62 protein-coding genes and 1 pseudogene (1 of these 63 cut by a window edge) are annotated in these 55033 nt (G+C 61.8%); 16 read left to right on the top strand and 47 right to left on the bottom strand.

Annotated features, from left to right (window positions below):
• The 9 genes from trpD to ACK4FK_RS09360 form a co-directional block, all read left to right on the top strand.
• Positions 1-1029, top strand: the 3' portion of a protein-coding gene (gene trpD / locus ACK4FK_RS09400) for an anthranilate phosphoribosyltransferase (RefSeq protein ID WP_409744348.1). It extends 36 nt beyond the left edge of the window; the window shows 1029 of its 1065 coding nt (coding positions 37-1065); its start codon lies off the left edge, out of view; its stop codon occupies positions 1027-1029.
• The gene (gene trpC / locus ACK4FK_RS09395) at positions 1026-1832 is read left to right on the top strand and encodes an indole-3-glycerol phosphate synthase TrpC (RefSeq protein WP_409744345.1); all 807 of its coding nucleotides are present in this window, start codon (positions 1026-1028) and stop codon (positions 1830-1832) included. Before trpD ends, trpC begins: the two co-directional genes overlap by 4 nt.
• A complete protein-coding gene (gene moaC / locus ACK4FK_RS09390; RefSeq protein ID WP_409744342.1) occupies positions 1829-2308 on the top strand; it encodes a cyclic pyranopterin monophosphate synthase MoaC in 480 nt (159 codons plus the stop codon). The genes trpC and moaC overlap by 4 nt, the downstream gene beginning before the upstream one ends.
• Positions 2305-3516 (top strand): gephyrin-like molybdotransferase Glp, encoded by a 1212-nt coding sequence (gene glp / locus ACK4FK_RS09385; protein WP_409744339.1) that lies wholly within the window; start codon positions 2305-2307, stop codon positions 3514-3516. The genes moaC and glp overlap by 4 nt, the downstream gene beginning before the upstream one ends.
• 2 nt (positions 3517-3518) lie before the next feature.
• Positions 3519-4400, top strand: coding sequence for an MBL fold metallo-hydrolase (locus tag ACK4FK_RS09380; RefSeq protein WP_409744336.1), 882 nt, complete (start codon positions 3519-3521; stop codon positions 4398-4400).
• Positions 4401-4423: 23 nt separating this feature from the next.
• On the top strand, positions 4424-4867 hold the full coding sequence (locus ACK4FK_RS09375; RefSeq protein ID WP_409744333.1) for a GNAT family N-acetyltransferase: 444 nt from the start codon (positions 4424-4426) through the stop codon (positions 4865-4867).
• A gap of 29 nt (positions 4868-4896) precedes the next feature.
• Complete coding sequence (locus tag ACK4FK_RS09370) at positions 4897-6624, top strand: RimK family protein (RefSeq protein ID WP_409744331.1); 1728 nt, start codon at positions 4897-4899, stop codon at positions 6622-6624.
• A gap of 298 nt (positions 6625-6922) precedes the next feature.
• Positions 6923-8152 (top strand): MFS transporter, encoded by a 1230-nt coding sequence (locus ACK4FK_RS09365; protein WP_409744328.1) that lies wholly within the window; start codon positions 6923-6925, stop codon positions 8150-8152.
• A gap of 5 nt (positions 8153-8157) precedes the next feature.
• Positions 8158-9669: a class I adenylate-forming enzyme family protein gene (locus ACK4FK_RS09360; RefSeq protein WP_409744325.1), complete on the top strand. Its 1512-nt coding sequence runs from the start codon at positions 8158-8160 to the stop codon at positions 9667-9669.
• Positions 9670-9671: 2 nt separating this feature from the next.
• Here ACK4FK_RS09360 and kefC read toward each other — a convergent pair whose 3' ends face one another.
• The 3 genes from kefC to ACK4FK_RS09345 are packed head-to-tail and all read right to left on the bottom strand — an operon-like array spanning position 9672 to position 12915.
• The gene (kefC, locus tag ACK4FK_RS09355) at positions 9672-11480 is read right to left on the bottom strand and encodes a glutathione-regulated potassium-efflux system protein KefC (protein ID WP_409744323.1); all 1809 of its coding nucleotides are present in this window, start codon (positions 11478-11480) and stop codon (positions 9672-9674) included.
• A 4-nt stretch (positions 11481-11484) separates the two neighbouring features.
• Entirely contained in the window at positions 11485-12090 is a 606-nt protein-coding gene (locus tag ACK4FK_RS09350) for an NAD(P)H-dependent oxidoreductase (protein ID WP_409744320.1), read from the bottom strand.
• A 15-nt stretch (positions 12091-12105) separates the two neighbouring features.
• The gene (locus ACK4FK_RS09345) at positions 12106-12915 is read right to left on the bottom strand and encodes an SDR family oxidoreductase (protein ID WP_409744318.1); all 810 of its coding nucleotides are present in this window, start codon (positions 12913-12915) and stop codon (positions 12106-12108) included.
• Here ACK4FK_RS09345 and ACK4FK_RS09340 point away from each other — a divergent pair.
• Positions 12895-13611 carry a DsbA family oxidoreductase gene (locus ACK4FK_RS09340; protein ID WP_409744315.1) on the top strand — a complete coding sequence of 239 codons (717 nt, stop codon included), beginning with the start codon at positions 12895-12897 and terminating at the stop codon, positions 13609-13611. The two genes, ACK4FK_RS09345 and ACK4FK_RS09340, sit on opposite strands and share 21 nt — an antisense overlap.
• Positions 13612-13613: 2 nt before the next feature.
• Positions 13614-14144: a PAS domain-containing protein gene (locus tag ACK4FK_RS09335; RefSeq protein ID WP_409744313.1), complete on the top strand. Its 531-nt coding sequence runs from the start codon at positions 13614-13616 to the stop codon at positions 14142-14144.
• On the opposite strand, the gene mfd is transcribed toward ACK4FK_RS09335, so the two are convergent.
• On the bottom strand, positions 14141-17680 hold the full coding sequence (mfd, locus tag ACK4FK_RS09330) for a transcription-repair coupling factor (RefSeq protein WP_409744310.1): 3540 nt from the start codon (positions 17678-17680) through the stop codon (positions 14141-14143). The two genes, ACK4FK_RS09335 and mfd, sit on opposite strands and share 4 nt — an antisense overlap.
• A gap of 4 nt (positions 17681-17684) precedes the next feature.
• On the bottom strand, positions 17685-17951 hold the full coding sequence (locus ACK4FK_RS09325; RefSeq protein ID WP_409744307.1) for a succinate dehydrogenase assembly factor 2: 267 nt from the start codon (positions 17949-17951) through the stop codon (positions 17685-17687).
• An 80-nt stretch (positions 17952-18031) separates the two neighbouring features.
• Here ACK4FK_RS09325 and recG point away from each other — a divergent pair, with 80 nt between their 5' ends.
• Positions 18032-20143, top strand: a complete 2112-nt coding sequence (gene recG / locus ACK4FK_RS09320; RefSeq protein WP_409744304.1) for an ATP-dependent DNA helicase RecG — start codon at positions 18032-18034, stop codon at positions 20141-20143.
• 6 nt (positions 20144-20149) lie between these two features.
• Here recG and ACK4FK_RS09315 read toward each other — a convergent pair whose 3' ends face one another.
• The 8 genes from ACK4FK_RS09315 to ACK4FK_RS09280 form a co-directional block, all read right to left on the bottom strand.
• Positions 20150-22384: a methyl-accepting chemotaxis protein gene (locus ACK4FK_RS09315; RefSeq protein WP_409744301.1), complete on the bottom strand. Its 2235-nt coding sequence runs from the start codon at positions 22382-22384 to the stop codon at positions 20150-20152.
• A gap of 149 nt (positions 22385-22533) precedes the next feature.
• Positions 22534-24534 (bottom strand): acetyl-CoA carboxylase biotin carboxylase subunit, encoded by a 2001-nt coding sequence (locus ACK4FK_RS09310; protein WP_409744298.1) that lies wholly within the window; start codon positions 24532-24534, stop codon positions 22534-22536.
• 14 nt (positions 24535-24548) lie between these two features.
• Complete coding sequence (locus ACK4FK_RS09305) at positions 24549-26081, bottom strand: acyl-CoA carboxylase subunit beta (RefSeq protein ID WP_409744296.1); 1533 nt, start codon at positions 26079-26081, stop codon at positions 24549-24551.
• A 193-nt stretch (positions 26082-26274) separates the two neighbouring features.
• Complete coding sequence (locus ACK4FK_RS09300; RefSeq protein ID WP_409744293.1) at positions 26275-27510, bottom strand: pentapeptide repeat-containing protein; 1236 nt, start codon at positions 27508-27510, stop codon at positions 26275-26277.
• A gap of 121 nt (positions 27511-27631) precedes the next feature.
• A complete protein-coding gene (locus ACK4FK_RS09295; protein WP_409744290.1) occupies positions 27632-28336 on the bottom strand; it encodes an ATP12 family chaperone protein in 705 nt (234 codons plus the stop codon).
• Between the two features lie 22 nt (positions 28337-28358).
• A complete protein-coding gene (locus ACK4FK_RS09290; RefSeq protein WP_409744287.1) occupies positions 28359-30437 on the bottom strand; it encodes an AsmA family protein in 2079 nt (692 codons plus the stop codon).
• The gene (locus ACK4FK_RS09285) at positions 30425-31123 is read right to left on the bottom strand and encodes an HAD-IA family hydrolase (RefSeq protein WP_409744284.1); all 699 of its coding nucleotides are present in this window, start codon (positions 31121-31123) and stop codon (positions 30425-30427) included. Before ACK4FK_RS09285 ends, ACK4FK_RS09290 begins: the two co-directional genes overlap by 13 nt.
• Before the next feature lie 122 nt (positions 31124-31245).
• On the bottom strand, positions 31246-31572 hold the full coding sequence (locus ACK4FK_RS09280; RefSeq protein WP_409744282.1) for a hypothetical protein: 327 nt from the start codon (positions 31570-31572) through the stop codon (positions 31246-31248).
• 136 nt (positions 31573-31708) lie between these two features.
• Here ACK4FK_RS09280 and queF point away from each other — a divergent pair, with 136 nt between their 5' ends.
• On the top strand, positions 31709-32197 hold the full coding sequence (queF, locus tag ACK4FK_RS09275) for a preQ(1) synthase (RefSeq protein ID WP_409744280.1): 489 nt from the start codon (positions 31709-31711) through the stop codon (positions 32195-32197).
• Between the two features lie 25 nt (positions 32198-32222).
• Positions 32223-33011, top strand: coding sequence for a hypothetical protein (locus tag ACK4FK_RS09270; RefSeq protein WP_409744277.1), 789 nt, complete (start codon positions 32223-32225; stop codon positions 33009-33011).
• On the opposite strand, the gene ACK4FK_RS09265 is transcribed toward ACK4FK_RS09270, so the two are convergent.
• Complete coding sequence (locus ACK4FK_RS09265) at positions 32989-33609, bottom strand: cysteine hydrolase family protein (protein WP_409744275.1); 621 nt, start codon at positions 33607-33609, stop codon at positions 32989-32991. The two genes, ACK4FK_RS09270 and ACK4FK_RS09265, sit on opposite strands and share 23 nt — an antisense overlap.
• Before the next feature lie 81 nt (positions 33610-33690).
• On the opposite strand from ACK4FK_RS09265, the gene ACK4FK_RS09260 reads away from it, so the two are divergent.
• Complete coding sequence (locus tag ACK4FK_RS09260; protein ID WP_409744272.1) at positions 33691-34563, top strand: LysR family transcriptional regulator; 873 nt, start codon at positions 33691-33693, stop codon at positions 34561-34563.
• On the opposite strand, the gene ACK4FK_RS09255 is transcribed toward ACK4FK_RS09260, so the two are convergent.
• The 5 genes from ACK4FK_RS09255 to ACK4FK_RS09235 all read right to left on the bottom strand — a co-directional run bounded on the left by ACK4FK_RS09255 (position 34560) and on the right by ACK4FK_RS09235 (position 40061).
• On the bottom strand, positions 34560-35882 hold the full coding sequence (locus tag ACK4FK_RS09255; RefSeq protein WP_409744269.1) for a DUF3422 family protein: 1323 nt from the start codon (positions 35880-35882) through the stop codon (positions 34560-34562). The two genes, ACK4FK_RS09260 and ACK4FK_RS09255, sit on opposite strands and share 4 nt — an antisense overlap.
• Positions 35870-36853: an RluA family pseudouridine synthase gene (locus ACK4FK_RS09250; RefSeq protein ID WP_409744267.1), complete on the bottom strand. Its 984-nt coding sequence runs from the start codon at positions 36851-36853 to the stop codon at positions 35870-35872. The genes ACK4FK_RS09255 and ACK4FK_RS09250 overlap by 13 nt, the downstream gene beginning before the upstream one ends.
• 42 nt (positions 36854-36895) lie before the next feature.
• Positions 36896-37258: a hypothetical protein gene (locus tag ACK4FK_RS09245; RefSeq protein WP_409744264.1), complete on the bottom strand. Its 363-nt coding sequence runs from the start codon at positions 37256-37258 to the stop codon at positions 36896-36898.
• A 119-nt stretch (positions 37259-37377) separates the two neighbouring features.
• A complete protein-coding gene (locus ACK4FK_RS09240) occupies positions 37378-38706 on the bottom strand; it encodes a replication-associated recombination protein A (protein WP_409744261.1) in 1329 nt (442 codons plus the stop codon).
• Positions 38703-40061: a DegQ family serine endoprotease gene (locus ACK4FK_RS09235; protein ID WP_409744259.1), complete on the bottom strand. Its 1359-nt coding sequence runs from the start codon at positions 40059-40061 to the stop codon at positions 38703-38705. The genes ACK4FK_RS09240 and ACK4FK_RS09235 overlap by 4 nt, the downstream gene beginning before the upstream one ends.
• A gap of 70 nt (positions 40062-40131) precedes the next feature.
• Here ACK4FK_RS09235 and ACK4FK_RS09230 point away from each other — a divergent pair, with 70 nt between their 5' ends.
• A complete protein-coding gene (locus ACK4FK_RS09230) occupies positions 40132-40701 on the top strand; it encodes a PAS domain-containing protein (RefSeq protein WP_409744257.1) in 570 nt (189 codons plus the stop codon).
• Positions 40702-40773: 72 nt separating this feature from the next.
• Here the strand turns inward: ACK4FK_RS09230 and rplQ are convergent, their stop codons facing one another.
• The 28 genes and pseudogenes from rplQ to tuf form a co-directional block, all read right to left on the bottom strand.
• Positions 40774-41193, bottom strand: coding sequence for a 50S ribosomal protein L17 (gene rplQ / locus ACK4FK_RS09225; protein ID WP_409744254.1), 420 nt, complete (start codon positions 41191-41193; stop codon positions 40774-40776).
• Between the two features lie 35 nt (positions 41194-41228).
• Positions 41229-42245 carry a DNA-directed RNA polymerase subunit alpha gene (locus ACK4FK_RS09220; RefSeq protein WP_300296595.1) on the bottom strand — a complete coding sequence of 339 codons (1017 nt, stop codon included), beginning with the start codon at positions 42243-42245 and terminating at the stop codon, positions 41229-41231.
• A 139-nt stretch (positions 42246-42384) separates the two neighbouring features.
• Positions 42385-42777, bottom strand: coding sequence for a 30S ribosomal protein S11 (gene rpsK, locus ACK4FK_RS09215; RefSeq protein WP_298727782.1), 393 nt, complete (start codon positions 42775-42777; stop codon positions 42385-42387).
• Positions 42778-42815: 38 nt separating this feature from the next.
• The gene (gene rpsM, locus ACK4FK_RS09210) at positions 42816-43193 is read right to left on the bottom strand and encodes a 30S ribosomal protein S13 (protein WP_300296592.1); all 378 of its coding nucleotides are present in this window, start codon (positions 43191-43193) and stop codon (positions 42816-42818) included.
• 189 nt (positions 43194-43382) lie between these two features.
• On the bottom strand, positions 43383-44033 hold the full coding sequence (locus ACK4FK_RS09205) for an adenylate kinase (protein WP_409744250.1): 651 nt from the start codon (positions 44031-44033) through the stop codon (positions 43383-43385).
• Entirely contained in the window at positions 44030-45376 is a 1347-nt protein-coding gene (gene secY, locus ACK4FK_RS09200; protein ID WP_409744248.1) for a preprotein translocase subunit SecY, read from the bottom strand. The genes ACK4FK_RS09205 and secY overlap by 4 nt, the downstream gene beginning before the upstream one ends.
• Before the next feature lie 84 nt (positions 45377-45460).
• Positions 45461-45976 (bottom strand): 50S ribosomal protein L15, encoded by a 516-nt coding sequence (gene rplO / locus ACK4FK_RS09195; protein WP_409744245.1) that lies wholly within the window; start codon positions 45974-45976, stop codon positions 45461-45463.
• Between the two features lie 51 nt (positions 45977-46027).
• Positions 46028-46228, bottom strand: coding sequence for a 50S ribosomal protein L30 (rpmD, locus tag ACK4FK_RS09190; protein WP_409744242.1), 201 nt, complete (start codon positions 46226-46228; stop codon positions 46028-46030).
• Between the two features lie 5 nt (positions 46229-46233).
• The gene (gene rpsE, locus ACK4FK_RS09185; protein ID WP_409744239.1) at positions 46234-46812 is read right to left on the bottom strand and encodes a 30S ribosomal protein S5; all 579 of its coding nucleotides are present in this window, start codon (positions 46810-46812) and stop codon (positions 46234-46236) included.
• A gap of 16 nt (positions 46813-46828) precedes the next feature.
• Positions 46829-47200 carry a 50S ribosomal protein L18 gene (gene rplR / locus ACK4FK_RS09180; protein ID WP_409744236.1) on the bottom strand — a complete coding sequence of 124 codons (372 nt, stop codon included), beginning with the start codon at positions 47198-47200 and terminating at the stop codon, positions 46829-46831.
• 11 nt (positions 47201-47211) lie between these two features.
• Positions 47212-47745: a 50S ribosomal protein L6 gene (gene rplF, locus ACK4FK_RS09175; protein ID WP_409744234.1), complete on the bottom strand. Its 534-nt coding sequence runs from the start codon at positions 47743-47745 to the stop codon at positions 47212-47214.
• A gap of 12 nt (positions 47746-47757) precedes the next feature.
• Positions 47758-48153, bottom strand: a complete 396-nt coding sequence (rpsH, locus tag ACK4FK_RS09170; RefSeq protein ID WP_409744232.1) for a 30S ribosomal protein S8 — start codon at positions 48151-48153, stop codon at positions 47758-47760.
• A 13-nt stretch (positions 48154-48166) separates the two neighbouring features.
• Positions 48167-48472, bottom strand: coding sequence for a 30S ribosomal protein S14 (rpsN, locus tag ACK4FK_RS09165; RefSeq protein WP_409744229.1), 306 nt, complete (start codon positions 48470-48472; stop codon positions 48167-48169).
• 20 nt (positions 48473-48492) lie between these two features.
• A complete protein-coding gene (rplE, locus tag ACK4FK_RS09160) occupies positions 48493-49023 on the bottom strand; it encodes a 50S ribosomal protein L5 (RefSeq protein WP_409745012.1) in 531 nt (176 codons plus the stop codon).
• A gap of 26 nt (positions 49024-49049) precedes the next feature.
• Entirely contained in the window at positions 49050-49373 is a 324-nt protein-coding gene (rplX, locus tag ACK4FK_RS09155; RefSeq protein ID WP_409744226.1) for a 50S ribosomal protein L24, read from the bottom strand.
• 3 nt (positions 49374-49376) lie between these two features.
• A complete protein-coding gene (rplN, locus tag ACK4FK_RS09150; protein ID WP_374304712.1) occupies positions 49377-49745 on the bottom strand; it encodes a 50S ribosomal protein L14 in 369 nt (122 codons plus the stop codon).
• Positions 49746-49779: 34 nt separating this feature from the next.
• On the bottom strand, positions 49780-50016 hold the full coding sequence (rpsQ, locus tag ACK4FK_RS09145) for a 30S ribosomal protein S17 (protein ID WP_409744222.1): 237 nt from the start codon (positions 50014-50016) through the stop codon (positions 49780-49782).
• Positions 50017-50026: 10 nt separating this feature from the next.
• Complete coding sequence (gene rpmC, locus ACK4FK_RS09140; protein ID WP_409744219.1) at positions 50027-50224, bottom strand: 50S ribosomal protein L29; 198 nt, start codon at positions 50222-50224, stop codon at positions 50027-50029.
• A gap of 3 nt (positions 50225-50227) precedes the next feature.
• On the bottom strand, positions 50228-50647 hold the full coding sequence (rplP, locus tag ACK4FK_RS09135) for a 50S ribosomal protein L16 (RefSeq protein WP_409744215.1): 420 nt from the start codon (positions 50645-50647) through the stop codon (positions 50228-50230).
• A gap of 17 nt (positions 50648-50664) precedes the next feature.
• A complete protein-coding gene (gene rpsC / locus ACK4FK_RS09130; RefSeq protein ID WP_409744212.1) occupies positions 50665-51369 on the bottom strand; it encodes a 30S ribosomal protein S3 in 705 nt (234 codons plus the stop codon).
• On the bottom strand, positions 51369-51800 hold the full coding sequence (gene rplV / locus ACK4FK_RS09125) for a 50S ribosomal protein L22 (RefSeq protein WP_409744209.1): 432 nt from the start codon (positions 51798-51800) through the stop codon (positions 51369-51371). Before rplV ends, rpsC begins: the two co-directional genes overlap by 1 nt.
• Positions 51801-51802: 2 nt before the next feature.
• On the bottom strand, positions 51803-52078 hold the full coding sequence (gene rpsS, locus ACK4FK_RS09120) for a 30S ribosomal protein S19 (RefSeq protein WP_409744206.1): 276 nt from the start codon (positions 52076-52078) through the stop codon (positions 51803-51805).
• Positions 52079-52097: 19 nt separating this feature from the next.
• Positions 52098-52934 carry a 50S ribosomal protein L2 gene (rplB, locus tag ACK4FK_RS09115; protein WP_374304707.1) on the bottom strand — a complete coding sequence of 279 codons (837 nt, stop codon included), beginning with the start codon at positions 52932-52934 and terminating at the stop codon, positions 52098-52100.
• 4 nt (positions 52935-52938) lie between these two features.
• On the bottom strand, positions 52939-53232 hold the full coding sequence (locus tag ACK4FK_RS09110) for a 50S ribosomal protein L23 (protein WP_409744203.1): 294 nt from the start codon (positions 53230-53232) through the stop codon (positions 52939-52941).
• Positions 53229-53849, bottom strand: a complete 621-nt coding sequence (gene rplD / locus ACK4FK_RS09105; RefSeq protein ID WP_409745011.1) for a 50S ribosomal protein L4 — start codon at positions 53847-53849, stop codon at positions 53229-53231. Before rplD ends, ACK4FK_RS09110 begins: the two co-directional genes overlap by 4 nt.
• Before the next feature lie 24 nt (positions 53850-53873).
• Complete coding sequence (gene rplC / locus ACK4FK_RS09100; RefSeq protein WP_409744200.1) at positions 53874-54557, bottom strand: 50S ribosomal protein L3; 684 nt, start codon at positions 54555-54557, stop codon at positions 53874-53876.
• Between the two features lie 13 nt (positions 54558-54570).
• Positions 54571-54879 (bottom strand): 30S ribosomal protein S10, encoded by a 309-nt coding sequence (rpsJ, locus tag ACK4FK_RS09095; protein ID WP_144257943.1) that lies wholly within the window; start codon positions 54877-54879, stop codon positions 54571-54573.
• A 29-nt stretch (positions 54880-54908) separates the two neighbouring features.
• Positions 54909-55033 (bottom strand): annotated as a pseudogene (tuf, locus tag ACK4FK_RS09090) (elongation factor Tu); the annotation flags it as partial.

Here is a 55033-nt window from a genome sequence, read left to right as displayed (position 1 = left end):
GCTCAGGTGGCCGGCGGTGCGACCCTGAGCATCGAAGATGCACGAACGGCCTTCGATGTCATGATGTCAGGTAATGCAACGCCGTCGCAGATGGGTGCCTTCCTGATGGCCCTGCGCGTGCGCGGCGAAACCGTGGACGAAATCACCGGCGGCGCCATGACCATGCGCGCCAAGGTTCATGGCGTGACGGCACCGGCCGGCGCCATGGATATCGTCGGCACCGGGGGCGACGTGAAGGGCACATGGAATGTATCTACATGCTCGGCATTCGTTATGGCCGGCTGTGGCGTGCCCGTGGCAAAGCATGGCAACCGGGCTGTCTCGTCAAAGACCGGCGCGGCCGATGTGCTGACCGCATTGGGCGTCAACATCGACTGCGACTTCCGTTTGATCGAGAAGGCGATCGCAGAGGCCGGCGTCGGCTTCCTGATGGCGCCGCGGCATCACGGCGCCATGCGGCATGTCGGACCGACCCGTGTTGAACTTGGCACCCGCACGATCTTCAACCTGCTTGGTCCCCTGAGCAACCCCGCTCTGGTCAAACGGCAGCTTATTGGCGTGTTCGACCGGCAATGGGTGCAACCGCTGGCCGAAGTAATGGGCAAGCTGGGCGCTGAGAAAGTCTGGGTCGTCCATGGCTCGGACGGTCTGGATGAGATCACGACCACCGGTCCCACCTATGTGTCGGAAATGGAGGCCGGCAAACTGCGCCATTTCGAGATCACGCCTGAGGATGCCGGCCTGCCTCGCGCCAAGCTGGAGGAATTGAAAGGCGATGAACCCACGGCGAATGCCGTGGCCTTGCGTGCCGTCCTCAATGGCGCACCCGGAGCCTTCCGCGATATCGTATTGTTCAACACGGCAGCGGCGCTGGTGATCGCCGGCAGGGCAAAGGACCTGCGCGAGGGTGCGGCCATGGCAGCCCAGTCGATCGACAGCGGCAAGGCCCGTGCCGCCCTGGCCCGCCTGATCGAGATCACCCACGAACCGCCGCCAGCCGCCCCAGTGGAAGAAGACAAGAAGTCATGAGCGACGTACTCGCCAGGATCTGCAACGACAAGCTGGAACATATTGCCCGCTGCAAGGCCCGCATGCCGGCAGCCGAAGTGGATCAGCTTGCACGCGAGGCCGCCACACCGCGCGGCTTTATCCGCGCACTCAGAGAGACGGTTTCAAACGGTCGATATGGACTGATCGCCGAAATCAAGAAGGCTTCGCCGTCGAAAGGCCTGATCCGTGCCGACTTTGACCCGCCCTCGCTGGCGCGCGCCTATGCTGCCGGCGGCGCGACCTGCCTTTCAGTGCTGACCGACGAACCATATTTCCAGGGCAAGGACGAATACCTCCGACAGGCCCGCGCCGCTGTTGGCCTGCCCATCATCCGCAAGGATTTCATGCTCGATCCGTATCAGGTCGCAGAAGCCCGCGCGCTGGGCGCTGATTGCATCCTGCTCATCATGGCCGCCCTCAGCGATGTGCAGGCCGCCGAACTGGAAGCCGCGGCGCTGGATTACGGTCTCGACGTGCTGGTGGAAGTGCATGACGGCGCAGAACTGGACCGCGCGCTGAAACTGAAATCGCCGCTACTGGGCGTAAACAACCGAAACCTGAAAACCCTGGCCGTGGATCTGGCGACAACCGAAGCCCTTGCCGCACGCATCCCCGCCGATCGCATGCTGGTGGCTGAATCCGGCCTCCACACCAAGGCCGACCTCGACCGCATGGCAAAATGCGGGGCGCGCTGCTTTCTTGTGGGCGAAAGCCTGATGCGTCAACCGGATGTGGAGGCGGCGACCCGTCTCCTGCTGACCGGCAAGGACCTGGCCGCATGAGCGACCGGCTCACGCACCTGAATGCAGCCGGCGAGGCGCACATGGTCGATGTTTCGGATAAGGCCGAAACCGAGCGCGTGGCCAGGGCCGGCGCCCGGGTGCTGATGAAGAAAGCCACGCTCGACCTGATCCTGTCCGGCCAGGCCGCCAAGGGCGACGTGCTGGCCACTGCCCGTATCGCCGGCATCATGGCGGCCAAGCGCACATCCGACCTGATCCCACTCTGCCATCCTCTGGCGCTCAGTCAGGTGAGCGTCGACCTGACGCCCGACACCGATGGAAATGCGATCAACATCGTTGCCACCTGCAAGCTGAAGGGGCGCACCGGCGTGGAGATGGAAGCCCTGACGGCCGCCAGCGTCGCCGCCCTCACAGTCTACGACATGGCGAAGGCCGTCGATCGCGGCATGCAGATCACTGACGTGAGGCTGCTGCACAAGTCGGGCGGCAAGTCGGGAAGCTTCGACGCGCCATGATCCCTGTCGCCGAGGCTCGCGCCCGCATCATCGCCGGTCTGCCCCAAACGCCCGCCGAAACCGTGATGCTGCCCGAAGCCGCCGGACGGGTTCTGGCCGAAGATGTCGCAGCGCGGCGTACCCAGCCGCCATTCGATGTCAGCGCCATGGATGGCTGGGCCTGCCGCCAGGCCGATCTGGCCACGATTCCAGCGAAACTGAAGCCGGTCGGCACGGCCGCCGCCGGCGGCCGTCATGAAGGTGAGGTCGGCCCGGGGGAGTGCGTGCGCATCTTCACCGGCGCGCCGCTGCCGGCCGGCGCCGATGCCATCGTGATCCAGGAGGATGCCGATCTGGGCGCCGACGGCCTGCTCACCGTGCGAGAGGCGCCGAAACCGGGTCGGTGGATCCGGCATGCCGGTCTCGATTTCAGCGAGGGACAGGTGCTGCTTAAAGCCGGGCGGCAGCTCGGCCCTGCCGATCTGGCGCTCGCGGCTGCGATGAACGTGCCCTGGCTGGCGGTGCGCCGTCGCCCCCGCGTCGCCGTGCTGGCCACCGGTGATGAACTTGCCCGTCCCGGCGAACCCATCGGCCCAAACCAGATTGTCAGTTCCAACAATATCGGCCTCTGCGCCCTGATCGAGATGCAGGGTGGCGAGGCCATCGATCTTGGCATCGCGCGTGACACCGAGGCCGACCTGCGCGACAAGGCTGCGGCGGCGGCCGGCTGCGATCTGCTGCTGACGCTCGGTGGTGCCAGCGTCGGCGAACACGACCTGATCCACAAGGTGCTGGGCGGCGGCGGCACCGGCATCGATTTCTGGCGTATCGCCATGCGTCCGGGCAAGCCGCTGATGTTCGGTCGGGCTGATCTTGGCAACGGCCAATCGGTCGCCCTGCTGGGCCTGCCCGGCAACCCGGTTTCGGCCCTGGTCTGCGGCCATAACTTCCTCGTGCCTGCATTGCGGGCGATGCTGGGGCTGGACTGGCAGGTGCGGTTTGAAACCGCCCTGGCCGCCCATGACCTGCCCGAGAACGACCGGCGCGAGGATTACCTGCGGGCCCGCCTGAGCCTCAATGCTGCCGGGCAGCCGGTCGTCGATGCCTTCGGGAAACAGGATAGTTCGATGCTGCGGCTGTTGAGCGATGCCGATGCCCTGATCGTACGTGCGCCCCTGGCACCGGCCCTGAAAGCCGGCACGCCCGTGCCGATTCTGCGGCTGCGCTGACCATGCGCGTCACTCTGCTCGGCACCGGCTGCCCCCAGGTCTCAACCCGACGATACGGTCCCGCCAGCCTGCTGTGCTGGAACGACCGCCAGTTTCTGGTCGATTGCGGCTCGGGCGTCACCCAGCGCCTGCTGGGCGCTGGCAGCGCCGGCAAGTCGATTGATGCCCTTTTCCTTACGCATCTTCACTCAGACCATATCATTGATCTGTTCCAGCTCATCATCTCAAGCTGGCATCAAGGCCGCGACCGGCCGCAGCGCATTTTCGGACCGCACGGCACGCGGCAATACCTCAACGGGCTTATGGCGCTGTGGCGGCCCGAACTGGAACAGCGCATCGCCCACGAAAAGCGCCCCTCCACCGTGGCGCTGGAGCTGGAAATCACCGAGCTCGAGCCTGGCATCGCGTTGCGTGATGGAGACCTGACCGTGATCGCCGTGGCCGTCCGGCATCAGCCGGTGAAGGCCGCCTATGGTTATGTCTTCACCGATGGCCGGCAGAAAGTGGCCTTCAGCGGCGACACCGCTTTTTGCCCAGACCTGATCCTGGCCGCGAAGGACGCTGATGCCTTGGTGCATGAATGCTTCATCCACCGAGAAATGCTGGCCCTGCCCGGCGTGCGCGGACCGGAAACCATTGAAAACGTTGCAAGCTATCACACCCTCTCGACCGAGGTCGGCAAGGTGGCGGCCCAGGCCCGCGCCCGCTGCCTGATCCTCAACCATTTCGTACCGGTGGCGTTCGACAGCAATGCATTGCTGGCCGATATACGCGCCGATTATTCCGGTCCGGTGCTGGTGGGCGAAGACCTTATGCAGTTCGACACCGTGACCGGCATGCTTCGTCATGGCGAAGCGGCCGTTGCCCTGCCCTGGCCGCAATGACATTTCGGATCCGCGCGGCACGCATGGCCGATCTGGATGCGTTGGTGGTACTTGAAAACCGCTGTTTCAAACACGACCGCATGTCGCGGCGCAGCTACGCCGCCGCCCTGCGCAATCCCCGTGCCTTATTGCTGGTGGCGGACAGATCAGACGGGCATCTGATCGGCGCCGCGACCCTGTTTCTCCGTCGCGATTCGCCGGCTGCCCGACTGTATTCCATAGCGGTTGATCCCGGCAGCCGCGGACTCGGGCTGGGCGCAAAATTGCTGGCATTGGCCGAAAAAACGGCAGTCCGCCGGGGCGCAAGCGCGCTGCGCCTGGAAGCCAGCATCCGCAATAAAACGGCCCTCGCGCTGTACCGCAAAAGCGGCTATGAGATTATTGGTCGCATTGCCGCCTATTATGAAAACGGCGCCGATGCCCTGCGGCTGGAAAAGCAGTTCCCTTCCAGCCCGCATAGGCACTAAGCATTTCCGGGAGAGATCATCCCGTCGCCATGCACATCATCATCGTCGAACGCAAAACGCATTTTCGCTACCGCAACCCGGGCTGTCTGGTGCTCAACAACCGTGAGTTCATTACACGGCCGGATCTGGTGCAGGACAAGCGCGCGAAGATCATCAACCTGAGCAAGGATTATTCCTATCTCGGTTATGGATATTACTGTTCCCTGCTGGCCGAGGCCCGCAGTCAGAAGGTGATACCGAGCGTCAAAACCATCCTCGACCTGCGCCAGCGCAGCATATACAGCCATGCCCTGCCCGAACTTGATGAGCTGCTGCGCCAGCAGGTCAAAAGGCTGGTCATGCTACCGACCGCACCGTTTACCCTGCACGTCTTTTTCGGCCGCACCGATGATCTGCGGTTTCCAGATTTGGCCCGGCGTGTATTCGACGAATTCCGCTGCCCGCTACTGAAACTCAGCATCTCGCCTGAAGATGGCTGGCACATCGCCTCGATCCGGCCGATGGCACTGAGCGACCTCAAGCCGGACCAGCAGGAATTCTTCGAACACGCCCTGGAATCCTACACGCGTTCGAACTGGCGCGCTCCAAAGGCCAAGCCGGCTGCGAAATACAGCCTGGCCATCCTGCATAATCCGAACGAAGCCCTGCCTCCCTCTGATCGCCGGACCCTGCAGAAGTTCATCAGAACGGGCGAGCAGATGGGCGTCGAGGTCGAGCTTATCGAGAAAAAGGACTACTCCGAACTGGCAGAATACGACGCGTTGTTCATCCGCGAGACCACCGCCCTGGATCATCACACCTATCGTTTTGCCAAGAAGGCCGAAAACGAGGGCATGGCGGTGATCGATGATCCAACCTCGATCCTGCGCTGCACCAACAAGGTCTATCTTGCCGAACTGCTGAAGGCCAACAAGATTCCCACGCCGAAGACGGTGGTTCTGGACAACCGCGGAATCGAGGCCATCGAACAGGAAATCCAGTATCCGATCATCCTAAAGATACCTGACGGTTCCTTCTCGCGCGGTATCGTCAAGGCCGAGGATCGCTCACAACTGGAAGAAGCCGCCGCACGCCTGCTTCGCGAGTCCGATGTGATTCTGGCGCAGGAATACCTGTATACCGACTTCGACTGGCGCATCGGCATCCTGCGTGGACAGCCGATCTATGCCTGTCAGTATTTCATGTCGCGTGGCCACTGGCAGGTCGTTAAGCACAGCGATAGCGGCCGGTTCACCGAAGGCGGGTTCCGCACCCTGCCGGTGGAGGAAGCACCAGCCGAGGTCGTTGATATCGCGCTCAAGGCCGCCGGTCTGATCGGAAATGGCCTGTATGGCGTCGACCTGAAGCAGACGCCAAAGGGTGTTGTCGTGATCGAGGTGAACGACAACCCATCGATCAACCAGGGCGAAGAAGACGCCGTACTCAAGGACGAACTATACCGGCGCATCATCCAGGAATTCATCCGTCGCCTGGAAGAGCGCCCAGGCACGGCTGGCGACATCGCACAGGCACAAGTCGGCATGCCGCTTCAACTGTCGACCGCCTATGCCGGTCAACAGGGGAACGGACCGCCTTCGCCAGCGCAGATCGCCGCCCAAGTCGCGGCCAAGGTATCGGCCGAGATCGCAGCCAAGATCGCGGCGGAGGTTTCCAGCCAGGTTGCCGCAGCCATGCTTGCAGCCTCGCGGCCGCAGGTGGTGCAAACCACCGAACCAGCGGACGAACCTCCCCTGCCGTTGCCCTTCACTCAGAAATAGATTCAAGCGTCAGGCGCGTGCAATGCACAATAAGCAAGTCGGCCACGCCGCATTTCTTGTTGGGCCTGAACAGTTTTATTAGTATGACAATAAAATAAATACATAACGCAGCGAAGGTAACGCCATGATCCGACCAACCGCCCACCGCGCCGAGCAGGTCTTCGTCCAGTGATCCTGAAAATCGCGCGGCCTATCATGCCCTGCATGATTGTTGCGATCATTCTGCTAGGCCTGTTCACCGGCATCGCCGCATGAGCGCCGGAAATATCAATGGGCGAATAACAGTCGTGGTGCCGTGATGCCGATTGCCTGGCGTATCCTGCTTTGCGCCTGCCTCACTTATATCATCAGCCAATTCTACCGCTCGGCCAATGCCGTCATCGGCCCCGACCTGATGACTGAACTCAGCCTGACACCGGAGGACCTCGGCATCCTCACCGGCGCCTTCTTTCTTACTTTCTCGATCAGCCAGTTACCGGTCGGCATAGCCCTGGACCGCTGGGGACCCCGGCGTACGATCATCGTCACACTGGTGATTGCCTTTTTCGGTGCGCTGGCTTTCGCCTACGGGCGCGACCTGACAGAACTGAGCGCTGCCCGCGTGATACTTGGCTTCGGTTGCGCTGCGCTGCTGACTGGTCCGCTCGTGTTGTTCTCACGCTGGTTCAGTCCGGAGAAATTCGCCCAAATGTCGGGCATCCTGATTGCCGTCGGTAATCTGGGCGTCATTGCGTCGACCGCGCCGCTGGCATGGTTCACGGCCGCTTTTGGCTGGCGCGCGGCATTCTATGTCACGGCCGCCATGACACTGGCTCTGATTGCCCTGTCGCTGTGGGCGATCCATGACCATCCAGATCCGGCCAAGGCCCGTCCAGGCGCCGGTGAAAGTCTGGGCCAGGCCTTGCGTGGGGTGGCCACGGTGATGCGGCACCCGGCCTTTCCGCATCTTTTTGTAATTATTTTCACCGCCTATGCCACATTCATCACCATTCTCGGGTTATGGGCCGGACCGTATCTGCACGATGTGCATGGCCTTGATGCCAAGGCACGGGGCAATGTCCTGATCTTCATGGCGGCGGGTGCCGCTGGCGGCTATTTCATCTGGGGCCCACTCGACCGGGTTTTCAATACCCGCAAATGGCTCCTGGCAGCCGGCCTCGGCAGCCAGATCTTGTGCCTGGTCATAATGGTTCTGGTTCCAGGGCTGAGCGTCACGACCATCACCACACTGTTCACCGTAATGGGGGTGATGAATGGCTGCGTGGTCATGATATTTGCCCATGCCCGTTCGGTCTTTCCCGCAGAACTGGCCGGCCGCGGCATCACAACCCTGAATATCGGCACCATGGGCGGCGGCGCGTTCCAGCAGATACTGACAGGATTCCTGATGGGGTGGCTGGCACCAAAAGGCACTCCGGCCAGCGAACTGGATTATCGCATTCTGTTTGGTGTGCAGACTATCCTTCTGCTGTCCGCCCTGCTGTACTACTTACGCAGTCCAGACGCCAAACCGCACCAGACCGCCTGATATCCATGATCGTGCCCGTCGCCGCTCGTTTCAACATCGCCCGATACTGCCTGTCCCAGAATGCCCGTCTGCGTGCCGACAAGACGGCCATGATATTGGTGGGGGAAAGCGGTGAGTTCCGCATGACCTTCGCAGACGTCGACCTGGCGGTGCGTCGCCTGGCGGCCGGTTTGCAGAGCCTGGGACTGGCACCCGGCAGCCGGATCATGATCCGGATGGCCAACGATGCCGATTACGCACTCACCTATTTCGCCACCATGGCGGCAGGCTTCGTCGCCCTGCCTTCCAGCGCCCAGCTCACGCCGGCCGAAGCAGCCTATCTGCTTGAGAATTCCGGCGCCGCTGCCGTGGCCGCCAGCGCCGAGCTGGCGCGCGACCTGACCCTGCCATCCGGCGTGATCCGGCTGGATCCCGAACGGCTCGCGGCCCTCAAACAATCCGCCCCATTGGCGGACTATGCCGATACAGCGGCCGACGATCCTGCCTATCTGGTCTACACCTCCGGCACAACAGGAAAGCCCAAAGGCGTTCTACATGCCCATCGCGCCGCCTGGGGCCGCCGACCAATGCATCAGGGCTGGCTCGGCTTAGGCGAGAGCGACGTGATGCTGCATGCCGGCGCCTTCAACTGGACCTACACGCTTGGCGTCGGTCTGGTCGATCCATGGGCCGTTGGCGCCACTACGGTTCTGTATAACGGCCCGCGCGATATCCAGGTATGGCCACGCCTTCTGGAAAAATATCGCGCTACGATATTTGCCGCCGTTCCGACACTGTATCGACAGATACTGAAATACTGCGACCTTGGCGCTTACGATCTTTCAGCGTTTCGCCATGGTGTCACAGCCGGCGAAGCTCTGCCCCCTGCCCTGCTCGACGAATGGCAGAGACGTATGGGTAAACCGCTCTATGAAGCGCTCGGGATGTCGGAGATTTCGACCTATATCTCCACAGGTCCTGGCATGACCATCAGGCCGGGCAGCCCAGGCAAGCCGCAACCGGGGCGGCGCGTCGCGATCCTCGATCCCGACACATCCGCCTTGCTGCCGCAGGGCGCCACAGGCCTGCTCGCCGTGCATCGCTCAGAATCGTCGCTCATGCTTGGGTATTGGCACCGACCAGAAGAAGAGGCCCTGGTCTATCGTGGCGAATGGTTCTGCGGTGGTGACCTTGCCAGTATCGATGCGGATGGCTATCTCTGGCATCACGGCCGCAACGACGACGTGATGAACGCCATGGGCTACAGGGTCTCGCCGGTTGAGGTCGAAGCCGCCATAGCGGAACATCCCGCCGTGGCAGAGGTGGCCGTCACCGAGATCCGGGTGCGCAGCGATGTTTCGGTTATCGGTGCTTTCATCGTGCTGCGTGAGGGTCAATCACCCAGCCATGACGAGTTGGCTGCTTTCACAGAACAGCGGCTGGCCGCATACAAATGCCCTCGTGAATGGCGATTTGTCACCAGCCTGCCGCGTACGGCCAATGGCAAGGTGCAACGCAAGAAACTGGCCCTGGGTTGATATCAATCCCAGCCCAATCCGCGCGCCTCCTGCTGGACTTTTTCATCGGCCTCCAGATTCTGCTGCAGCCTGGCCCGCGCCTGCTGCTGCAGAGTGATGCGCTTATCCATGTCTTCGTCCCAATGGGTATGGATTTGCCGCAGCAGCTCTTCGTTATGCTGCCTGAAGGTCAGGGTTTTCTTGCGCGCGGTAAAGGCCGGCTGCCCCAGGGCCTTCAGGGTTTCCTCACCCAGCCGCAGGGCGGAATGAAAAGTCTCGCGCTCAAGCACCGGGATGTTCCGGTTCATTAATTCCACGGCATGTGGAAGATCCCGCGCCCGGGCTATGATCTTCAGATGCGGAAAATGCTTCTGCGCGAGGTCTGCCAGGGCCAATGATGCCTCCTGGCTGTCAACCGCAATCACCAGCACCTTTGCGCGGCCGGCTCCGGCCGATTCCAGAAGATCCAACCGGGTCGCATCACCATAGAAAACCTTGAACCCGAAACGGCGTAGCGTGTCGATGATCTCCGGATCATGATCCAGCACCGTCACGCCAATCCGGTTGGCATACAGCAGACGAACCACGATTTGGCCAAAACGGCCAAAACCAGCAACAATCACCGGGTTGCCCTCATCTTCCGGCGTATCGTGCGGACGATCCGCAACGCGGGTGAAGCGCGGCTCGATCAACCGGTCGTTCACGACCACCAGCAGCGGCGCCGTGGCCATGGAAAGGGCAACCACAACGGTCAACAAGGCCACTGTCTCGCTGGCCATGACGCCAAGACCTGATGCACTGCCAAACAAGACAAAGGCGAACTCGCCGCCCTGGGCCAACAGGAACGCGAACAATGCCGTCTGGCTCCAGGGCAATCGCGCAATACGGGCAACCAGCAGCAGGATGCTTGCCTTTATTGCAAGAAGGGCCGCAACCAGCCCAAGCACTGTTCCGGGTTTTTCTAACAGCAGGCCAAAATCGACAGACATGCCTACGGCGGTAAAGAATAGCCCCAACAGCAGCCCCTTGAAGGGCTCAATATCGCTTTCGAGTTCATGCCGGTATTCCGACTCGGCCAGCAACACGCCAGCCAGGAAGGTCCCGAGCGCCATCGACAATTCGGCCAACTGCATCAACAGCGCGATGCCGATCACCAGCAACAGCGCCACGGCGGTGAAAACCTCGCGCAGGCCGGTACCGGCGATCATCCGAAATAACGGCCTGGTCAAGAATCGGCCGCCGAATATCACAATGGCAATAGCCGCGACTGCTTTCAAAGCGCCAACCCAGCCAGCTTCGCCAGTCTCAGCCAGCGCCGTCCCGGCAAGAAGCGGCAGCAGCGCCAGCATCGGGATGACGGCAATATCCTGGAACAGCAGGATGGAAAAAGCAGATCGGCCGCCCGGCGTGCCCAGTAGATTGCGTTCCGTCAGCGGCTGTAGGGCAATCGCCGTCGATGAAAGAGACAAGCCAAGGCCGGCAGCCAGTGCCACCTGCCAAGGCCAGCCCAGCAGAAGCCCAAGCGCGGTAAGCGCAAGAGTGCAGCCAGCCACCTGCCCGCCGCCCAAGCCCAGTATCGGCCAACGCATCTGCCATAGGCGGCGGGGATTCAGCTCGAGCCCGATCACGAACAGAAGCAGCACCACGCCGAATTCGGAGAAATGCAGGATGGCGTCGACGTCAGTGATCAGTTTCAGCCCCCAGGGCCCGACGACGATGCCCGCAATCAGGTAACCCAGAACCGAGCCAAGGCCGAGCTTTTTGGCAATGGGCACCGCAATAACCGCTGCAGCCAGATAGATCACCGCGTTGAGCAACAGCCCGTCCATCATCACCTCATCGGTCGCTGGCCGGAACGGCCGGTTGGTTGCACTCTGCACCGCGACCGGGATGGGGATAATCGTTCAGCCATGCACGATAGGCCGTCGCATGCGCAGCGATATCCTCCATCGATCTCAAACGGGCACCCTGGAACAGGAACGGTTTACCATATGCCATGCCGCATAGCGCTGCTGTACGGTCAAACGGCCGCAGCAGCTCTGTCATGGTCACGCCGTTATAACTATCCGGCTGGTAGGCGTGGCCGGGGCCGCCTGTGGATACAGCCTGAACCAGCTCCTTGCCGCGTAAATGGGTGCCGCCCGTACCATAGGCCCAGCCATATTCAAGAACCGTATCCATCCACTCCTTGAGTAGCGACGGGCACGAGTACCAGTACAACGGATGCTGCATGACGATGACATCATGTGCCTCCAGAAGAGCCTGTTCCTGCTTAATATCGATGTGAAAGTCTGGGTAAGTCTCGTAAAGGTCATGCAGCGTTACATGCGGCAGGTCTTTGACCACGCGCACCATCGCTGCATTGACCCGGGAATGTTGCGGGTAGGGATGCGCGAATAGGATCAGTATGTTCGGCTTTTCGTCTGCCCTAATATTAACCAATCGTCCCTCGCCAGCCTACGTTACCGACAAACCGTCATCTGCAGCGATGATTGCCCCGTTGATGAATCGCGCCTCGTCGGAAGCCAGTAGCAGCAGCAGGCCGTCGAGATCCCTGGCCTCTCCGATCCGTCGGCGCGGCAGCATTTCGATCAGCTTCTGTCCACCCGGCGTCGCCCAGTAATCGCGATTGATCTCGGTCTCGATATAGCCCGGGCAAATGGCGTTTGTATTGATGCCGTAGCGCGCCCATTCCAATGCCATCGCCTTGGTCATCTGCACCACGGCAGCCTTGGACATGCAATACACCGATAGCTGGCTCAGGACCCGCAGACCAGCCACCGATGCGATATTGATAATGCGACCGGCTTTCTTCTTGGCGATCATATCCTTCGCCGCTGCCTGGGCCACGAAAAAAGCCCCCTTGGCATTGGTGTTCATGGCAAAATCAAAATCCTCGGGCGTGACGTCGACAATGCGAGCCTGCTTGTTGACACCGGAATTGTTGATCAAGATATCCACACCGCCAAGCTGTTTTTCGATCTCAGCGAAAGCGCTCTGGATGTTGCCATGGTCATTCACGTCCAGTTTCACCGTGACAGCACGCCCCCCTGCAGCGTTGATCCTACCGGCCAGATCAGCAAGGCGATCGGTGCGCCGCGCTGCCAGCACCACGGCAGCTCCGGCATTGCTGAGGATTTCGGCAAACCGCTCGCCCAATCCGCTGCTCGCCCCGGTCACCACCGCCACCTTACCCTTCAGATTCACGCCCTGGCTCATTGACTCCTCCAGATTTTCTGACGCTTCATGGTCGACTTTCGCTGCCACGGGGTCAAGGGACTGGCCGGCCCCCGAGGACTGCGCTACCCTAACGGCATGCGCATTGAAATCGTTTCCGACGTCATCTGCCCGTGGTGCTTTATCGGCAAGCGCCGGCTGGAACAGGCCATGGCTCAGCGTCCCGAGATCGAGTTCGAGATCGGCTGGCGGCCGTTCCAGCTCAATCCGGACATGCCCCGCGAAGGCGCCGACCGGAAAAGCTACCTGGAGGCCAAGTTCGGCGGTCCGGCCCGAGCAAAGGAAATCTATGCCCGCGTTGCCGCGGAAGGGGCAAAAGAGAACATTGCCTTCGATTTCGAAGGCATCAAGCGTACACCCAATACTCTGGCCGCGCATAGCGTGCTGCGCTGGGCGCTCACGGCCGGCGTACAGAATGCCCTGAAGGAACGATTGTTCAGTCTTTATTTTCTCCAAGGCCAGGATATCGGCAACCATCAAATACTGGCAGATGCCGCCACTGCTGAAGGCATGGACGGAGCGCTAGTGAAAAATCTGCTCGATGAGGGCCGCGACGCCGACATCATTCTGGATGAGGACCACATGGCGCGCGAGCTTGGCATAACTGGTGTGCCTTTTTTCATTTTCGAACGCCGTTACGGCGTGCCGGGGGCACAGCCGCCGGATGTGCTACTGCAGGTGATCGACAAGATCGTCGCCGAGCCGCCGGAAACAAATCAGGATTGATCATGGAGCTGGCCGGCCCTTCAGCCCTGTCGCAGGGCGCGCCATCTCTGGAATTCATCTCTGATGCCGCCCGGATTCAGGATTCCAACGTCCGGCAGTTCCTGCAATTGTGGTTCGATGCACGTGGTTCAGGCTCGTTACCTGACAAAAGCTTTCTCGACCCTCTGCGTCTGCGTTTTTTGCTTGGTTCGCTGTCTCTGCTTGAAGTGCAGCCTGATCCGCTGCGATTCCGCTACCGCCTGATCGGTACCGACATCGTGCAGCGGCTGGGATATGAACTGACCGGAAAATGGCTTGATGAGCATCCCGACCCGACCATCCGTCCCTTCATCCTGAAAGGGGCGACCATGGTTTATCATGCTGCAAAGCCGATTTACGGCCATGGCAAGGCGCGCGTCCTGGGAGAGGACTGGCTGCTCGAGGTGGTTGCGGTGCCGCTCTTCGGTCCGAATGGCGAAGTCGCTTATATCGGAGCCGGACAAAGTTTCCCTCCAGGAAAAATCGAACGGCCGCTTGGACAGCCAAGCAACTAGGCAGCTTTCTTTGCCTTCTGTGCAATATCACCCAGACGCGAGGCGATATGCAGCACGCCCTTCAGACGATCTTCCGGTTCCGGCCAGTCGTGAATGAACACCACCTTATGATCTGGTCGCAGCTTGGCCTTGCCACGCTCCGACTGGATGAACAGGACCAGTCCGGACGGATCGGCAAAAGTGTTGTCGCGGAAGGTAAGGGTTGCACCCTTCGGACCAGCCTCGATCTTAAGGATATTGGCGTCGCGGCAATGTTTCTTGATCGCCACTATATCCAGCAGATGCTGCACTTCGGCCGGCAGCGGGCCAAACCGGTCGATCAGTTCGGCAGCAAAAGCGTCGATCTCGGCCCGACTCTCCAGATCGGCTACCCGCCGGTAGAGCTGCATGCGTAGGTTAAGGTCAGCGACATAATTGTCGGGGATCAGCACAGCCGTACCGATTTGTATCTGCGGCGACCATTTCTCGCCATGCAGGCCGCTTTCGCCACGTGCCGTGGCTCGGGCTTCGGCGATCGCATCCTGCAGCATCTCCTGATACAGTTCGAAACCGACCTCACGGATATGGCCCGATTGCTCTTCGCCCAGCAGATTGCCGGCACCGCGCAGGTCGAGATCATGCGAGGCCAGGCTGAAACCCGCGCCAAGACTATCCAGACTCTGCAGAACACGAAGCCGCTGATCGGCAGCGGGATTCAAAAGGCGTCCGGCCTGATAAGTGAAATAGGCATAGGCGCGCAGCTTCGAACGCCCCACACGGCCACGCAGCTGATACATCTGCGCCAGGCCGAACAGATCGGCACGATAGACCACCAGGGTGTTGGCTGAAGGAATATCCAGGCCGCTTTCGACGATATTGGTCGCGACCAGAACGTCGTAACGGCGGTCGTAAAAGGCATTCATCACATCGTCGAGATCGGTCGGCGCCATCTGACCATGGGCAACCACGGCCTTCAGTTCCGGCACATGCTCGCGGATGAAGGCCATGGCGGTATCGAGATATTCGATGCGCGGGCAGACAAAAAAGCTCTGGCCGCCACGGAAATGCTCGCGCATGAGCGCTTCCCGGATCACCACGGGATCGAAGGGTGTCACATACGTCCGCACGGCCAGACGATCGACGGGCGGCGTGGCGATCAGGCTGAGCTCGCGCACACCCGACAGGGCAAGCTGCAAGGTGCGCGGAATCGGCGTGGCAGACATTGTCAGAACATGCACCTCGGCGCGCAGCTGCTTCAGGCGCTCCTTGTGCTTGACGCCAAAATGCTGTTCTTCGTCGATGATAAGCAGGCCAAGCCGCTTGAACTCGATACCCTTCGATAGAACGGCATGTGTGCCGATCACGATATCGACCGTGCCATCCTTCAGTCCTTTCTTGGCATCGTTCGCAGCCTTGCTGGAAATCATGCGCGACAGTTGCTCGATCCGTATCGGCAGCCCCCGGAAGCGTTGCACGAAGGTGCGGTAATGCTGGCGACAGAGCAATGTGGTGGGGCAGACCAGCGCCACCTGCTGACCGGCCATCGCGGCGGCAAAGGCTGCTCGCAGGGCAACCTCGGTTTTGCCAAAGCCCACATCGCCGCAAATCAGGCGGTCCATCGGCTTGCCGCTGGCGAGGTCGTCCAGGGTCTCCTCGATGGCACGCGCCTGGTCTTCGGTTTCGTCATAGGGAAAGCGGGCGCAGAACTCTTCGTACATCCCGTCTGGCGGCATTACCCGTTCGCCCTGACGCAACTCGCGCTGTGCGGCAATTTTCATCAGTTCGCCGGCCATGTCCTTCAGGCGCTGCTTCATGCGCGCCTTACGGTTCTGCCAGGCCACGCCGCCCAGCTTGTCGAGGGCTATCTCGGCTTCGGGCGAGCCGTAACGCGAGAGCATCTCGATATTCTCGACCGGCAAGTACAACCGGTCGCCGCCATCGTAATGCAGCAGCAGGCAATCATGGGGGGCGCCGGCTATGTCCAGTGTCACCAGATCCTTGTATTGGCCGATGCCATGGTCGATATGCACCACGTAATCGCCGGGCTGCAGCGCACTGGCCTCGGCGATGAAGTTCTCCGCCCGGCGTTTCTTCTGACGCGGCCGCACGAGGCGGTCGCCCAGGATATCCTGTTCTGCAACCACGCACAGATCGGCAGCCTCGAAGCCATGCTCGATCGGCAGCACGGCAATGGCCGCCACACTTTTCGGCAGGCCATCCAGTTCGTCGGCATTTTCCACCGGCTGCGGTGCATCCAGACCATGGTCTTTCAGGATATGCCCAAGACGATCCCGCGCACCTGCCGAGAATGCTGCAAAAAGCACGCGCTTTCCTGCCTGCGCCTGCTTGGCCAGGTGGCCCCCCAGGGCTTCGTATACGTTGACCTGACTGGCGGCCCTGTGCTCGGCAGCCTGTGCCGCCTGGGTACGTTCCGGCGCGAAGTCGCGCCCCGGCCTGCCGCCCAGATCGACAACGGTTACATCGGCGCCGCCGACGGCATCGAACGGATACAGCAGACCCAGTGCCCGCTTCTCAAGCCTGGATGCCCATTCGCCGGCCGTCAGATACAGGCGGTCGGGTGGCAGCGGCTTGTAGGGCGCACCGCCCTCCTCCAGTCCGCGCTTCATTGCCGCGCGGCGGGCATCGTAATGGTCCGCGATGGCCTTCAGTCGTTCGTCTGCGGCGTCGCCGGTCAAGTGATCCAGCGTCACCACTGCCTGCGGCAAGTAGTCGAACACAGTGGCAAGCCGGTCGAAAAACAACGGCAACCAGTGTTCCATGCCGATCTGGCGCCGACCGGCTGAAACCGCTTCGTAGAGCGGGTCTTCCTTGGTGACGGTGCCAAAGAGTTCACGATAGCCGCTACGAAAGCGTGCAATGGCTTCTTCGTCCAGCGGCACCTCGCTCATGGCGGTGAGCGAGAGTTCGTCAGCCGAGCCGATTGTGCGCTGGCTGGCAGGATCGAACCGGCGGATGTTCTCGACTTCATCGCCGAAGAAATCGAGCCGGTATGGCGCCTCGCTACCGGGAGGGAAGAGATCAACCAGGCCGCCGCGCACGGCATATTCCCCGGACTCGTTTACGGTGGAAACACGGGAGTAACCGTTGCGCGCAAGATATCCGATAAGTTTTTCCGGCCCGAGCCGGGCCCCCTTGGCGGCACGGAACCCCGTGGTGGCGAAATAATCCGGCTGGGGCAGGCGCTGCAGCGCCGCATTCACCGTGGTGAGAACCAGCAACGGCAGGCCGTCCTGTCGCCCAGCCAGCCGGTTCAGCGTATCCATGCGGCGGGCGGCGATCTCGGCATTGGGCGAGACGCGATCATAGGGCTGACAGTCCCAGGCCGGCAGGGTCAACACAGGCAGGTCGGGCGCAAAGAATTTCAGGGCTGCCTCGACGGTGGCCATGCGGGCATCGTCGCGGCAGACATGCAGTACGCCGGCGCCCTGCTGACGTTGCACCAGTGCGATCAGAAGGCGTACGTCCTGGCCTTCGGGCGCGCCGGACAAGGCCCAGCGGCCCGGCCGGGTCAGGATATCCGGCAGGACAAAAGTCATGGGGTCACAGAGGCAGTTTGTAGGCCCTGAGCAGCTTCATCACCCCGGTATCCAGATGCTGGGGCACCGGATCGCGGCCGATCGCCCAGGCATAGATCTGGGGGTCGTCATAATTCTCCAGCAGGCTTTCGTACTGGTCCAGCTCGCGGTCGGTGAAGGTCGGCAGATGGCGCGCGGCAAAGCTGCCGAGCAGGATGTCGGTTTCCTTCATGCCGGTATAGCGGCTGCGATGCAGCAGGCGCTTGCGCCGGGTTTCGGTATCCTCTGCCATGGGGTGCCTCCGGGGTGAAGGCAGGATATAGTACGCCAAGCCACGGATTCTCAAGGTTTCCCCCGAATTTTCAGCCCTTTATGCGCCCGGAATCGCTGTTTCCCGCCTTTGCCCCGATCACCAGCCTGAAAGGCTGCGGGCCCAAGCTCGCGCCGCTGGTGGAAAAGCTGGTCGGCGGCGGCCGGGTCCTGGATCTTTGGTGGCATCTGCCCGCCGGCCTGGTCGACCGGCGCTACCGCCCGGCCGTGGCCGAAGCGGAGCCCGGCCGTATCGCCACGCTGGAAATCACCATCGACCGCCACCTGCCGCCGCGCAACGCGCGCATGCCCTACAAGATCACGGCCCGTGATGGCAGCGGGCGGATTACGCTGGTCTTCTTCAATGGCCGCGAAGACTTCCTGAAACGCAGCCTGCCCGAGGGCGAGACCCGGCTGGTCAGCGGCCTGGTCGAGTTGTTCGATGGCCAGGTGCAGATGACGCATCCCGACCGGTTCGGCACACCGGAGGAAATCGAGCAACTGGCTGCCGTGGAACCGGTCTACCCCCTGACCGCAGGCGTCGCGCCTCGGACACTGGCCAAGATCATCGACCAGGCCCTGGCAAAGGCACCACCCCTTTCAGACTGGCTCGATCCCGAATTCCAGCGCCGGCAGAACTGGCCGTCCTGGCGCGAGGCCCTTTTTGCAGCCCACCGGCCTGAGGGCCTGGTCGATCTGGAAAAAGACAGTCCGCCGCGCCAGCGCCTGGCCTATGACGAACTGCTGGCTAACCAGCTTGCCCTGCTGCTGGTGCGGCGGCGACTGAAACGCCAGTCGGGCCGGCCGCTGATAGGCGATGGGCGACTACGCCGCGCATTGGAAAAGCTGCTGCCATGGCCCCTGACCAATGCACAGAATCAGGCCAATGCCGAAATCGCCGGCGACATGGCCTCGGACAAACGCATGCTGCGCCTTTTGCAAGGGGATGTGGGCAGCGGCAAGACCATGGTGGCGCTGCACGCCATGCTGCTCTGCGTCGAGGCAGGCGCGCAGGCCGCCCTGATGGCGCCGACCGAAATTCTAGCCCGCCAGCATGCCGAAACGCTGGAGCGTTATTGCAGCCAGCTCGGCGTGACACTCGCCCTGCTCACAGGTCGCGACAAGGGGAAGGCCCGTGCTGCCCTGCTGCAGCGTCTGGCAGCCGGCGAGATCGACATCCTGGTTGGCACCCATGCACTGTTTCAGGACGATGTTGCTTTCAGGGACCTCGCCCTGGCCGTAATCGACGAGCAGCATCGCTTTGGCGTCAGCCAGCGGCTCGGGCTGGCAGCCAAGGGCCAACACGACAAGGGCGGGGTGGATGTTCTGGTAATGACCGCCACACCAATCCCGCGCACGCTGTCCCTGACCGCCTATGGTGACATGGACGTCTCCAAGCTGACCGAAAAGCCGCCAGGCCGCGCGCCGGTCGATACCCGCACGATCGCATCCGACCGCTTCCTCGACGTGGTTGGTGCCGTGAAGCGTAAGATTCAGGCCGGCGAACGGGTCTACTGGGTCTGCCCGCTGGTGGAGGAAAGCGAACAGAGCGACCTTGCGGCTGCCGCCGAACGCCACTCGGCGCTAAAGCTGGCGCTGGAGCCGGAACTGGGTGAAGGCAGCGTCGGGCTGGTGCATGGCCAGATGAGCAGTGCGGAGAAAGATGCCGCCATGGAAGCCTTTGCCAGTGGCCGCTCGAAACTGCTGGTTGCCACCACCGTGATCGAAGTGGGTGTAGATGTTCCCGAGGCTACGTTGATCGTAATCGAGCATGCCGAACGGTTTGGACTGGCGCAGTTGCACCAGCTGCGCGGACGGGTTGGCCGTGGCGGCAAACCAGGTGCCTGCCTGCTGGTCTATTCCGGCCCGCTGGGCGAAACGGCCCGCGCCAGACTGAAGATCATCCGCGAGACCGACGACGGGTTTCTGATCGCCGAGGAAGACCTGAAACTGCGCGGCGCCGGAGAAGTGCTGGGCACACGACAGAGCGGCCTGCCGGAATTCCGGCTTGCAGACCTGGCAGCCCATGGTGATCTGCTGGTCACAGCCCGCGACGATGCGAAACTGATCCTAGAACGCGACCCCAAACTGGCTACCCCACGCGGCCATGCGTTACTCGAATTGCTGTATCTCTTCGAGCGCGATGCCGCCATTCAGTACCTGCAATCTGGCTGATTCAGCCTATTCGGCTGCTGCGGCTAGATCGGCATATTCGACACGCAGACGGAAAAAACCGACCAGATCGGCCAGTTCCTGCGCCTGCCGGCTGAGGGTGCGGGATGCGGCATGGGTTTCCTCCACCAGCGCGGCATTGCGCTGGGTCATATCATCCATGCCGGCGATGGCCGTGTTGATCTGCTCCAGCCCACGGGCCTGCTCCCCGCTGGCATTCGCGATCTCGGCGACGATGACAGATACTTCGCGGATCGAATTGACGATATCGCCCAGGCTGGCGCCGGCTTCATGAGCCAGCCCCGTGCCGGCCTTCACTTCAGAATTCGATGTTGCAATCAAGGCGCGGGTGTCCTTTGCCGCATTCGCCGAACGCTGGGCCAGGGCGCGCACTTCCTGCGCCACCACGGCAAAGCCCTTGCCGGCCTCGCCGGCCCGCGCCGCTTCCACGGCGGCATTCAGCGCCAGCAGGTTGGTCTGAAAGGCGATTTCGTCGATAAGCCCCATAATATCGGAAATCCGGCGCGCGCCACCGGCAATCCGATCCATCGCCTCCACCACCTGCGTCACCACCGCGCCGCCACGTTCGGCATTGCGGCGCGCTGCGTCGGCCAGCCGGTCGGCATCGCGGGCGTTTTCGGCATTCTGCTTCACTGTGACCGTCACCTGATGCATGGCCGCTGCCGTCTCTTCAAGCGAGGCCGCCTGGTGTTCGGTGCGCTGCGCCAGATCCTCGGCGCCGCCGGTGATCTCTGCCGAGGCATCGCGGACCGCGCGGGTTGAGGCGTCGAGCCGACCGGCGAATTCACCCATCCGCAATGACAACGCATTCGCCGCCTGCTTCAGATCGGCGAACACGCCGCGATAGTCGCCCTGCATTTTGCGCCCAACCTCGCCACGGGCCAAGGCCTGCAGCACAGCAGACAACTCGCTTATCACGCCGGCCAGCGTATCTGTAAGCCGGTTAATGCTGTGACTGACCTCGCGGAAGTCGCCCTCCTTGCCGGTCAAGTCAAGGCGGCGACCCAGATCGCCGTCGGAAACCGCCTTCGACAGATCAGCGATCTCGGCGGCCATCGCGGCCTCGCGCTGGCGCTGGGCCTGCTGTTCTGCGGCATGGGCCCGTTCGCGCTGCTGCTCGGCACTGGCCATCTGCCGGCGTTCGGTCTCGTGACCACGGAAGACTTCATAGGCCCGCGCCATGGCGCCGATCTCGTCACCACGCGACGCATCAGGGCTTGCAATATCCAGATTACCTTCGGCCAATGCCTTCATGGCCGTTGTCATGCGATGAATTGGATTCAAGATACCGCGCGCCACCACGATACTGGCCAGAACAATCAGAAAAACCATGGCCAGGGTGATACCGCCGGATATCATAACAATCCGCTCCCGTGTTTCCCCGGCCTGTGCCCGTGCCGCTGCCTCAGCCGTCTCAGCATTGCGCACAAGCTCGGCCAGCAAGGGGGCAATCGCCTCGCGGATCCGGCCTGACTCGGCCGCACTCGCATTCAGGGCCTCATATGCCGCCGCATATGCCTGCGCGGCATCCATATAAGCCGCCAGCAGGGTACGGACTTCCTCCTTCACCGTATCGAAAAAGGGCGCCGTCTTCAGGATACCGAGAAACTCCGCCGATGCCTTGGCAAGGTCTGCTTCAAACTTGGTGCGGTCGCCGCTCAGGGCATATTCGACCTCGAAGCCGCGCATCTGCAGCATCGTGATGGTCAGTTGATTGGCGATATCGAAGGTCATGCCTATCGCCTTGCCACGCACCTCTTCCAGCTTGTTCTGGAAGGCATGGCCTGCCTGCAGCATGGCACCGCGCTGGCCGGAAGCATTATCGAAGCCGACGGCACGACGGTTTTCAATCATGCGCGTATTCAGCGGACCGAGCGGCGATGCCTGTTGCGCCAGCCGTTCGACCAGTGGCCCGATCTCGCTATCACGCCTGGCCTGACGTAATGCAGCAAGCTCCGCTTCGATAGCAGCCCAATCCTGTGGCAAGCTAACAGCCAACGCTGCATCGTTACCACCTATCAGGCGTTCAGCCGTCTGCTGCAATACGATGAAACGCTTGTCTAGGTTCAGTGCTGCGAGCTGGATCGCGGTGGCTGCTGCCACCCGTCGCTCCACGCCGGCTATGGCTTGCCGTTCATATAGACCCGCTGCCACTGCCACGATGATCGCCAGAATGGCACCAAGTATAATGGCGCCGATCCGCTGACCGATGGAAATACGCATGAACAAACCAGGGAGTCATTATTGTTTGTGCCAAGCCTTAGCGGTGCAGCATGACAGCCGAGTGACATCTGCAGAATTTGTCGAGATATGCACAGAAAAGGCCCGCCATTTCTGGCGGGCCTTGTTCAGTCACAATAACTATACAACGCTCAGGCGAATTCCAGGATCACCTGATCAACGGCGAGGCTGTCGCCCTTCTTGGCGTTGACCTTCTTCACCGTGCCGTCGCGTTCGGCTCGCAGCACGTTTTCCATCTTCATGGCTTCCACCACGGCCAGGGCCTGCCCGGCCTTTACCGGTTCGCCTTCCGCGACATTGATCGAAACCACCAGGCCCGGCATCGGGCAGAGCAGGAATTTCGACATGTCGGGCGGCAGCTTCTCCGGCATCAGGCGGGCCAGTTCAGCTGCCCGCGGCGTACGCACGGCGATATCCAGCTCTGCGCCGCCATGCACGATGCGGACGCCGTCGGGCCGCGCCGACACACGCGCCACCATCGTCTGACCATTCACGCTGCCGCGGAAAAATGGCTGTCCGGGCTTCCAGTCGCTACGCACCTTCAGCGCTTTGCCTTTCCCGATTTTCACATCAATCCCGCCCTCGGCATTTGCGACATGCAGCGGGTATTCCACCTTGTTCAGCACCGCAATCCATTCGGCGCCAGGCTCCCATTCCGGTAACCCAAGCTTGCCGCCCAGATGCCGGGCGCGGAATTCGTTGCGGATATGCATCAACGCCGCAACGGCGAGCATGGCATTCTGCCGACCCTCCGGCAGCACGGTGCCGCCATAACCTGCCGGCCATTCCTCGGCGATGAAATTGGTCGACAGCCGGCCCTCGCGGAAGCGCGGATGGTCCAACACGGCCGAGAGGAAATTCACGTTGTGGCCGATGCCGGCGATCCAGGTCTCGTCCAGCGCGGCCGATAGCGTGGAAATCGCCTCATCGCGATCCTTGCCGAAGCTGCACAGCTTGGAGATCATCGGATCATAGAACATGCTGATCTCGCTGCCCTCCACGACGCCGGTATCGTTGCGGATGACGTTCGACTCAGGCGCGGTGCGCCAGCGCACCAGACGGCCGGTGGAAGGCAGAAAGCCGCGCAGCGGATCTTCCGCATAGATGCGGGCCTCCACGGCCCACCCGTTGAGCTTCACGTACGACTGCACAATGCCGAGCTTCTCGCCGGCGGCGACGCGGATCATTTGCTCGACCAGGTCGATGCCGGTGATCAGCTCGGTGACCGGATGCTCCACCTGCAGGCGGGTGTTCATTTCCAGAAAGTAGAAGCTGCGGTCAGGGCCGACGATGAATTCCACCGTACCTGCGCTGTCGTAATTCACCGTCTTGGCCAGGGCGACGGCCTGTTCGCCCATTGCCTTGCGGGTCTTCTCGTCAAGGAACGGACTTGGCGCCTCCTCGATGACTTTCTGATGGCGACGCTGAATCGAGCATTCGCGTTCGCCCAGATAGATCACGTTGCCGTGCTTGTCGCCCAGCACCTGGATCTCGATATGGCGCGGCTGCTCGATGTATTTCTCGATGAAGACACGATCATCGCCGAAGGAGTTCTTGGCTTCGTTGGTGGCCGAAGAGAAACCCTGCGCGACTTCATCGGCCGAGCGCGCAATGCGCATGCCCTTGCCGCCGCCACCGGCCGAAGCCTTGATCATCACCGGAAAACCGATCTCGGTGGCGATCTTCACGGCATCGGCCGTGGTGGCGATGGCGCCCAGATAACCCGGCACCGTGGAAACGCCGGCCTGCTTGGCCAGTTTCTTGGACTCGATCTTGTCGCCCATGGCGTAGATCGCGTCGGGATTCGGGCCGATGAAGGCGATCCCGGCATCCTTCAGTGCCGCTGCGAAGGCGCGGTTCTCCGACAGGAAGCCGTAGCCAGGATGCACCGCTTGGGCACCGGTCTTCTTGCAGGCGGCGACGATCTTGTCGATGACCAGATAGCTTTCGGCTGCCGCCGAAGGACCGATATAGATCGCCTCGTCAGCCATGCGCATATGCAACGCACCATCGTCAGCATCGGAATAGACCGCCACGGTCTTGATGCCCAGCTTGCGGCAGGTCTTGATGACGCGACAGGCGATTTCGCCGCGGTTGGCGATCAGGATCTTGTCGAACAGCTTGTTTGCCATGATACGCGCCACCCTTACAGCGGAATGTTGTCGTGCTTCTTCCACGGATTCTCCAGCTTCTTGTCTCGCAGCATGGCGAGGGAGCGGGCAATCCGGTAGCGCGTGTTGTGCGGCATGATCACATCGTCAATGAAGCCGCGATGGCCTGCGACGAAGGGATTGGCGAATTTCTGGCGGTATTCTTCGGTGCGGGCCGCGATCTTGTCGGCATCGCCGATTTCGCTGCGGAAAATGATTTCCACCGCACCCTTCGGGCCCATCACCGCGATCTCGGCCGAAGGCCAGGCATAGTTCACATCGCCGCGCAGATGCTTGGACGACATAACGTCATACGCGCCGCCATAGGCCTTGCGAGTAATGACGGTGACCTTCGGCGTTGTGGCCTCGGCATAGGCGAACAGCAGCTTGGCGCCATGCTTGATGATGCCGCCGTATTCCTGCGCCGTGCCGGGCAGGAAGCCGGGCACGTCGACGAAGGTGACGATCGGAATGTCGTAGCAGTCGCAGAAGCGTACGAAGCGTGCGCCCTTGCGGCTGGAGTCGATATCCAGACAGCCGGCCAGCACCATCGGCTGGTTGGCGACAATGCCCACCGTCTGACCGCCGATGCGGGCCATGCCCGTGATGATATTCTTGGCGTAGTTCGGCTGGATCTCGAAGAAATCGCCCTCGTCGACCACCTTCTCGATCAGCTCCTTCATGTCATACGGCTTGTTCGGGTTCGGCGGCACCAGGGTGTCGAGCGACATCTCCTGGCGATTGACCGGGTCCCAGCTCTCGCGCACCGGTGGCTTTTCACGATTGTTCAGCGGCAGGAAATCGAACAGGCGGCGGGTTTGCGCCAGAGCTTCAACATCGTTCTCGTAGGCGTTGTCGGCCACCGACGACTTGGTGGTATGCGTGATGGCGCCGCCGAGCTGCTCCTGGGTCACCACTTCCTGCGTCACCGTCTTCACCACGTCGGGGCCGGTGACGAACATGTAGCTGCTGTCCTTCACCATGAAGATGAAATCGGTCATCGCCGGGCTGTAGACCGCGCCGCCGGCGCATGGTCCCATGATGACCGAAATCTGCGGTATCACGCCTGAGGCCAGCACGTTGCGCTGAAACACCTCGGCATAACCGGCTAGGCTGTCGACGCCTTCCTGGATGCGTGCACCGCCGGAATCGTTCAGGCCGATCACCGGCGCCCCCGCCTTCATCGCCATGTCCATGACCTTGCTGATCTTGCTGGCATGACTGGCCGAGAGCGATCCGCCGAACACGGTGAAGTCCTGGCTGAAGACGAAAACCGGGCGACCGTTGATGGTGCCGTAACCCGTCACCACGCCGTCGCCGGCCACCTTCTGGTCGGCCATGCCGAAATCAGTGCAGTCATGCTCGACGAACATGTCCCACTCCTCGAAGGAGCCGGGATCGAGCAGCAGTTCGAGCCGTTCGCGGGCGGTGAGCTTGCCCTTGGCATGCTGCGCCTCGATACGCTTCCTGCCGCCGCCCTCACGGGCCTGCGCGCGTTTTTCCTCAAGCTGACGGATGATGTCCTGCATGCAACTCCCCCGTTGACCGGGCCTCCCAAGAGCTATTCTTCGGGACGGAACCCGCCCGGCCAGCACATGACATGGCTGTGACAATTGCGACGGGCTGCATAGCATATCGCAGGCCGAGGCAAAATAGCCGGCGCTGCACTGCAAAAGAACTAGTTATCAGAATATCTTATCAGGGCTGATATATCAGCACAGATCAGCTTTGCCGTTGCGGAAGACGGGCATCGGTCAAATCGGCACCATCCAATAGAGCGCGGCTCATATCCGCCTCGTCCAGCCAGGCCAACCGCATCTTGGCGCCGCGCAGATCGGCACTGCGCAGCAGGCTGCGGGTCAGGTTGGCTGGGAAAGAACGTTCCGCCCCGAGCACAAGCGGGCGCATATCGGCATCGCGCAGATCAGTGCGCACCAGCAGCGCCCCGCTGAGGTTTGCGCCACGCAGGTCGGCGCCAGCCAGGTTGCAGTCGCGCAAGTCGGCATCCTGCAGTTTGGCGCCCTGAAGCAGGGCCCGTTCTAGATTGAGCCCCTGCAGTATTGCGCCCTCCAGCGCCGCCCCGGTGAGCACAATACCCGGCCGAGCACCGATCTGGCGGAGATCAAGGCGACTGAAATCGAACAGCCGCCCCTTGGCGCCGCCGGTTTCGACCCAGAGCTTGTACAGCCGGAAAGCCTCCTCGATCGGCACACCCAGTTCGGCCAACGGCCGACCGCGGGGCTTGTCATCCAGTACATTGCTGGTATCGGCCCCCGCCATTACGGCATTCTCAAGATTGACGCCGACCAGAACCGCGCCGCGCAATTGTGCATCCTTCAGGTTTGCACCCGAGAGGTCCGCGCCGGACAGATTGGCACCCTCAAGCTTTGCCGCCGCTAGGTTCGCCCTAGTGAGCAGGCAGTTCACCATGATGGCGTCCGTGAAGTCGGTACGGCCGGCCGTGACCCCCGTGAGATTGGCGCCGGTCAGATCAGCGGCGACCAAACGGGCACCTCCAAGATCTACCGCGTCGTGGTCGGGTTTGCGCAAGTGAACCCTGCCGGCATTGTCACGTTCAGCAATGACGCCATCGCGCATGTCAGCATCCAACAGTCGCGCGCCGGTCAGATCGGCGCCCCGCAGGGATGCTCCGCGCAGATCGGCCCGGTCAAGCCGGGCCCCCTGCAAGGCCGCGCCGCGAAGATCCGCACCATAAAGCACTGCATTGCTCAGGTTGGTATCAGCAAGATTGACCGACTGGAGGTTGCAGCCCGTGAAATCGGCGCCAGCGAGATCAACGCCGGCCATGGTCAGATGGGAAAGATCGCGAAACTGAAATATCGCCCGCTTACCGCCGGGCAGCCGCTGGCGGTATTTCTCATGGTCGGCGATGGTCGCCAGCAATTCGCCATAGCCTACCTTCGGCCGCTGGCGCTGCGATAGATCAGAACCTGCCACGCCGGACCCCCCCGATGGCCGACATTACCTCAGCGGATTGAGATTATATCGAATCAACGAGAAGTACGGTAGCGAAGGTTGCTGGCCATCCACAGGATCGTCGCATCCTTTAGAGGAGCAGTCAGCGGCTACTATCCAGTAAAACGAGAAATCGTTGGATTGATTGCAGATCCTCGAGCAAGCTGGTGCGGCGGATGCTCGCCTCTTCGTCTTCACCCCACCGCTCAGCCTGGAACAACTCATCGAGCAGACCGAGTCGATGGGCCGTAGCCGCATCGATGCTGCCCTCCAGCAGGGCCAGACCCAGCACTATCGAGCCAGTTGCCGCGGTAGCGGCATGCAGGGCCGTCAGCCGGAAGGGATCAAGAGCGGAACAGGCTCGCTCAAGGCGAGCGCGCAACTCGGCAGGCTGCGCCACCGCCATAATGCCGCTGGTAACATTGAGCTGGACATCATAGCGCTCGCGGAACCAGTCCAGCATGGGCTGCCATTCTTTTTCCTGCCGAGCGGCCAGTTCGGCCGGCTCCTCGGCACGGTAGGACAGCAGATCCGTATCGCCATAGCGAACGACTTCTTCCGCAGCATGCTCGGGGGTGGCCCTTACCCGGTCGATAGCCGTGGCGCATAAGCGGGTCAGCGGCATCTCTAGCGGCCTGACTTCATCGCCCTGGGCTGCCCATTCGGCCGCCACAGCCTCCGCCAGGTCTTGGTTCGGCAATACGAAATCCGACTTTGCCGGGGTCTTAAGCCGACGGCCATCCAGCAGAACGACGGCTGTGCCGTCAGGCAGCATTTGCGCCGCGGCGGTTTTATATATGCGCTTCATGAAGCCGGCTTATAGCCGGCCGTCAACGGCCCAGCAATCCGCCCAACCCCTTGCGCAAATCCTGCAGAGGATTGGCCGGCCCTTGCTGCTGCTGCTGCTGCGAGGGTTGCTTCGACGATTGCGGTACCGGTCGGCCCTCGGCCAGAGCCCCGGCCTTGGCGCAGGCCGTCTCGGCATCGTCGCCGCCAGAGCCAAGCGCCGGAGACAGCAGCGCCAGCGGACCAAGCGCGGCGATGCCGGCGGCCGTACCAATCACGCTTTTCGCCAGGGCAGCAGGATCGGGGGCAAAGCTGGGATCGAGCAGCATGCCCCGCACGCGCACGGGCGGCAGCGCGGCAGCGAGGCCGGTATCCCGCGACGATGGAATGATCCGCATGTCGAGCTGTTCGGTACCCAGATTGACCGTTCCATCGCCGGTGACGGTCAGACTGCCGGTCTCGGCCAGCAGGGCTTTGGGCGTTACCACACCTGACTTGATATCGAGGCCGGCGACCACACAATGCAGCTTGGTCTTGGCTGTGGCTCGACCGAGAATACTGACCGCATCGGCCAAACGGGGCAGCGTTGCACGGACATACTCCTCCTTGAGTTCGCCCTCGCCCACGTTCAGTACCAGCCTGCCATTCAGTGCGGCCATAAGCTGGCGCAGACTGGCGCCTTGTCCGCTCACATCCAGTGCCAGATCTGTTGCACCGCCGCGTCGCACCACATCGGTGATATCAGCCTTCTGCAGGTATTCACTGAGGATTATGCCCTTGCCATTCAACTTGACGGCCAGGGTCTTCGCCCTGCCATTCAGTGCGATATCGCCATTCAGGCTGCCGCCGGCAAGCTGCTGGATCATCGGTTTGATCTGTAAAACGCCATCCTTGAGCGCGAGGTCGAGCGTCAGGCCCTGCACGTCCAGGCCTGGCGCCCTGAACTGTTCGGCTTTGTAGGCCAGCACCGCATCCACCGCGTTCAGGCCATCCAGTGGCAGCGGATCGTTGCTGAAAAGCCGCCCATCAGATTTGGCATCCGGTTGGGATGCTGGCGCCGGTGTGCCACCACTGCCAGTTGTCGCAGGTTTGGCCCCGGCATCCTTGAGAATCAGCTTGGTTGCATCGAAGCTCTTCGAGGCGAGGTCGAATTTCAAGGCGGGCCGTGCACCGGCCAGATTGATCTCGCCACTACCCGCCAGGTCGCTATCGCCCAGCTTGGCGGCAATCCCGGAAAGGCTGTACCGCTTGGGCCCCGGGTCCTTCAGATCGGCCTGCAGGTTGGCCGGTACGGCTGGGGCCGCAGCACCGAACTTTGCCGACAGAGCCGCGAGATCGGGAATATCGGCCACGATTTTTAGCGCCAATCCCTTGGCTTGCATCGGCTGCGCGATGCTGCCTTCCACACTGGCCTTGGCCCCCGGCACCGTGACCACCATCTTGATTGGCCATGGTCGGGTCTGGGCAATCAGATCGTCCAGGCTGCCCAGCGTGCCCTCTGCCTTGATCTCGTTGCCATCGACCACAGCGGCCAGCCGCGTCGCCAGCAAGCCGTCTGATGCCTGCTTCACCGACAGTTCGCTGAGGTTCACGTCATTGCTGGCCCCGCTCTGAGCATCGCGGTAAGCCAGCTTCACATTCTTCAGTGAAACATCCGATATTACGGGTAAACCACTGATTCCACGATCTTTAGAATCACTTTTTGATTGTGCCGACGTGGCGGCGGGCGCTCCGGTCTTGGCAGGCTGAAACTCCCAGTTCGCCTGACCCTGGCGGTTCTTTTCCAGCAATAGATCGACATCGGCGAGAACCAGACGGTCGATCTTGATCTGCCGTCCGATCAGGGCGAACAGGTCGATCTGGGCCGTGAACTCACTGATTGTGGCCATCTGCGGTCGACTGCCCCAGTCGGCATTCGCGAAACTGACTTGCTTTACCCCCACGCCCAGCGGCCAGAGGCTCAGCTTCATGTCCTGCGCAATCTCGAGCTTTCGACCGGTGGCACCTTCTACCGCAGCCACGATCTGCGGCTTGAAACGGTTCACATCAATGGTCAGTACAGCGATGACCGCCGCGGCAACCAGTAAGACCAGAATACCCAGTCCCCATTTCAACGCGCGCATATGGTACCTCCCATTAATTCATTAACCAGGTCAGGAAGTTCCCCAAAGCTTTTGATTATATGAGGCGCACCAGCGTCCCTAAGTGCCTCTTCGTCGTGGTAGCCCCAAGCCACCCCGATCGCCGGAACCCCGGCATTTAGAGCCATCTCTATGTCATACGTGGTATCGCCGACCACGACGGTCGAGGTTGGCACGGCACCGGTTTCCGCCATGGCGCGCAGAACCATATCCGGCGCAGGTTTGCCGACAGGAACCACATCATTGGTCTGTAAGGTGACGAAACGACCGACGAGGCCATGGGTTGCCAAGGTAAAATCGAGCCCACGGCGGGCTTTTCCGGTGGCAATACCAAGCAGGAACCCATCCGCCTCCAGACGGTCCAGAGTTTCGGCCAGACCCGGAAACAGCGGCTCGCAATGATCCGGGACCATTCGCTGCGCGATGGCCGCCTGTTTGTACGCCTCAACCACGGACCCAACAGAAGGCCAGCCGGCCGGCAAAAGGCTCTCAATCGCCGTCGCCAGAGGCAGACCCACAGTGCGGCGAATGCGATCCGCTTCCGGCAAAGCCAAGCCATTGGCACCAAAGGCCGCATGCATGGCGGCCACGATATGATGCTGGCTATCGACCAGCGTGCCATCACAGTCAAATATTACCAGGCGGGGCGGTATGAAATCGGCAGTCATTGCATTTTCCATTGCCCCAAAATCGCATGCCTAGACGGTTCCCTCAACTGCACAACTAGCCCGAAAATATGGCAAAAAAAGCCCCCGTCGATTGGCGGGGGCTCTGGTTCAGGCAACGGATTTCAGTTTACGGCTTTCTTGGCGTCCTTACTCTTATCTCCGGCCTTTTTCTCGGCCTTCTTGGCATCGGCTTTCTTTTCGGCGGCCTTTTTCTCGGCTTTCTTGGCGTCGGCCTTCTTCTCTTCGGTTTTCTTTTCTGCCTTCTTGGCATCCGCCCGGGCCTGACCGGCCTGCCCCTGAGCAGCAGGGGTGGCCGGGGTTGCGGAGGTTACCCCGGGGGTGGCCGGTGTGGCAGGTTGTGCCGGGGTCTGGGCAAAAGCGCCTGCGGCACCCAGCGACAGCGCGCCGGCAAAAACGGCCACATTGGCAAGGGATTTGAGACGGAACATGGGTTGCCTCCTTTGGGCAATGGTGCCCGGCCTGCATCCGCGACAGTTCAGCTTCTGGGCCGGGCACTCTGAGGCTGGAAGCTGATCATGGCAGCACGGGGATGCATTCAAGGTATTGTTGTGGCAAAAAACGGTCATGGCAAAGCACAAAGCACCCCCCTCTCTCCCCCGCCGCTACCCCCAGCTCACCCAGCTTGGCCAGGCGGCCGACCAACCCGACAGTCCAGACGCAGCAAAACTGGAGACCGTGCCCAACCCGCAGCCCGGCACGCTGTATCTGATCCGTTTCGTACAGCCCGAATTCACCAGCCTGTGCCCAATGACCGGCCAGCCGGACTTCGCCCATCTGGTGATCGACTATGTCCCGAACCGCAGCATCGTTGAATCCAAATCTCTGAAGCTGTTCCTCAACAGCTTCCGCAATCACGGCGCTTTCCATGAAGACTGCACGGTGAGCATCGCCAAGCGCCTCGTGCAGGTCATGAAGCCGCGCTGGCTGCGCATCGGAGGTTACTGGTACCCCCGGGGTGGTATGCCGATCGACGTATTTTATCAGACCGGCCAACCGCCAGCAGGCCTGTGGCTGCCGGATCAAGGGGTACCGTCCTATCGCGGCCGCGGGTAAGGACGTGTGGCGCCGGGCCACGGTGATGGTGATCCTGCTGGCTGGTCTGACGGCCTGCAGCGGAATGGAAAGCAGCGTCCGCGATCTCAACCGCAGCCTCTATCGCAGCTGGGCCGGCAGCGACAACCGCCTTGGTCGCAATACCTCCGCCGAGGAAGCATCTGCCGTGGCAACCGGCGTACCCTGCTTCAACAGCGATACGGGGCTGGTCTATACCAGTCAGACTGGCCGCTGTGCGCCGGGCTATGCGGCCATAGGCATGGAGCAGGCCGAACGTCAGTTCACCACGACGCGTGCACCGGTTGCAGGCCGTGGTGCCCCGGAAATCGCGCCGCTCCCCACGCGCAAAGCCGCACCAGCCAGAGCCGGGAGCATACCGCAGGATAATACGCCGCCATCCGGCCCCAGCCCTTATTCCGGCTCAGGCTATGCCAGTAATCCCGCACGCGTAGGCGATGGGGTCTATGCGCTATGCCACAATGACAGCACGGGTAATGTCTTCGAGGCCCAGACCTGCCCCGCTGGCAGCCGCTGGATCAACTCCGAGGAAGCCGAATTGCTGCAGCGTTCGCAGCTTGCCGAGGCCTCATGGTGCTTCTTCCAATCGCGAAGCCTGCTCTATCGCAGCCGAGCCTGCCGGCCTGGCGACCAGAAGCTTACCCTCGCCGAGGCCAACAAGCTGTGGGAAACGCTGCCTCCAGACCGGCGAACGAAGCAACGCCCCTCAGAAACCGGCGGAGGCATCCAGCCGCTGCCGCCTGCCAGCGCCGCGCCGCGAAGCGGCGTGAACGTTACGCCGCTGCCCGCCCGCTAATGGCCGCCGCATCCGGGACCACCAGGGCAAAACGGTCGTTGAGTGCCGCCAGGGTGATACGGTGCATTTCGGCGGCCGGAACGGTGCCGTTGCCCGTTGGATCGGGAAGGTCGCGATCGGCGCAAGCCGCCCCCACGACGACAGCACGATAGCCGTGATCCAGTGCGCTGCGCGCCGTGGCGCTGATGCACATATGGGTCTGGAAACCGGCAATGATCAGTTCGTTGCGCCCCAGTTGCTTGAGGACGGCATCCAGATCGGTTTTGGCAAAGCTGTTGGGCAGTCCCTTGGTGACCATACGCTCGCCATCCAATGGGCGCACCGAAGAAATGAAATCAACCTTCGGCCCCTCGGGATTGAACAGGGCACCGCCAGGGCGGCCGTGATGGCGGACATGCACCACCGGGGCGCCATTGGCCCGGGCCGTCGCCAGCAGCCGGCCGATTTCTGCAACCGCGGCATCCATGCCGGTTAGCGGCAGGCCGCCATCGGCCAGATATTCGTTCTGATGGTCGACCAGCAGCAGGATCGATTTCTCCCACTGGACCGGCTGGCCTGCGGCGCCTGCCATTTCCAGAAGCGTCTTAGGTCGGGTCATGAGCACGGATCCTTTTCGTTTGCTGGTCCGCTTCCGATTTAACGACTGTCAGCCTGTGTGCGAATTCAGTAAGATTGCCCTATGATTGTTCAAAATCGCACAGATGAAATCGACTGGAACGACCTGCGCTATGCCCTGGCCCTTGCGCGACAGGGCAGCCTATCTGCTGCCGCGCGGCTGCTGAAAGTGAACCATGCCACTGTCGCGCGACGCATTGCGGCCCTGGAAGCCGGCCTGGGCATTGTGCTGTTCGAGCGCCGGGCAAGAGGCTATCGCCCCACGGCACAGGCCATCCCGGTTCTGCAAGCCGCAGAGCAGGTCGAGGCTCCTCTGCTGCGCCTGGGCCGCCTGGCCGATGCAGGGCGGGGACAGCGCATAGAAGGCAATGTACGGATCACCTGTACCGAGGGGATAGCCAGCCATTGCATAGCGCCCCAGCTGGTATTGTTGCGCCAGCGCTGGCCTGGTCTGCGGATCGAGATTGTCGTCGAACACCGCTCGCTTAGCCTGGCCCGACGCGAGGCCGACATCGCGATCCGCTGGGCGCGGCCGCAAAGCGGGGAATTGTTCGCCAGCCGGCTGGGTGATGTGCCATACCGGCTCTATCGCAATCCCTATGCCGCGGAACCAACGGCTGTCGCCGCCTTCGATGAAAGCTTGGCCGATCTGCCGGAAACGCAGTGGCTGGCAAAGCAGAAGACCCTGCAGCCGGTGATCCGCAGTAATAGCATGTTGCCCCTGCTAGCGGCGGCCCGGGCCGGAGCCTGTGCCGTGCTGCTGCCGGAATTCATCGGCCAACAATTCACCGATCTTGCCGCAGAACCTGGCCGGCCGCCGGTAAGCCGCGAATTATGGCTGGTGCTGCATCGCGATTTGCGAAAAACTCCGCGGGTGCGTGCCGTGGCAGATTTTCTGGGGACCGCAATCCGGCCGCTGCTGCACAAGACGGCCTAGCGCAGTCCGTCCTTCTGAAGGGAACGCCGGAAACGGCGCAAGCCCCACCAGACCAGGCCTGCAACGACCGGAATGGCGACGCCAATGGCGATTTCCTTATCCACAGGCAGGCCCATGGCATGCAACGCCTGCGCCCCATAGCCGACCAAGCCGACGAAATAGTAGGTGATGGCGGCAACCGACAGCCCCTCGACGGTTTCCTGCAGGCGCAGTTGCATATGCGAGCGCCGGTTCATCGCATCGAGCAGTTCGACATTCTGCCGCTCCAGCGCAACGTCGACACGGGTGCGCAGCAGGTTGGCCATGCGGGTGGCGCGGCGCGACAGGCCCTCGATGCGCTCGGCCATGGTGATGCAGGTGCGCATGGCCGGCGACAGGCGACGTTCCATGAATTCGCCGATGGTCGGCAGCCCTTCGATGCGCCCCTCGCGTAACTCGGCGATGCGGCGTTCGACCAGCGCATGATAGGCCCGCGCGGCACCGAAGCGATATGGCGTCTCTACCGCCAGAGTCTCAACCTCGGCCGCAAGCACGGCAATCTCGCGCAGCAGCGTTTGCTCGCTTTCATGCGCCACGTCGACCATACGGCTCGCCAAGGCGGCCAGGCCGTGCTCGAGCTGGGTTATGCGAGGCGCGACTTGCTGGGCCAGCGGCAAAGCCAGCAGAGCCATCATGCGATAAGTCTCGATTTCGAGCAGACGCATCACGGCCCGACCCCGCTGGGCGTCACTCAGGCCACGGTCATGCACCAGGAACCGCACGGTATCGTCGACACCAAGGAAAAAATCGGTCCAGACCGTGGCATGGTTGCTGGCGATATGGCTAGCCACCAGGGTCGGACCATCGAACAGGCGTTGCAGCAGCGCTTCGTCCGGTTCGGGTTCCTGGGGTGCCAGAATGGTCACATCGGCACTGACCATGAGTTTGCCGGGCAGCGTATCCAGCCAGCCAGGCGGCAACGGCAGTGCCATGGAACGCTGATCCAGCGCGGCACCGGACTGGCGCCGCAGATAAAGGGTGTAAGTCGAGAACTCGGTCCGTTTTTCCCAGATCAGATGCGCATCGGCACTGAGCGGAATTGCCACGTGCTTCGCGCCGCGAGGCGGTTCGTCCTGCCCGGCATACCGACAGAGCGCGACCAGCTGCTCATGCTCGGCAGATGCCTCACCTGCATCCAGCAGCAGACCAAGATGCAGCACGCGTGCCGGTGCGGCCAATGGCAAAGGCGGCCGTGCATGCACCTCGCCAGCCAGAACCGGCCGAAGGGGATGAGCCCGGTCGCGCAGGCCCTCGGGCAGCAATGGCCCTATTCCAGCCATTCATCCGCCTCTTTGTCGATCTCAAGGCCCAGGAAATCCCAGGTTGCCTGCATGTGAGGCGGCAAAGGTGCACGCACCTGCAGAAAACCGCCATCGGGATGTGGCAGGCGAATGGCACGCGCATGCAGATGAAGCTTGCGGCTGACGCCGCCTGTCAGATAGGCCTCGGCACCGCCATATTTGCCATCTCCAACAATAGGGGTTCCCATGGCTGCCGCATGCACGCGCAATTGGTGCGTCCGGCCGGTGAGCGGAGCCATCGCCAGCCACGCTGCGCGGCGGCCGGCCGTATCAACGGTGCGGTAGAGCGTGACCGCATTCTTGCCATCGTCTTCGTCAGCCACCATGCGCTCGCCAGCTGCACCCGGCAGCTTAGATAGCGCTAGCTGAATTTTGCCCTGGCGATGCTCGGGTACTCCCATCACAAGAGCCCAGTAGAGCTTGTGCGCCTCGCGGGTCTTCAGCGCGTTGGCCAGTTTCGCGGCGGCCGCAGGGGTTCGGGCCAGCATCAGCACGCCCGAGGTATCCTTATCAAGACGATGCACCAGTCGTGGCCGTTCGACAGCGCCGAATTTCAGGTAGCCCAGAAGGCCGTCCAGATGCTCGCTCTGCCCCGTGCCCCCTTGCGTAGCCAGACCAGGAGGTTTGTTGATGACCAGCACCGAATCATCCTTGTGAAGGATGGCGGCTTCCAGTTCGGCGATGCGTTCCGAGCTGGCCTTCGCAGGCCTGGGTTCACGAGGCTTGTCGTCATCCTTCGGCGGTTCACCCAGCGGGGGAATCCGGATCGCCTGCCCGGCTTCCAGCCGCGTGGATGCCTTGGCGCGGCCGCCATCGACGCGCACCTGCCCCGTGCGCAACAGCTTTTCCAGCTTGGCATGGCCAAGCCAGGGATAATGACGCTTGAACCAGCGGTCGAGACGGAGATCGGCCTCGCCATCGGTGACGGTACGGGTGGAAACCTGGGACATCCTGCCACTCAGAGAAATTGAATACCTTGAAACAAAAAGAACTCAGCGCCAGACGCGGCGCACGCGGTCAAGCTCTTTGGGCTCCTCAGGCGCCGCTTCGACTGGCTGTGCGGCACGCTCGCGGGCTTTCTGAGCCTGACGCTCGATCCATTCCTGCCGCATCTGCTCATGGCCTTCCAGCGACTGCACTTCCAACTCGCAATCCTGCGCCACCTGATAAATGATCTGGCGGTTGATATTCTGGAACTGCGCCAGTTTGCGGTAGAAGCAGTCCTCGCGGCTCGGGATATTGCCTGGTGTGTAGAATGGCTTCTCGCGTCCGGGGCCGGTTACATAAGCGTACAGACCTGCCGCGATCAGAAGGGCAAGTGCCAAACCGCCAAAGATGCTGAAGCGCTGCAGCACCGAGATATGCTCCGTTATGTTAACGTGTCGGGATATTATTACTTTTGTATTATATAGTACTTAATCGCACCGGTCAGCCGTTGCGTGTTGATCTGCGTCCGTAAAGTTTTGATTTTCAGTCATTTTTCCTGATTCTGACGACGAGCCCGCAGCTTCTGCCAGTAATCCAGACGTTTTAGGACCTCGCGTTCAAAACCGCGTTCCGCCGGGCGATAGAAAGTCTGGCGCTCCATATCTGCCGGAAAATAGTTCTGGCCGGAAAATCCATCCTCGGCATCGTGGTCATAAGCATAGCCGCTGCTGTAACCGAGTTCCTTCATCATCTTGGTTGGCGCATTCAGGATATGCATCGGCGGCATCAGTGAGCCATGCTCGCGCGCGGCACGCTTAGCGCGGCTTTCTGCCTTGTAGGCGGCATTCGATTTCGGAGCTGTGGCAAGATAGATTACCGCCTGGGCCAGTCCCAGTTCGCCCTCTGGCGAACCGAGAAAATCATACATCTGCTTGGCGACCAGAGCCTGCAACAGGGCCTGTGGATCGGCCATTCCAACATCCTCGGCGGCAAAGCGGACAAGCCGCCGGCAGATGTAGAGCGGATCCTCCCCGCCAACCAGCATGCGCGCCATCCAGTAGAGGGCAGCATCAACATCCGATCCGCGCATGGATTTGTGCAGGGCAGAAATCAGGTTGTAGTGTTCGTCCTGGGTCTTGTCGTATAGTGGAGCACGCTTCTGCAGCGTTTCAGCAAGACGCTCCGAATCAAGCGGGGCCACATCGGCCGGGAGCGTAAAAATCTGTTCCGCCATATTGAGCAAATAACGACCATCGCCATCAGCCATGGCTCGCAGGGCGGCACGCGCTTCACCGGTCAGCGGCAGCGTCCTCAGTTCGATAGCCTCAGCGCGCTGCAGCAGGGCCTCCAAAGCCGCATCGTCCAGCCGGTGCAACACCACCACGGAAGCGCGCGACAGCAGCGCCGAGTTCAAGGCAAAACTCGGATTCTCGGTCGTAGCACCGACCAGAACCACTGTGCCGTCCTCGACATAAGGCAGGAAACCATCCTGCTGCGCACGATTGAAGCGATGGATTTCGTCGACAAATAGCAGAGTGGCATGGCCAAGGACGCGGCGCTTGCGTGCTTCGTCGAACGCCTTGCGCAGATCGGCAACTCCGGAAAACACAGCCGAGAGCGGAACGAAGACCAATCCGGTGGCATCAGCCAGCAGGCGGGCTATTGACGTCTTGCCTGTACCCGGAGGCCCCCACAGAATCAGGCTGGCAAGCTTTTTAGCCTGCACCATGCGAGCCAAAGGCCCCTCGCCTTTCAACAGATGATCCTGGCCAATGATCTCGTCGAGACTTTTCGGCCGCAGCCGGTCAGCCAGCGGGCCGGCCGGCACCGTTTCCAGGCCAGCGGCCGCAAAAAGATTATCGCCGTTGGCACTCATGCCCGCACGCTGAATGAGAGGAGTTGCCTGCCACGCTTGAGCACCACGGTCCACTGATCGGTGTCACGCAACAGGCTTTGCAAGCCGCGTACATCCGCTACGTCGCGGTTGTTGATCTTGACCACCACATCACCAGGCCGTACCCGCAGCCGGTAAGCGGTGGAACCCTGAGCCACATTCATGACGATGACGCCCTGCTCCAGGGTATCAAAGCCGAGTTCGACGGCCAGCGCCGGCGAGAGGTTGGCAACCGTGGCGCCGGCCAGGGGCTGGCTGCCCGAAAGCAAGGTGATGTCCCTTGGCGGTGTTTCCGGCGCTTCGGCCATATTCATTTGCAAAGTCACGCGTTGGCCGCGACGCAGCACTTCTAGTGTGGCGGTTTCGCCCAGCTTGCGCGTGGAGATCCGGAACTTCAGGGCCTGCGGATCGCTTACGGGCCGGTTGTCGACAGCCAGCACTACATCGCCGGCACGCAATCCGGCTCGGTCGGCAGGGCCACCGCGATATACCTCGCCAATCAGCACACCATCTGGTCGCGCCATGCCGAGGCCCGCAGCAATATCCGATGTCACCGGCTCGCCACTGGCACCCAGCCAGGGCCGCTTGATCCCCTTCCCCGCCAGCGCACTCGATACGGTGGAGGCAACCAGATTGGCGGGGATCGCAAAACCGATGCCGATCGAACCGCCCGAACGCGAATAGATCGCGGTATTTACGCCAGCCAGCTTGCCATCCATGGTCACCAGCGCGCCACCGGAATTGCCCGGATTGATTGCGGCATCGGTCTGAATGAAGGACTGCGCATCGGCATCGCCAATGCCTGTGCGACCCAGGGCCGATACAATGCCCTGCGTCACGGTCTGTCCGACACCGAATGGATTGCCGATCGCAACCACCAGATCGCCGACCTGCAGTTCGTCGGAATCCCTGAACTCAAGAAAGGGCAGGTTTTCGCCGCGCGTGTCGATCCGCAGAACGGCCAGGTCGACGCGGGGATCGGCTGCGATCACCCGGGCCTCGAATTCCCGCCGGTCGGCCAGGGCGACCACGATTTCGGTGGCACCCTCGATCACATGATTGTTGGTGACGATTACGCCATCCGCCTCGACGATCACCCCAGAACCCAGCGACTGGGCAATGCGCTCGCGCGGCTCGCCGAACGGCATCTGGTTGCCGAAGAAATGACGAAAAAAAGGATCGTCGAATAACGGGGGCCGCTGCACCCGTTCCACCCGACGGGTATAGACATTGACCACGGCTGGCGCCGCCCGCTGCACCAGGGGGGCGAAGCTGAGCTGTACCTCGCTGCGGCTGGCCGGCAGGCGTTGCTGCCCCAAGGCCACAGTCGCGGCCATGCCCGGCAGCAATAAGGCCACAAGTCCGGCCAGGATCAGGATGAGGCGGCTGGGTAAAGGCTGTCGGGACATGCTTTTTAATAAGGATGTTTCCGAAAGGTTTTCAATGGGCGGCGACGCTTTAAGGCCCCATTCACCATCCGACTGGATTAATGGCAGCATGATGAGTGGATCAGCCGGACTTTCCGAGCTTAACCAGCCGCTTCTGCTGCAACTATACGCTTACTGGGATGGCAGACGGGTCAAAAGGCGTTTTCCGATGCGGGAGGATATTGACCCGCTGGACCTGAAATTCATCCTCGGGAGCCTGATCCTGATCGATATTGAACCTGCCCCGCTGCGCTTCAGATACCGCCTGTTCGGCAGCGAGATCGCCCGTCGGCAGGGGTTTGACATGACCGGGAAATACAACGACCAGCATCCCTGGCCAGAATTCGCCGCCCGTGTACGCGACGTCTATAAGGGCGTGATGGAAAATGGTGAACCGGCCCTGATCCGCCGGCGCGGCCTGATCGGCGACCAGCCGATGGATCATCAGTCCCTGATCCTGCCGCTAGGACGGGACAATGTGGAGATGATCCTGGTCGGCGTGATCTTCTCCCCTGCACATACCGGCGACCTGGCCGGCAACACCGATTAAAACCTAGCCAAAAAGAAAAACGGCGGCCCGGAAACCGGCCCGCCGTTTTTAATTTGCTTTAGCTGCGGCCGATCAGGCGGCTGCATCTTCCGCGGTTTCGGCTTTCGGGCCGGAGTCAAGGCCCTTGGCAGCCGGATCGCGGTCAACCAGTTCGACCACTGCAAGCGGTGCGGCATCGCCATAGCGGAAGCCGGCCTTCAGTACGCGGCTGTAGCCACCGCTGCGGCTGGCATAGCGCTGGTTCAGCGTCGAGAACAGCTTATCCACCGCTGCCTTTTCCGGGAGGAAAGACAGGGCCTGACGGCGGGCATGCAGATCGCCGCGCTTGCCGAGCGTGATCAGCTTATCGATCAGCGGCTTCAGCTCCTTGGCCTTCGGCAGCGTGGTGGTGATCTGCTCGTGCTTGATCAGCGACGCGGCCATATTGCCGAACATGGCACGACGGTGTGCGCTGGTCTTGTTGAGCTTGCGGCCGGCATTGCGGTGACGCATGACTACTCTCCTCGATCTTCTTTAGGCGGACAGGATCAATACTGATCCTGCAGCTTCTTCGCCAGTTCCTCGATATTCTCCGGCGGCCAGTTGGGAACATGCATACCAAGATGCAGACCCATCTGAGCCAGAACTTCCTTGATCTCGTTGAGCGACTTGCGGCCGAAATTCGGCGTGCGCAGCATCTCCGCCTCGGTCTTCTGGATCAGATCACCGATATAGACGATGTTGTCGTTCTTGAGGCAATTGGCCGAACGCACCGACAGCTCCAGCTCGTCGACGCGGCGTAGCAGGTTCGGGTTGAATTCCGGTTCCGCAGAGGTCTTCTCGCGGGTCTCGGCCTTCGGCTCTTCGAAGTTGATGAAGAGCTGCAGCTGGTCCTGCAGGATGCGGGCCGCATAGGCCACGGCATCCTCCGGCTTGATAGCGCCGTTGGTCTCGATCTGCATGGTCAGCTTGTCGTAGTCGAGGATCTGACCTTCGCGGGTGTTCTCGACCTTGTAGGAAACCTTGCGGACCGGGCTGTAAAGCGCATCGACCGGGATCAGGCCGATCGGGGCGTCTTCCGGACGATTGGCGGATGCCGGAACGTAACCCTTGCCGGTTTCGACCGTAAGTTCCATGCGGATGGTGGCGCCGGCATCCAGCGTGCACAGCACGTGGCTCGGGTCCATCACCTCGATATCGTGGCCGGTCTCAATCATCTTCGCGGTGACTTCGCACGGACCCTGGGCATTGAGATGCATGCGCTTCGGGCCTTCGCCGTGCATCTTCAGCGCCATCGATTTGATGTTCAGGACGATGTCGGTGACATCCTCGCGCACACCGGGAATCGATGAGAATTCATGCAGCACGCCGTCGATCTTGATCGACGTGACGGCAGCACCCTGCAGGGACGACAGCAGCACGCGACGCAGCGCGTTGCCGAGCGTCAGGCCGAAACCGCGCTCCAGCGGCTCAGCGACGATCGTGGCGGTACGGCCAGGCACTGCGCCAGGTTCGATCACCAGTTTGTTCGGCTTAATCAGATCGGTCCAATTCTTCTGGATCACCTGTAACCTCGTTCGGTTGCGGCGGGTGCGGCACTCCGCCTAGACCACCTCGGTTGCGGCAACAGCCTCCCCTGAATTCGTTCGGGGTGGCCGGCCACGTTGTTCTGTTTACGCGCCGGGTGACATCCGGCGCGAATGATCAGATGCGGCGGCGCTTCGGCGGGCGGCAGCCGTTGTGCGGGATCGGCGTGACGTCGCGGATGCTGGTGATAACGAAGCCGACGGCCTGAAGAGCACGCAGAGCCGACTCACGGCCCGAACCCGGGCCCTTAACCTCGACCTCCAGGGTGCGCACGCCATGCTCGGCAGCACGGCGGCCGGCGACGTCTGCCGCGACCTGGGCGGCATACGGGGTCGACTTGCGCGAGCCTTTGAAGCCCTGGCTGCCTGCCGACGACCAGGCAATGGTATTGCCCTGCGCGTCGGTGATGGTGATCATCGTGTTATTGAACGAAGCGTTCACATGCGCAACGGCAGAGGTGATGTTCTTCTTTTCCTTGCGCCGGGGGCGCGCGGCCTTGTCCTTGACCATGGGTATCCTGCAGTCCTTGGAAAACGGGGTCTAACGGTTTAGCGCGTCGCCTTCTTCTTGCCGGCGATGGCAACCGCCTTGCCCTTGCGGGTACGGGCGTTGGTGTGAGTGCGCTGGCCGCGAACCGGCAGGCCCTTGCGATGACGCAGGCCACGATAGCAGCCCAGATCCATGAGGCGCTTGATGTCCATGGCGATCTCGCGGCGCAGGTCGCCTTCGACCTTGTAGTCGCGGTCAATGGTTTCGCGGATCTGCAGCACCTCGGCATCGGTCAGTTCATTGACCCGACGCTCAGGCGGCAGCCCCACCTTCTCGCAGATTTCTTTCGCCTTCACCCGGCCGATGCCGTAGATGTAGGTCAGTGCGATCACGACCCGCTTGTTGGTCGGAATGTTCACGCCAGCGATACGCGCCACGTTTTTCTCCTCGAATCACACGTTCCGGCCGGCCGGAACGCTCACCTTGGGCAACCCAAAGGCACGAGACAAACCCAACGAAGTCAAAGACTTACGTCGGGGTCTCTGCCTTTTTTTCCTGCTCGCGCCCTTAGCCCAAGGGGCGCGATTATAGAAACTCTCTCTACTCAGTCAACTACTTAAGTGCAATCAGAGCGAGGCCAAAATGCCCTCAATCTGTCGCGTAACCTCGTCGATTTCAGCCATGCCGTCCACCTGCTTCAGAATACCCCGGCCCTCGTAGTATGGCAGGAGCGGCGCGGTCTGTTCATGGTAGGCCTTCAGCCGCGAAACCACGGTATCGGCATTGTCATCGGCCCGTCGGGTGAATTCGGTCGAGCCGCAACGGTCGCAGACGCCGGGCTGCCTGGTCGGCTGGAACTTGTCGTGATATCCGGCGCCACACTTGCCACAGGTGAATCGACCCGTAATTCTTTCAACCAAAACGCTATCATTGACCTTCATTTCAATGACAGCGTCGAGCTTGAGCTTGCGCTCGGCCAGCATCTTGTCCAGGGCCTCGGCCTGTTTGGTCGTACGCGGGAAACCGTCCAGGATGAAGCCCTTCCGGCAGTCCGGCTGATCGATCCGTTCGGCAATGATACCGACTACGATCTCATCCGAAACCAGAGCGCCGCTGTCCATGACGGCCTTGGCCTTCAGGCCGATGGCGGTACCGGCCTTGACCGCAGCCCGCAGCATGTCTCCGGTGGATAGCTGGACAAGGCCCTGATTGGTGGTCAGGCGCTGCGCCTGGGTGCCTTTGCCGGCGCCTGGCGGTCCGAGCAGGATCAGCCTCATTTCCTCGCCCCCCTCAGTTTGGCCTTCTTGATGAGGCCCTCATACTGATGCGCCAGCAGATGCGACTGGATCTGCGCCACGGTATCCATGGTCACGCTGACCACGATCAGCAGCGAAGTGCCACCGAAATAGAACGGTACCGAATACTGCGAGATCAGCAATTCTGGCAGCAAGCAGACAGCCGAGATGTAGATCGCGCCAACCACGGTCAGCCGGGTGAGCACATAGTCGAAATACTCGGCCGTACGCTGCCCCGGGCGGATACCTGGCACGAAACCACCATGCTTCTTCAGGTTATCAGCCGTGTCGTTCGGATTGAACACAACGGAGGTATAGAAGAAGCAGAAGAAAACAATCAGAGCCACATAGGTCGCCATGTAGAGAGGCTGCCCATGGCCGAGCAGAGTGGTGATCGTGGTAACCCAGCCGGGTGCCCCTGAGCCGGCACTGAACTGGGCGACGGTTGCGGGCATCAACAGCAGCGATGAAGCGAAGATCGGCGGTATGACGCCGGAGGTGTTCAGTTTAAGCGGCAGGTGCGAACTCTCACCCCCGAACATGCGGGCGCCCTGCTGACGCTTGGGATATTGCACCAAGATACGGCGCTGGGCCCGCTCCATGAATACGATGAAGGTGATCACGGCAACGATCAGCACCAGCAGGAACAGGATGAAGAACGTGCTGAGAGCACCGGTGCGCCCCAGTTCGAGCGTAGCAGCCAACGCTCGCGGCAATTCGGCAATAATGCCGGCGAAGATGATGAGCGAGATGCCCTGACCGATTCCACGCTGAGTGATCTGCTCACCCAGCCACATCAGGAACATCGTGCCGCCCGTCAGGGTTATAACCGTGGTCAGGCGAAAGAACATCCCTGGGTCGATAACTGCGCCACCGCGGCTACCAGTCATACCCTCCAAACCGACGGCAATGCCATAGGACTGGATCAAAGCCAGAAACACGGTGCCGTAACGGGTGTACTGGTTCAGCTTCTTGCGACCGGCTTCGCCTTCTTTCTTCAAGGCTTCCATATGTGGCGAAACGGCCGTCAGTAGCTGGACAATGATCGAGGCCGAAATATAGGGCATGATGTTCAACGCAAAGATGGTCATGCGCTCGAGCGCGCCACCGGCGAAAACGTTGAACATGCCGAGGATTCCCCCGGCCTGCTGGCGGAAAATGTCCGCCATGATCATGGGATCGATGCCGGGCAGAGGAATATAGGTACCAAGACGGTACACAATCAGTGCGCCGATCGTGAACCAGATGCGCTTCTTCAATTCGGTCGCTTTGGCAAAGGCCCCGAGATTGAGGCTGCCTGCCATGCGTTCCGCTGCCGATGCCATGTCCGAGCCCTAAAAATCCGACCGCGTGAACTTAACAATAAGAACGACGGGGCCCTTGCCCCGTCGTAATCGACCCATGAGGTCTTACTTCTTCTTGCCCTTAGCCTTCTTGTCGGCCTTCGGCTCAGCTTCGGCTTTCGGCGCAATCAGCACAGTGATGCTGCCGCCGGCCTTCTCCACCGCAGACTTGGCGGTCGCCGAAGCGCCGCTGACCGTGATGGTGACCTTCGACTTCAACTCGCCGGTGCCCAGTAGGCGAACGCCGCCAGACTTACGCGAACACAGGCCGGCCGCCTTCAACGCCGCTTCGTCAATCGGCTTGGAGGCGTCGATTTTCTTCTTGTCGATCGCAGCCTGCAGACGGCCAATGTTCACGGTCTCGTAGGAGATCGGATTCAGCGGATTAAAGCCGCGCTTCGGCAGACGACGGTAGATCGGGGTCTGACCGCCTTCAAAGCCCTTGATACTGACGCCGGTACGTGCCTTCTGGCCCTTGACGCCACGACCCGAGGTCTTGCCCTTGCCGGAGCCGATGCCGCGGCCAACGCGCATGCGCTCCTTGCGGGCGCCCGGATTGTCGGCGATCTGATTGAGACGCATGTTGCTAACCCTTCCGCTCGGACCGGCAGATCAATGCCGGCCACTTGTTCCTTAGCCTTCGACCTGTACCAGGTGCTGGACCTTGGCAATCATGCCGCGCACCGAGGGAGTATCCTCCAGCTCACGGGTCTGATTGAGCTTACGCAGGCCAAGGCCGACCAGGGTCTGTTGCTGGTCTACAGTCCGCTTGTTCGCGGACCGGATCCAGGTGACCTTCACAGTCTTACCAGCTGCAGCTTTCGCCTTCGCCATAACCCTTACTCCTCAGTCTCGGGGCGGCGACCGAGGATGTCGCCAACCTTCTTGCCGCGCTTCGCGGCGATGTGACGCGGAGCGTTCAGCTGCTTCAGTGCCTCGAAGGTCGCCTTCACCATGTTGTGCGGGTTCGAGGTACCGAGCGACTTGGTCACCACGTCAGCGACACCAAGGGTTTCGAAAACCGCGCGCATCGGGCCGCCGGCGATGATGCCAGTGCCGGGAGGGGCAGCGCGCAGAACAACCTTGCCAGCGCCATGCCGGCCTTCGATGTCGTGATGCAGAGTGCGGCCTTCGCGCAGGTTCACGCGGATCATGTTGCGCTTGGCGTGTTCGGTCGCCTTGCGGATCGCTTCCGGCACTTCACGGGCCTTGCCCGAACCGTAACCGACGCGGCCCTTCTGATCACCGATCACCACCAGGGCAGCAAAACCAAAGCGACGACCGCCCTTCACCACCTTGGCGACGCGGTTGATGCTGACCAGCTTGTCGACGAGTTCGTTATCGCCGCGCTCGCGGTCCGCACCGCGCTCGCCGCCGCGTTCCCGCTCGCCCCGTTCAGCTCGTTGAGTAGCAGCCATAGTACCCAAACCTTTCTTAGAAATTCAGGCCAGCTTCGCGAGCCGCCTCGGCAAGCGCTTTGACACGCCCGTGATACAGATAGGCACCGCGGTCGAAGGTGACGTCGGTGACACCGGCGGCCTTGGCACGCTCGGCAATCAGCTTGCCGACCTCAGAGGCCGCCTTGCTGTCAGCACCAGTCTTCAGCGAACCGCGAATGCCCGGCTCCAGCGACGAAGCAGCCGCCAGGGTGACACCCTTCACGTCGTCGATGACCTGGGCATAGATATAACGCGACGAGCGATGCACGCTCAGGCGCGGACGACCATGCGCGGCGGCGACGATCCTGGTGCGGTTGCGCTGCTTGCGGCGCTCGTTGAGAGCGTTCAGGCGAGTCTTCTGGCTCATGACGGCATTCCTTACTTCTTCTTGCCTTCCTTGCGCAGGATCGTCTCGTCGACATACTTGATGCCCTTGCCCTTATAGGGCTCGGGCGGCTTGATCGCGCGGATTTCCGCAGCGACCTGGCCGACGAGATGCTTGTCCGCGCCCGAGATCTTGATCGAGGTGGGCTTTTCCACCTTGATCTCGATACCCGCCGGGATCGGATAGATCACTTCATGGCTGAAGCCCATGTTGAGCTGCAGGTTTTTGCCCTGCATCGCCGCACGCAGGCCGACGCCGTTGATTTCAAGTTCGCGGCTGTAGCCGTCTTTGACGCCCTTGACCAGATTGTTCACCAGCGTGCGCTGCATGCCCCACATGGAGCGGGCGCGGCGGGTGGCCTGGCGCGGCTTGACGGTGATCTTATTGTCGGCGAGAGCGACATCGAGATCTTCCACGATGGTGAGCTTCAGCTCACCCTTCGGGCCCTTGGCGGTCAGGGTCTGGCCGGCCAACTGGACCTGCACGCCCTGCGGCACCGGAACCGGATGCTTGCCGATACGCGACATGGTTCAGACTCCTTAGAACACGCGGCAGAGGACTTCGCCGCCAACATTGGCAGCGCGGGCCTCGACATCGGACATCACACCGCGCGGGGTCGACAGGATCGAAATCCCGAGACCGCCACGAACCTTGCCGAGGTCCTTGATCGCCGAATAGACGCGGCGGCCAGGCTTCGAGACGCGGTCGATCGCCTTGATCACCGGCTCGCCCTCGTAATACTTCAGTTCGATGCGCAGGTTACGCTTATTGCCATCTTCCTGCAGCTCATAGCCGCGGATATAGCCTTCCTTCTTCAGCACCTCGAGCACGTTCATACGCAGCTTCGAGGCCGGGGAGGCGATGGTCGCCTTGCCCGCCTGCTGGCCGTTACGGATACGGGCCAGCAGATCGCCCAGGGGATCGGTCAGAGCCATGTGTCTGCTCTCCTTACCAGCTCGACTTGACCATGCCGGGGATCTGGCCGCTCGAGGCCAGTTCACGCAGCATGTTGCGCGACAGTTTCAGCTTGCGATAGGTGCCGCGCGGACGGCCCGTGAGTTCGCAGCGGTTACGCACGCGGATCTTCGCGGAATTGCGCGGCAGTTCGGCCAGCTTCAAGGCCGCCTCGAAACGCTCTTCCGGGGTTACGTTCTTGTTCTTGATCGCGGCCTTGAGCTTGGCGCGCTTGGCCGCGTACTGCGCCGACATCTTGCGGCGGCGCTCGTTTTTCTCGACGGAACTCGTCTTTGCCATATCAGCGGTCCCTTCTCGGCTCAGTTCATGAACGGCATGCGGAAACCGGCCAGCAGGGCCTTGGCCTCCTCGTCCGTCTTCGCCGTGGTGCAGATGATGATGTCCATGCCGCGAGTGGCGTCGACCTTGTCGTAGTTGATCTCCGGGAAGATCAGCTGCTCTTTAAGGCCGAGCGCGTAGTTTCCGCGGCCATCAAAGCTCTTGCCGTTCACGCCGCGGAAATCGCGGACGCGGGGCAGCGCGATGTTAATCAGACGGTCCAAGAACTCGTACATGTGCTCGCGCCGCAGAGTGACCTTGCAGCCAACAGCCTGGCCTTCGCGCAGCTTGAAATTAGCGATCGCCTTGCGGGCCTTGGTCAGAACCGGCTTCTGGCCGGTGATGGCGGCCAGCTCGGCAGCAGCAGCCTGCACCTTCTTAGAGTCCTGGGCAGCTTCGCCTACGCCCATGTTGACGACGATCTTGTCGATCTTCGGCACTTCCATGGGGTTCTTGTAGCCGAATTTCTCGATCAGCTGCTTACGAACCTGGTTTTCGTACATGTCTTTCATGCGCGGATTGGCCATCTCAGCCTCCATCAGCGATCGATGACTTCGCCCGAGCGCTTGGCAAAGCGCACGCGGCGGCCGTCATCAAGGGTTTTCACGCCAACGCGGGTCGGCTTGCCATCCTTCGGGTCGGCCATCATCACGTTGGAAATATGCAGGCCGGCCTCGCGCTCCTCGATGCCGCCGGCCGCAGTCCGGCTCGGCTTGACATGCTTGGTCACCTTGTTGGCGCCTGCGACGACAACGCGATCGGTCAGACGGTTCACGCTCATCACCTCGCCAGTCACGCCTTTGGACCGGCCAGTGATCACGACAACCTTGTCGCCCTTCTTGATCTTAAGCTTCTCAGCCATGGCTCAGAGCACCTCCGGCGCCAGCGAAATGATCTTCATATGGCCCTTGCCACGCAGCTCGCGGGTCACTGGCCCGAAGATACGGGTGCCAATCGGTTCCTGCTGCTTGTTGATGAGCACCGCGGCGTTGCGGTCAAAGCGGATCGCGCTGCCATCGGGGCGGCGGATCTCCTTGGCGGTGCGAACGATGACGGCACGATGCACGTCGCCCTTCTTCACGCGACCGCGCGGAATGGCGTCCTTGACGGACACCACGATGATGTCGCCGACCTGTGCCGTCCGGCGCTTGGCTCCACCCAGCACCTTGATGCACTGGACCCGGCGTGCGCCCGAATTATCGGCGACGTCGAGATTGGTTTCCACTTGGATCATTGGACCTGTACCTCGCTAAATATCTTTGGTGTCTTTAGGAGGCGTTCTCGACGACAACCCACCGCTTCAGCTTCGAGATGGGCCGCGACTCCTGAATCCACACAACCTCGCCCTCCTTACGGGAGTTATTCTCGTCGTGGGCGTGGTAATTCTTCGAACGACGGATGAACTTCTTGTAAACGGGATCCATGATCCGCCGCTCGACCTTGACGACGACGGTCTTGTTGCCCTTGTTGCTCACCACGACGCCCTGCAATACGCGCTTCGGCATCTTTCTCTCCTTACGCCTTGGCCGCCGCCTGCTTGTGCAGGGCGGTACGCACACGGGCGATATCGCGGCGCACCTGGGTGACGCGCGCGGTGTTCTCCAGCTGACCCGTCGCCTTCTGGAAGCGCAGATTGAACTGCTCCTTCTTCAGATCGGCGAGCTTGGTGCTCAGCTCGTCCTTGGTCTTGCCGACCAGTTCCTTGACCTTCATGACTTACGCTCCCTCACCCAGGCGGGTGATGACTTTGGTGCGGATCGGCAGCTTGGCAGCGCCCAGGGCGAAAGCCTCCTTGGCCAGCGCCGCCGGAATGCCGTCAAGTTCGAACATCACGCGGCCCGGCTTGATGCGGCACACCCACAATTCAGGCGAGCCCTTGCCCGAACCCATACGGACTTCGGCCGGCTTCTTCGATACCGGAACATCCGGAAAAACACGGATCCACATGCGGCCCTGGCGCTTGATGTGGCGGGTGATCGCGCGGCGGCAGGCCTCGATCTGACGGGCCGTGACGCGCGCGGGTTCCATCGCCTTCAGGCCAAAAGCACCGAAATTGAGGTCTGTACCGCCCTTGGCGACACCCTTGATGCGGCCCTTAAAGGCCTTACGGAATTTTGTACGCTTCGGTTGCAACATGTCTGGTTACTCCCGGCTCAACCCTGGCGACCCTGATGGCCGGCCGGACCCTGGGCCTGCTCGGCCATACGCTTGTCCTGCGCCATCGGGTCATGGGCCATGATCTCGCCCTTGAACACCCACACCTTCACACCGCACGAGCCATAGGCGGTTTTCGCCGTGGCGCGGGCAAAATCAACATCGGCACGCAGGGTATGCAGCGGCACGCGGCCTTCGCGGTACCACTCGACGCGGGCGATTTCGGCACCGCCAAGGCGGCCACCGCAATTGATGCGGATGCCACCGGCGCCCAGACGCATGGCGGACTGAACCGCGCGCTTCATGGCGCGACGGAAGGCAACGCGACGCTCCAACTGCTGGGCAATGTTCTCAGCCACCAGCTTGGCATCCAGTTCCGGCTTGCGGATCTCGACGATATTCAGGTGCACCTCAGACTTGGTCATCTTGGCCAGGTCGGAGCGCAGCTTTTCAATGTCGGCGCCCTTCTTGCCGATCACCACGCCCGGACGCGCCGAGTGAATGGTGATACGGGCCTTTTTGGCCGGCCGCTCGATGACAATGCGGGCCACGCCAGCCTGGGCCAGGCGCTGCTCCAGATACTTGCGGATCTTCAGATCCTCATGCAGCAGGCCGGCATATTCCTTGTCGCCGGCATACCAGCGGGAATCCCAGGTGCGGTTGATGCCGAGACGGAGCCCGACCGGATTGACTTTCTGACCCATTACGCCTGCTCCCCGCTCTTCGCCTCGGCCTTCTTGGCCTTGGCCGGAGCCTTCTTCTCTTCCTCGCGCTCGCGCACCACGATGGTGATGTGGCTGAACGGCTTCAGGATGCGCGCGCCACGGCCGCGGGCGCGGGCGTGGAAGCGCTTCATGACAAGACCCTTGCCCACGCTGGCTTCGGCAACGACCAGACGGTCGACATCGAGCTGGTGGTTGTTTTCGGCATTGGCAATCGCCGACTGCAGGACCTTCTTGACGTCCTTGGCGATGCGCCGCTTGGAGAAGGTCAGCTCGGAGAGGGCCGATTCAACCCGCTTGCCGCGGATCAGACCGGCCACCACACCCAGCTTGCGGGGGCTAACACGGATGTTGCGCCCCACGGCCATGGCCTCGTTCTCGCCGAGGCGGGATTCGCGCGCCTGCTTGCCCATGGTTACTTCTTCGCCTTCTTGTCAGCGGTGTGGCCGTGGAAGGTGCGGGTCGGCGCGAACTCGCCGAACTTGTGCCCGACCATTTCCTCGGTCACCAGAACCGGGATGAACTTATTGCCGTTATGAACGCCAAAGGTCTGGCCGACGAACTGAGGCATGATCGTCGAGCGCCGCGACCAGGTCTTGATGACCTCCTTGCGGCCCGACGACGCAACCTTGTCGGCCTTCTTCAGCAGATACCCGTCAACAAACGGGCCTTTCCAGACAGAACGTGTCACGATCTACCTCCTAGCCCGATCAGCTATGCTTGCCCGACGGGCGGCGGCGCAGGATCATCTTCTGCGTCCGCTTGTTGTTGCGGGTGCGCTTGCCCTTGGTGTTCTTGCCCCACGGGGTCACCGGATGGCGACCGCCCGAGGTACGACCCTCACCGCCACCATGCGGGTGGTCGATCGGGTTCATGGCAACACCGCGAACGGTCGGACGGATGCCCATCCAGCGCTTGCGACCAGCCTTGCCCAGCTTGGTGTTCTGGTTATCGGGGTTCGACACGGCGCCGATGGTGGCCATGCATTCGGCCTGCACCAGACGCTGCTCGCCCGAAGCCAGGCGAACCAAGGCCATACCCTGATCCTTGCCGACCAATTGCACGAAGCTGCCAGCCGAACGGGCCATCTGACCACCCTTGCCGGGCTTGAGCTCGACGTTGTGGATGATAGTGCCGACCGGAATCGACTTCATCGGCATCGCGTTGCCCGGCTTGATATCGGCCTTCTCGCCGGCCACCACGCGGTCGCCAGCCTTTAGGCGCTGCGGGGCCAGGATGTAGGACAACTCACCGTCATCGTACTTGATCAGCGCGATGAACGCGGTGCGGTTCGGGTCATACTCGATCCGCTCGACGGTGGCACCGATGTCGAACTTGCGGCGCTTGAAGTCGACCATACGGTAGCGGCGCTTGTGGCCGCCGCCAATATGGCGGGTGGTGATACGACCGAAATGGTTGCGGCCGCCAGTCTTCTTCAGGCCCTCGGTCAGTTCCTTGACCGGGCGGCCCTTGTGGAGCTGCGAGCGGTCGATCAGCACGAGGCCGCGGGTCGACGGCGTAACCGGCTTGTAAGTCTTCAATGCCATGGCTTTAGATCCCCGTCGTCACGTCGATCTTGTGGCCGTCGGCGAGGGTGATCATCGCCTTCTTCCAGTCCGAGCGCTGGCCCGGCTCGCCACGAAACATCTTGGTCTTGCCCTTTGCGCGCAGGGTATTGACCGCCTTCACCTTGACCTTGAACAGCGCCTCGACGGCGGCCTTGATCTGCGGCTTGGTGGCGGTCAGCGGCACCTTGAAGGTGACCTGGTTGTACTCGGAGGTACGGGTCGCCTTCTCGGTGATCACCGGCGCGAGGATCACGTCGTAGTGATTGATATTGCTCATTTCAGGCGAGCCTCCAGAGCCTCGACCGCGGCCTTGGTCAGAACCAGGGTGTCGCGGCGCAGGATGTCGTACACATTGGCGCCCTGCTCCGGCAGCACATCGACATGGCGGAGCGAACGCACGGCGCGGGCGAAGTTCTCGTCCAGCGTCTTGCCGTCGATGACCAGCGCGCTCTCCAGGCCCAGGCCCTTCAGCTTGCCAGCCAGTTCCTTGGTCTTGCCAACCTGCAGAACGGCGTTATCGACAACCTTCAGCTTGCCCTCGGCCAGCTTGGTCGACAGCGCGGTCTTCAGCGCGAGCTTGCGGACCTTCTTGGGCAGGTCGATCGCGTGACTGTGCGGAACCGGGCCAAAGGCTTTGCCGCCACCGCGGAACTGCGGTGCGCGGATGCCGCCGTGGCGGGCGCCGCCACTGCCCTTCTGGTTGACGATCTTGCGGGTCGAGCCGGCAACCTCGCCATAGGTCTTGGTCTTGTGGGTGCCCTGCTGGCGCTTGGCAAGCTGCCAGATCACGTAACGCTGCAGCAGGTCGGCGCGCGGTGGCAGGCCGAACACGGCCTTGGACAGCGAAAGCTTGCCTGAGTCCTTGTTCTCCAGCGTGGTCACCGCGACTTCGATGGTATCGGCCATGATGCTATACCCTTACTTCGCAGCGGCCTTGAGGGCGGCCGGCATCGGCAGGTCCTTCGCGCGCGGCTTCTTCACCGCATCGCGAACGACGACATACTGACCCTCGGAGCCCGGAACGCTGCCCTTGATCATGATCAGGCCACGCGCGGCATCCGTACGCACCACCTGCAGGTTCTGCTGGGTGCGGTTACGGTCGCCCATATGGCCGGCCATCTTCTTGCCCTTGAACACCTTGCCCGGATCCTGGCGCTGGCCAGTCGAACCATGGCTGCGGTGGCTGATCGAGACGCCGTGGGAGGCTTCAAGACCGCGGAAATTGTGGCGCTTCATGACGCCGGCGAAGCCCTTGCCGATGGTCGAGCCCGACACATCGACATATTGGCCGACGACGAAATGCTCGACCGACAACTCGGCACCGACATCAACCAATGCATCGGCCGGAACGCGGAACTCGACGAGCTTGCGCTTCGGCTCGACGCTAGCCTTGGCAAAATGCCCGCGCAGCGCCTTCGAAACATTCTTCGGCTTAGCCGCCTCGACGCCGAGCTGGATGGCCGTGTAGCCGTCCTTTTCCTCGGTGCGCTGCGCCACCACCTGGCAGTTGTCCACCTTCAGCACGGTAACCGGCACATGCGTGCCGTCCTCCGTGAACAGCCGGGTCATCCCCAGCTTGCGTGCAACCAATCCGGTCCGCATGGGTTCGCTTCCCTTACAGCTTGATCTCGACATCCACGCCGGCGGCGAGGTCGAGCTTCATCAGCGCGTCCACCGTCTGCGGGGTCGGGTCGACGATGTCGAGCAACCGCTTGTGAGTGCGGATCTCGAACTGCTCGCGCGACTTCTTGTCGACGTGCGGCGAACGGTTCACCGTGAACCGCTCGATATGGGTCGGCAGCGGGATTGGACCCCGCACGCGGGCACCCGTACGCTTGGCAGTGCTGACGATCTCGCTGGTGCTCTGGTCGAGCACGCGATGATCGAACGCCTTCAGACGGATGCGGATGTTTTGACTGTCCATGGTCCTCTGTCCCAGCTAGACGGCGTCGCTTAGGCGATGATCTTGGCGACGACGCCGGCGCCGACGGTGCGGCCGCCTTCGCGGATGGCGAAGCGCAGGCCCTCGTCCATGGCGATCGGCGCGATCAGCTCGACGTCCATCGCCACGTTGTCGC

Source organism: Ferrovibrio sp. (assembly GCF_046297895.1).
In the GTDB taxonomy this organism is placed as follows: Bacteria; Pseudomonadota; Alphaproteobacteria; order Ferrovibrionales; family Ferrovibrionaceae; genus Ferrovibrio.
Note: the sequence above shows the minus strand (reverse complement) of the source record. Positions and strands in the feature narration are given on the sequence as shown.

What these genes read in the sequence shown, in the direction of transcription:
- trpC (WP_409744345.1), top strand. Translation starts at nt 1,026, where the DNA reads ATGAGCGACGTACTCGCCAGGATCTGCAACGACAAGCTGGAACATATT.
- moaC (WP_409744342.1), top strand. Translation starts at nt 1,829, where the DNA reads ATGAGCGACCGGCTCACGCACCTGAATGCAGCCGGCGAGGCGCACATG.
- glp (WP_409744339.1), top strand. Translation starts at nt 2,305, where the DNA reads ATGATCCCTGTCGCCGAGGCTCGCGCCCGCATCATCGCCGGTCTGCCC.
- ACK4FK_RS09380 (WP_409744336.1), top strand. Translation starts at nt 3,519, where the DNA reads ATGCGCGTCACTCTGCTCGGCACCGGCTGCCCCCAGGTCTCAACCCGA.
- ACK4FK_RS09375 (WP_409744333.1), top strand. Translation starts at nt 4,424, where the DNA reads ATGGCCGATCTGGATGCGTTGGTGGTACTTGAAAACCGCTGTTTCAAA.
- ACK4FK_RS09370 (WP_409744331.1), top strand. Translation starts at nt 4,897, where the DNA reads ATGCACATCATCATCGTCGAACGCAAAACGCATTTTCGCTACCGCAAC.
- ACK4FK_RS09365 (WP_409744328.1), top strand. Translation starts at nt 6,923, where the DNA reads ATGCCGATTGCCTGGCGTATCCTGCTTTGCGCCTGCCTCACTTATATC.
- ACK4FK_RS09360 (WP_409744325.1), top strand. Translation starts at nt 8,158, where the DNA reads ATGATCGTGCCCGTCGCCGCTCGTTTCAACATCGCCCGATACTGCCTG.
- kefC (WP_409744323.1), bottom strand. Translation starts at nt 11,480, where the DNA reads ATGATGGACGGGCTGTTGCTCAACGCGGTGATCTATCTGGCTGCAGCG.
- ACK4FK_RS09340 (WP_409744315.1), top strand. Translation starts at nt 12,895, where the DNA reads ATGGTCGACTTTCGCTGCCACGGGGTCAAGGGACTGGCCGGCCCCCGA.
- ACK4FK_RS09335 (WP_409744313.1), top strand. Translation starts at nt 13,614, where the DNA reads ATGGAGCTGGCCGGCCCTTCAGCCCTGTCGCAGGGCGCGCCATCTCTG.
- mfd (WP_409744310.1), bottom strand. Translation starts at nt 17,680, where the DNA reads ATGACTTTTGTCCTGCCGGATATCCTGACCCGGCCGGGCCGCTGGGCC.
- ACK4FK_RS09325 (WP_409744307.1), bottom strand. Translation starts at nt 17,951, where the DNA reads ATGGCAGAGGATACCGAAACCCGGCGCAAGCGCCTGCTGCATCGCAGC.
- recG (WP_409744304.1), top strand. Translation starts at nt 18,032, where the DNA reads ATGCGCCCGGAATCGCTGTTTCCCGCCTTTGCCCCGATCACCAGCCTG.
- ACK4FK_RS09315 (WP_409744301.1), bottom strand. Translation starts at nt 22,384, where the DNA reads ATGCGTATTTCCATCGGTCAGCGGATCGGCGCCATTATACTTGGTGCC.
- ACK4FK_RS09310 (WP_409744298.1), bottom strand. Translation starts at nt 24,534, where the DNA reads ATGGCAAACAAGCTGTTCGACAAGATCCTGATCGCCAACCGCGGCGAA.
- ACK4FK_RS09305 (WP_409744296.1), bottom strand. Translation starts at nt 26,081, where the DNA reads ATGCAGGACATCATCCGTCAGCTTGAGGAAAAACGCGCGCAGGCCCGT.
- ACK4FK_RS09295 (WP_409744290.1), bottom strand. Translation starts at nt 28,336, where the DNA reads ATGAAGCGCATATATAAAACCGCCGCGGCGCAAATGCTGCCTGACGGC.
- ACK4FK_RS09290 (WP_409744287.1), bottom strand. Translation starts at nt 30,437, where the DNA reads ATGCGCGCGTTGAAATGGGGACTGGGTATTCTGGTCTTACTGGTTGCC.
- ACK4FK_RS09285 (WP_409744284.1), bottom strand. Translation starts at nt 31,123, where the DNA reads ATGACTGCCGATTTCATACCGCCCCGCCTGGTAATATTTGACTGTGAT.
- ACK4FK_RS09280 (WP_409744282.1), bottom strand. Translation starts at nt 31,572, where the DNA reads ATGTTCCGTCTCAAATCCCTTGCCAATGTGGCCGTTTTTGCCGGCGCG.
- queF (WP_409744280.1), top strand. Translation starts at nt 31,709, where the DNA reads ATGGCAAAGCACAAAGCACCCCCCTCTCTCCCCCGCCGCTACCCCCAG.
- ACK4FK_RS09270 (WP_409744277.1), top strand. Translation starts at nt 32,223, where the DNA reads ATGGTGATCCTGCTGGCTGGTCTGACGGCCTGCAGCGGAATGGAAAGC.
- ACK4FK_RS09265 (WP_409744275.1), bottom strand. Translation starts at nt 33,609, where the DNA reads ATGACCCGACCTAAGACGCTTCTGGAAATGGCAGGCGCCGCAGGCCAG.
- ACK4FK_RS09260 (WP_409744272.1), top strand. Translation starts at nt 33,691, where the DNA reads ATGATTGTTCAAAATCGCACAGATGAAATCGACTGGAACGACCTGCGC.
- ACK4FK_RS09255 (WP_409744269.1), bottom strand. Translation starts at nt 35,882, where the DNA reads ATGGCTGGAATAGGGCCATTGCTGCCCGAGGGCCTGCGCGACCGGGCT.
- ACK4FK_RS09250 (WP_409744267.1), bottom strand. Translation starts at nt 36,853, where the DNA reads ATGTCCCAGGTTTCCACCCGTACCGTCACCGATGGCGAGGCCGATCTC.
- ACK4FK_RS09240 (WP_409744261.1), bottom strand. Translation starts at nt 38,706, where the DNA reads ATGAGTGCCAACGGCGATAATCTTTTTGCGGCCGCTGGCCTGGAAACG.
- ACK4FK_RS09235 (WP_409744259.1), bottom strand. Translation starts at nt 40,061, where the DNA reads ATGGCCGCGACTGTGGCCTTGGGGCAGCAACGCCTGCCGGCCAGCCGC.
- ACK4FK_RS09230 (WP_409744257.1), top strand. Translation starts at nt 40,132, where the DNA reads ATGCTTTTTAATAAGGATGTTTCCGAAAGGTTTTCAATGGGCGGCGAC.
- rplQ (WP_409744254.1), bottom strand. Translation starts at nt 41,193, where the DNA reads ATGCGTCACCGCAATGCCGGCCGCAAGCTCAACAAGACCAGCGCACAC.
- rpsK (WP_298727782.1), bottom strand. Translation starts at nt 42,777, where the DNA reads ATGGTCAAGGACAAGGCCGCGCGCCCCCGGCGCAAGGAAAAGAAGAAC.
- ACK4FK_RS09205 (WP_409744250.1), bottom strand. Translation starts at nt 44,033, where the DNA reads ATGAGGCTGATCCTGCTCGGACCGCCAGGCGCCGGCAAAGGCACCCAG.
- secY (WP_409744248.1), bottom strand. Translation starts at nt 45,376, where the DNA reads ATGGCATCGGCAGCGGAACGCATGGCAGGCAGCCTCAATCTCGGGGCC.
- rplO (WP_409744245.1), bottom strand. Translation starts at nt 45,976, where the DNA reads ATGCGTCTCAATCAGATCGCCGACAATCCGGGCGCCCGCAAGGAGCGC.
- rpmD (WP_409744242.1), bottom strand. Translation starts at nt 46,228, where the DNA reads ATGGCGAAGGCGAAAGCTGCAGCTGGTAAGACTGTGAAGGTCACCTGG.
- rpsE (WP_409744239.1), bottom strand. Translation starts at nt 46,812, where the DNA reads ATGGCTGCTACTCAACGAGCTGAACGGGGCGAGCGGGAACGCGGCGGC.
- rplR (WP_409744236.1), bottom strand. Translation starts at nt 47,200, where the DNA reads ATGAGCCAGAAGACTCGCCTGAACGCTCTCAACGAGCGCCGCAAGCAG.
- rplF (WP_409744234.1), bottom strand. Translation starts at nt 47,745, where the DNA reads ATGTCGCGTATCGGCAAGCATCCGGTTCCGGTGCCGCAGGGCGTGCAG.
- rpsH (WP_409744232.1), bottom strand. Translation starts at nt 48,153, where the DNA reads ATGGCTCTGACCGATCCCCTGGGCGATCTGCTGGCCCGTATCCGTAAC.
- rpsN (WP_409744229.1), bottom strand. Translation starts at nt 48,472, where the DNA reads ATGGCAAAGACGAGTTCCGTCGAGAAAAACGAGCGCCGCCGCAAGATG.
- rplE (WP_409745012.1), bottom strand. Translation starts at nt 49,023, where the DNA reads ATGAAAGACATGTACGAAAACCAGGTTCGTAAGCAGCTGATCGAGAAA.
- rplX (WP_409744226.1), bottom strand. Translation starts at nt 49,373, where the DNA reads ATGGCTGAGAAGCTTAAGATCAAGAAGGGCGACAAGGTTGTCGTGATC.
- rplN (WP_374304712.1), bottom strand. Translation starts at nt 49,745, where the DNA reads ATGATCCAAGTGGAAACCAATCTCGACGTCGCCGATAATTCGGGCGCA.
- rpsQ (WP_409744222.1), bottom strand. Translation starts at nt 50,016, where the DNA reads ATGCCGAAGCGCGTATTGCAGGGCGTCGTGGTGAGCAACAAGGGCAAC.
- rpmC (WP_409744219.1), bottom strand. Translation starts at nt 50,224, where the DNA reads ATGAAGGTCAAGGAACTGGTCGGCAAGACCAAGGACGAGCTGAGCACC.
- rplP (WP_409744215.1), bottom strand. Translation starts at nt 50,647, where the DNA reads ATGTTGCAACCGAAGCGTACAAAATTCCGTAAGGCCTTTAAGGGCCGC.
- rpsC (WP_409744212.1), bottom strand. Translation starts at nt 51,369, where the DNA reads ATGGGTCAGAAAGTCAATCCGGTCGGGCTCCGTCTCGGCATCAACCGC.
- rplV (WP_409744209.1), bottom strand. Translation starts at nt 51,800, where the DNA reads ATGGGCAAGCAGGCGCGCGAATCCCGCCTCGGCGAGAACGAGGCCATG.
- rplB (WP_374304707.1), bottom strand. Translation starts at nt 52,934, where the DNA reads ATGGCATTGAAGACTTACAAGCCGGTTACGCCGTCGACCCGCGGCCTC.
- ACK4FK_RS09110 (WP_409744203.1), bottom strand. Translation starts at nt 53,232, where the DNA reads ATGAGCAATATCAATCACTACGACGTGATCCTCGCGCCGGTGATCACC.
- rplC (WP_409744200.1), bottom strand. Translation starts at nt 54,557, where the DNA reads ATGCGGACCGGATTGGTTGCACGCAAGCTGGGGATGACCCGGCTGTTC.
- rpsJ (WP_144257943.1), bottom strand. Translation starts at nt 54,879, where the DNA reads ATGGACAGTCAAAACATCCGCATCCGTCTGAAGGCGTTCGATCATCGC.